General features: G+C 65.8%; 48 protein-coding genes and 1 tRNA gene (1 of these 49 only partly in view). 28 read left to right on the top strand and 21 right to left on the bottom strand.

Going from position 1 to position 57,236, the window contains the following annotated elements:
• Window positions 1–113 carry the 3' end of a sensor domain-containing diguanylate cyclase gene (locus U5A58_RS22030; RefSeq protein ID WP_321913721.1) on the top strand. It extends 904 nt beyond the left edge of the window, so the window shows 113 of its 1,017 coding nt (coding positions 905–1,017); its start codon lies off the left edge, out of view; its stop codon occupies window positions 111–113.
• Window positions 114–168: 55 nt separating this feature from the next.
• Here U5A58_RS22030 and U5A58_RS22025 read toward each other — a convergent pair whose 3' ends face one another.
• From U5A58_RS22025 to U5A58_RS22015, 3 genes are all read right to left on the bottom strand, one after another.
• Window positions 169–1,260, bottom strand: a complete 1,092-nt coding sequence (locus U5A58_RS22025) for a M14 family metallopeptidase (protein WP_321963000.1) — start codon at window positions 1,258–1,260, stop codon at window positions 169–171.
• Between the two features lie 6 nt (window positions 1,261–1,266).
• On the bottom strand, window positions 1,267–2,460 hold the full coding sequence (locus U5A58_RS22020; RefSeq protein ID WP_321962999.1) for a M20 aminoacylase family protein: 1,194 nt from the start codon (window positions 2,458–2,460) through the stop codon (window positions 1,267–1,269).
• An 82-nt stretch (window positions 2,461–2,542) separates the two neighbouring features.
• A complete protein-coding gene (locus U5A58_RS22015) occupies window positions 2,543–3,868 on the bottom strand; it encodes an MFS transporter (RefSeq protein WP_321962998.1) in 1,326 nt (441 codons plus the stop codon).
• Window positions 3,869–4,001: 133 nt separating this feature from the next.
• Between U5A58_RS22015 and U5A58_RS22010 the strand changes: the two genes are divergently transcribed.
• Window positions 4,002–4,874 carry a LysR family transcriptional regulator gene (locus tag U5A58_RS22010; RefSeq protein ID WP_321962997.1) on the top strand — a complete coding sequence of 291 codons (873 nt, stop codon included), beginning with the start codon at window positions 4,002–4,004 and terminating at the stop codon, window positions 4,872–4,874.
• Between the two features lie 67 nt (window positions 4,875–4,941).
• Here U5A58_RS22010 and U5A58_RS22005 read toward each other — a convergent pair.
• From U5A58_RS22005 to U5A58_RS21990, 4 genes are all read right to left on the bottom strand, one after another.
• Window positions 4,942–5,018: transfer RNA gene (locus tag U5A58_RS22005), tRNA-Met, on the bottom strand.
• Window positions 5,019–5,129: 111 nt separating this feature from the next.
• Window positions 5,130–6,788, bottom strand: a complete 1,659-nt coding sequence (locus tag U5A58_RS22000; protein ID WP_321913726.1) for an MFS transporter — start codon at window positions 6,786–6,788, stop codon at window positions 5,130–5,132.
• A gap of 322 nt (window positions 6,789–7,110) precedes the next feature.
• The gene (locus U5A58_RS21995) at window positions 7,111–8,757 is read right to left on the bottom strand and encodes a sensor histidine kinase (RefSeq protein ID WP_321962996.1); all 1,647 of its coding nucleotides are present in this window, start codon (window positions 8,755–8,757) and stop codon (window positions 7,111–7,113) included.
• A 12-nt stretch (window positions 8,758–8,769) separates the two neighbouring features.
• On the bottom strand, window positions 8,770–9,534 hold the full coding sequence (locus U5A58_RS21990; RefSeq protein WP_321962995.1) for a response regulator transcription factor: 765 nt from the start codon (window positions 9,532–9,534) through the stop codon (window positions 8,770–8,772).
• A gap of 236 nt (window positions 9,535–9,770) precedes the next feature.
• Here U5A58_RS21990 and recA point away from each other — a divergent pair, with 236 nt between their 5' ends.
• The 8 genes from recA (at window position 9,771) to U5A58_RS21950 (ending at window position 18,384) form a co-directional block, all read left to right on the top strand.
• Entirely contained in the window at window positions 9,771–10,847 is a 1,077-nt protein-coding gene (recA, locus tag U5A58_RS21985) for a recombinase RecA (RefSeq protein ID WP_321913729.1), read from the top strand.
• Window positions 10,848–10,999: 152 nt separating this feature from the next.
• Window positions 11,000–11,782: a recombination regulator RecX gene (gene recX, locus U5A58_RS21980; RefSeq protein ID WP_321962994.1), complete on the top strand. Its 783-nt coding sequence runs from the start codon at window positions 11,000–11,002 to the stop codon at window positions 11,780–11,782.
• A gap of 119 nt (window positions 11,783–11,901) precedes the next feature.
• Complete coding sequence (locus tag U5A58_RS21975; RefSeq protein ID WP_321962993.1) at window positions 11,902–12,597, top strand: DUF2889 domain-containing protein; 696 nt, start codon at window positions 11,902–11,904, stop codon at window positions 12,595–12,597.
• Between the two features lie 50 nt (window positions 12,598–12,647).
• Window positions 12,648–13,814: an ADP-forming succinate--CoA ligase subunit beta gene (sucC, locus tag U5A58_RS21970; protein ID WP_321913732.1), complete on the top strand. Its 1,167-nt coding sequence runs from the start codon at window positions 12,648–12,650 to the stop codon at window positions 13,812–13,814.
• A 98-nt stretch (window positions 13,815–13,912) separates the two neighbouring features.
• Window positions 13,913–14,794, top strand: a complete 882-nt coding sequence (sucD, locus tag U5A58_RS21965) for a succinate--CoA ligase subunit alpha (protein WP_069262862.1) — start codon at window positions 13,913–13,915, stop codon at window positions 14,792–14,794.
• A gap of 184 nt (window positions 14,795–14,978) precedes the next feature.
• Entirely contained in the window at window positions 14,979–15,701 is a 723-nt protein-coding gene (locus U5A58_RS21960) for a TerC family protein (protein WP_321962992.1), read from the top strand.
• Window positions 15,702–15,834: 133 nt separating this feature from the next.
• The gene (locus tag U5A58_RS21955) at window positions 15,835–16,446 is read left to right on the top strand and encodes a pilin (protein WP_321935043.1); all 612 of its coding nucleotides are present in this window, start codon (window positions 15,835–15,837) and stop codon (window positions 16,444–16,446) included.
• Between the two features lie 99 nt (window positions 16,447–16,545).
• Window positions 16,546–18,384 (top strand): PglL family O-oligosaccharyltransferase, encoded by a 1,839-nt coding sequence (locus tag U5A58_RS21950; protein WP_321962991.1) that lies wholly within the window; start codon window positions 16,546–16,548, stop codon window positions 18,382–18,384.
• 62 nt (window positions 18,385–18,446) lie between these two features.
• Here U5A58_RS21950 and U5A58_RS21945 read toward each other — a convergent pair whose 3' ends face one another.
• Together U5A58_RS21945 and moaC are read right to left on the bottom strand one after the other, a co-directional pair.
• Complete coding sequence (locus tag U5A58_RS21945) at window positions 18,447–18,797, bottom strand: nucleotide pyrophosphohydrolase (protein ID WP_158758565.1); 351 nt, start codon at window positions 18,795–18,797, stop codon at window positions 18,447–18,449.
• A 4-nt stretch (window positions 18,798–18,801) separates the two neighbouring features.
• On the bottom strand, window positions 18,802–19,281 hold the full coding sequence (gene moaC / locus U5A58_RS21940; protein ID WP_321913737.1) for a cyclic pyranopterin monophosphate synthase MoaC: 480 nt from the start codon (window positions 19,279–19,281) through the stop codon (window positions 18,802–18,804).
• 184 nt (window positions 19,282–19,465) lie between these two features.
• Between moaC and U5A58_RS21935 the strand changes: the two genes are divergently transcribed.
• On the top strand, window positions 19,466–21,277 hold the full coding sequence (locus U5A58_RS21935) for a M48 family metalloprotease (RefSeq protein ID WP_321962990.1): 1,812 nt from the start codon (window positions 19,466–19,468) through the stop codon (window positions 21,275–21,277).
• Between the two features lie 8 nt (window positions 21,278–21,285).
• On the opposite strand, the gene U5A58_RS21930 is transcribed toward U5A58_RS21935, so the two are convergent.
• The 6 genes from U5A58_RS21930 to U5A58_RS21905 form a co-directional block, all read right to left on the bottom strand.
• Window positions 21,286–21,918 (bottom strand): DUF2946 family protein, encoded by a 633-nt coding sequence (locus tag U5A58_RS21930; protein WP_321962989.1) that lies wholly within the window; start codon window positions 21,916–21,918, stop codon window positions 21,286–21,288.
• Window positions 21,911–22,981: a YheT family hydrolase gene (locus U5A58_RS21925; protein WP_321962988.1), complete on the bottom strand. Its 1,071-nt coding sequence runs from the start codon at window positions 22,979–22,981 to the stop codon at window positions 21,911–21,913. The genes U5A58_RS21930 and U5A58_RS21925 overlap by 8 nt, the downstream gene beginning before the upstream one ends.
• Window positions 22,982–23,009: 28 nt before the next feature.
• On the bottom strand, window positions 23,010–23,456 hold the full coding sequence (locus U5A58_RS21920; RefSeq protein ID WP_028205952.1) for a nuclear transport factor 2 family protein: 447 nt from the start codon (window positions 23,454–23,456) through the stop codon (window positions 23,010–23,012).
• A gap of 318 nt (window positions 23,457–23,774) precedes the next feature.
• Window positions 23,775–24,800 carry a lipopolysaccharide heptosyltransferase II gene (gene waaF / locus U5A58_RS21915; RefSeq protein WP_321913741.1) on the bottom strand — a complete coding sequence of 342 codons (1,026 nt, stop codon included), beginning with the start codon at window positions 24,798–24,800 and terminating at the stop codon, window positions 23,775–23,777.
• 335 nt (window positions 24,801–25,135) lie between these two features.
• The gene (locus U5A58_RS21910; protein ID WP_028205950.1) at window positions 25,136–25,330 is read right to left on the bottom strand and encodes a zinc-finger domain-containing protein; all 195 of its coding nucleotides are present in this window, start codon (window positions 25,328–25,330) and stop codon (window positions 25,136–25,138) included.
• 60 nt (window positions 25,331–25,390) lie between these two features.
• The gene (locus U5A58_RS21905) at window positions 25,391–26,314 is read right to left on the bottom strand and encodes a branched-chain amino acid transaminase (protein ID WP_321913742.1); all 924 of its coding nucleotides are present in this window, start codon (window positions 26,312–26,314) and stop codon (window positions 25,391–25,393) included.
• Window positions 26,315–26,809: 495 nt separating this feature from the next.
• Here U5A58_RS21905 and U5A58_RS21900 point away from each other — a divergent pair, with 495 nt between their 5' ends.
• From U5A58_RS21900 to U5A58_RS21870, 7 genes are all read left to right on the top strand, one after another.
• The gene (locus tag U5A58_RS21900; RefSeq protein WP_321962987.1) at window positions 26,810–28,009 is read left to right on the top strand and encodes a phosphoglycerate kinase; all 1,200 of its coding nucleotides are present in this window, start codon (window positions 26,810–26,812) and stop codon (window positions 28,007–28,009) included.
• Window positions 28,010–28,456: 447 nt separating this feature from the next.
• On the top strand, window positions 28,457–29,893 hold the full coding sequence (pyk, locus tag U5A58_RS21895; protein ID WP_321913744.1) for a pyruvate kinase: 1,437 nt from the start codon (window positions 28,457–28,459) through the stop codon (window positions 29,891–29,893).
• A 411-nt stretch (window positions 29,894–30,304) separates the two neighbouring features.
• On the top strand, window positions 30,305–31,369 hold the full coding sequence (fba, locus tag U5A58_RS21890) for a class II fructose-bisphosphate aldolase (protein WP_028211757.1): 1,065 nt from the start codon (window positions 30,305–30,307) through the stop codon (window positions 31,367–31,369).
• Between the two features lie 276 nt (window positions 31,370–31,645).
• The gene (locus U5A58_RS21885) at window positions 31,646–32,536 is read left to right on the top strand and encodes a phosphoribosylaminoimidazolesuccinocarboxamide synthase (protein ID WP_321962986.1); all 891 of its coding nucleotides are present in this window, start codon (window positions 31,646–31,648) and stop codon (window positions 32,534–32,536) included.
• A gap of 41 nt (window positions 32,537–32,577) precedes the next feature.
• Window positions 32,578–33,096, top strand: coding sequence for a 5-(carboxyamino)imidazole ribonucleotide mutase (gene purE / locus U5A58_RS21880; RefSeq protein WP_321913746.1), 519 nt, complete (start codon window positions 32,578–32,580; stop codon window positions 33,094–33,096).
• 55 nt (window positions 33,097–33,151) lie between these two features.
• Window positions 33,152–34,369 carry a 5-(carboxyamino)imidazole ribonucleotide synthase gene (locus U5A58_RS21875; RefSeq protein WP_321962985.1) on the top strand — a complete coding sequence of 406 codons (1,218 nt, stop codon included), beginning with the start codon at window positions 33,152–33,154 and terminating at the stop codon, window positions 34,367–34,369.
• A gap of 26 nt (window positions 34,370–34,395) precedes the next feature.
• Window positions 34,396–35,442, top strand: coding sequence for an L-threonylcarbamoyladenylate synthase (locus tag U5A58_RS21870; RefSeq protein ID WP_321962984.1), 1,047 nt, complete (start codon window positions 34,396–34,398; stop codon window positions 35,440–35,442).
• A 112-nt stretch (window positions 35,443–35,554) separates the two neighbouring features.
• On the opposite strand, the gene U5A58_RS21865 is transcribed toward U5A58_RS21870, so the two are convergent.
• The 3 genes from U5A58_RS21865 to dacB all read right to left on the bottom strand — a co-directional run bounded on the left by U5A58_RS21865 (window position 35,555) and on the right by dacB (window position 40,162).
• Entirely contained in the window at window positions 35,555–36,940 is a 1,386-nt protein-coding gene (locus U5A58_RS21865; RefSeq protein ID WP_321962983.1) for an acylhydrolase, read from the bottom strand.
• Between the two features lie 173 nt (window positions 36,941–37,113).
• Window positions 37,114–38,100 carry a sterol desaturase family protein gene (locus U5A58_RS21860; protein WP_321962982.1) on the bottom strand — a complete coding sequence of 329 codons (987 nt, stop codon included), beginning with the start codon at window positions 38,098–38,100 and terminating at the stop codon, window positions 37,114–37,116.
• 331 nt (window positions 38,101–38,431) lie between these two features.
• A complete protein-coding gene (gene dacB, locus U5A58_RS21855) occupies window positions 38,432–40,162 on the bottom strand; it encodes a D-alanyl-D-alanine carboxypeptidase/D-alanyl-D-alanine-endopeptidase (protein WP_321962981.1) in 1,731 nt (576 codons plus the stop codon).
• A gap of 420 nt (window positions 40,163–40,582) precedes the next feature.
• Between dacB and U5A58_RS21850 the strand changes: the two genes are divergently transcribed.
• From U5A58_RS21850 to U5A58_RS21825, 6 genes are all read left to right on the top strand, one after another.
• The gene (locus U5A58_RS21850) at window positions 40,583–41,245 is read left to right on the top strand and encodes a response regulator (protein ID WP_112173421.1); all 663 of its coding nucleotides are present in this window, start codon (window positions 40,583–40,585) and stop codon (window positions 41,243–41,245) included.
• A gap of 125 nt (window positions 41,246–41,370) precedes the next feature.
• A complete protein-coding gene (locus U5A58_RS21845; RefSeq protein WP_321962980.1) occupies window positions 41,371–42,672 on the top strand; it encodes an ATP-binding protein in 1,302 nt (433 codons plus the stop codon).
• Between the two features lie 135 nt (window positions 42,673–42,807).
• Entirely contained in the window at window positions 42,808–44,313 is a 1,506-nt protein-coding gene (locus tag U5A58_RS21840; RefSeq protein WP_321962979.1) for a DegQ family serine endoprotease, read from the top strand.
• A gap of 209 nt (window positions 44,314–44,522) precedes the next feature.
• Window positions 44,523–45,029 (top strand): carboxypeptidase regulatory-like domain-containing protein, encoded by a 507-nt coding sequence (locus U5A58_RS21835; RefSeq protein WP_321913754.1) that lies wholly within the window; start codon window positions 44,523–44,525, stop codon window positions 45,027–45,029.
• Between the two features lie 142 nt (window positions 45,030–45,171).
• Window positions 45,172–45,537, top strand: a complete 366-nt coding sequence (locus tag U5A58_RS21830) for a DUF427 domain-containing protein (RefSeq protein WP_321962978.1) — start codon at window positions 45,172–45,174, stop codon at window positions 45,535–45,537.
• A gap of 33 nt (window positions 45,538–45,570) precedes the next feature.
• Window positions 45,571–46,320 carry a CoxG family protein gene (locus U5A58_RS21825; RefSeq protein WP_321913756.1) on the top strand — a complete coding sequence of 250 codons (750 nt, stop codon included), beginning with the start codon at window positions 45,571–45,573 and terminating at the stop codon, window positions 46,318–46,320.
• A 58-nt stretch (window positions 46,321–46,378) separates the two neighbouring features.
• Here U5A58_RS21825 and U5A58_RS21820 read toward each other — a convergent pair whose 3' ends face one another.
• Entirely contained in the window at window positions 46,379–47,365 is a 987-nt protein-coding gene (locus tag U5A58_RS21820) for a helix-turn-helix domain-containing protein (protein ID WP_321962977.1), read from the bottom strand.
• Window positions 47,366–47,510: 145 nt separating this feature from the next.
• Between U5A58_RS21820 and U5A58_RS21815 the strand changes: the two genes are divergently transcribed.
• Window positions 47,511–48,146: a cysteine hydrolase family protein gene (locus tag U5A58_RS21815; RefSeq protein WP_415774273.1), complete on the top strand. Its 636-nt coding sequence runs from the start codon at window positions 47,511–47,513 to the stop codon at window positions 48,144–48,146.
• Between the two features lie 71 nt (window positions 48,147–48,217).
• Here U5A58_RS21815 and U5A58_RS21810 read toward each other — a convergent pair whose 3' ends face one another.
• Window positions 48,218–48,871: a TetR family transcriptional regulator gene (locus tag U5A58_RS21810; protein WP_321913759.1), complete on the bottom strand. Its 654-nt coding sequence runs from the start codon at window positions 48,869–48,871 to the stop codon at window positions 48,218–48,220.
• Between the two features lie 435 nt (window positions 48,872–49,306).
• Between U5A58_RS21810 and U5A58_RS21805 the strand changes: the two genes are divergently transcribed.
• Genes U5A58_RS21805 through U5A58_RS21795 form a run of 3 tightly spaced genes read left to right on the top strand, consistent with a single transcriptional unit; the run spans window position 49,307 to window position 55,415 of the window.
• A complete protein-coding gene (locus U5A58_RS21805) occupies window positions 49,307–50,581 on the top strand; it encodes an efflux RND transporter periplasmic adaptor subunit (protein ID WP_321913760.1) in 1,275 nt (424 codons plus the stop codon).
• 15 nt (window positions 50,582–50,596) lie between these two features.
• Window positions 50,597–53,872, top strand: a complete 3,276-nt coding sequence (locus tag U5A58_RS21800) for an efflux RND transporter permease subunit (RefSeq protein ID WP_321913761.1) — start codon at window positions 50,597–50,599, stop codon at window positions 53,870–53,872.
• Between the two features lies 1 nt (window position 53,873).
• Window positions 53,874–55,415 (top strand): efflux transporter outer membrane subunit, encoded by a 1,542-nt coding sequence (locus U5A58_RS21795; protein WP_321935055.1) that lies wholly within the window; start codon window positions 53,874–53,876, stop codon window positions 55,413–55,415.
• Window positions 55,416–55,649: 234 nt separating this feature from the next.
• On the opposite strand, the gene U5A58_RS21790 is transcribed toward U5A58_RS21795, so the two are convergent.
• Window positions 55,650–57,104 carry a nucleobase:cation symporter-2 family protein gene (locus U5A58_RS21790; RefSeq protein WP_321962975.1) on the bottom strand — a complete coding sequence of 485 codons (1,455 nt, stop codon included), beginning with the start codon at window positions 57,102–57,104 and terminating at the stop codon, window positions 55,650–55,652.
• Window positions 57,105–57,236 lie beyond the last annotated feature (132 nt).

The raw sequence follows: 57,236 nt of genomic DNA, 5'->3' as shown, positions 1-57,236 counted from the left end.
TGAGCGTAGGCGTGGCCATCCTGCCCGAAGACGGCACCGAGATGACGGCGCTGATCGAATACGCCGATCGTTCGATGTACGAAACGAAGCGCGAGCGCAAGCGCGTGCGATGAGCGCCGCAGTGGCGCTCGAAACTCGCTAAGACGATATAGCGGCCGTTAGCGGCAGTTAACGCCCGCCGACAGGCATCCGCGAAAGGCCGAGCACCCCTTGCAGGATGGCCGCGCGCGACTGGCCGAGAATCTCCCCTTGCCAGAGCGGGTCATCGAAGCAGAACGCCGCGCGGATCTGCTCGCGAATGCCTGCGGCTTCCGGCGCGTCCGGATGGCGGCGCACCCACACATCGGCGCGCAACATATGCAGCATTGGCACTAGCGGCACGGTGCCGAACTCGATCGCGATCGCCGTTGTCTGCGCGCGCGGGCAGGTCGTGCGCAGCGTGTCGAGAATCGGGCCTCCCACGTTCGACGCGATCGTCGAGCCGTCGAGCGGGCTTGCCACGTCGGCGCCCCACCAGGCACGCGCACGCGCCAGCTCCGCCGCATCGATGCGGCCCACGCAGATCTTCTCGCCATGTCCGGCCGGACCAAGGCCGGTATGAAAGTCGATCCAGCCGATCTGCTCGCACGCGTTCGCGTGTTGCGCGAGCAGCGTCTGCAGCAGGCGGGTGCTCCATACGTGCCGCTCGCCGCCGTAGAAAAGGCCGTCGGCATGATGATACTGGCCGGTTGTCAGCGCGCGTTGATAGGCCGGTTCGCCGTGGCTCGCAATGTAGCTCGCGATTGCCTCGGCGTTGCTGTCCGAAGGCGGCCATTGCGCAGGCACCAGCAGCGTGTGCAGCGCCTCATAGTCCTCGTTGTACGGCACCGGACGCGTGAAATCGATGCTGTTGCGATTGAGGTCGACGTTGTCCTCGTTCGTGCGCGAGAGCCACGAGAAGCCGTACGGGTTGATCGCATGCACGACGAGCACCGCCACGCCGAGCGCGGTGATGCGCGCCTGCAGCGCGGCGTCGCCGAGCAACGCCGTTTGCGCCGCGCTCCCGCAAAACCCTTCGACGCCATGCGTGCCGGACGTCAGCACGAGCAGGCGTTTCGCGTTCGCGGGGCCGAGCCGGACGACGTCGGTTGCGAGCGCCTCGCCTTCGCGTCCCTCCATTTCAGGGATGACGTGGCTCGCGAGCGCCAGGCCGCGTGAGGCGGCGGCGCCCATGAACCGGGCGCGCGCCTCGCTGTAGGTGGTAGAGAACAGGGAAGGCATGAGCGCTTATTTCGTGAGGAAGGCCTCGACGAGGCGCACCCAGTACGTCGATCCCAGCGTAAGCACGTTGTCGTTGAAATCGTAGCTCGTATTGTGCAGCATGCACGGGCCGAGGCCGTGGCCATGCGCGCGATGATCGCCGTCGGTGCCGTTGCCGATATAGGCGTAGCAGCCGGGGCGCTCGAGCAGGAAGAACGAAAAGTCCTCTGCGCCCATGGTCGGGTCGATATTGCGCACCACATGGTTCGCCCCGACGACTTCCTTCATGACGTCGAGCGCGAAGTGCGTCTCGGCCTCGGTGTTGACCGTCGGCGGATAGTTGCGGTGGAACGAAAACTCCACCGTGCAACCGTAAGCGGCCGCCGTCGCCTCCGAGAACTCGCGCATGCGCTTCTCGATCAGATCGAGCACCTCGAGCGAGAACGTGCGCACCGTGCCGGCCAGCGTCGCCGTGTCGGGAATCACGTTGACGGCCTCGCCGGCCTGCATCTGCGTGATCGAGAGCACGGCGGCGTCGATCGGGCGCTTGTTGCGCGTCATGATGCTTTGCAGGCCCGTGCCGATCTGCATGGCGGTCAGTACAGGGTCGATGCCGTCTTGCGGAATGGCGGCGTGCGCGCCCGTTCCCTTCACGACGATGCGGAACTCGTTGCTCGACGCCTGGGTCGCACCCACGCGCGCGCCGAAGCTGCCCGCGGCGAGGCCCGGCCAGTTGTGCAGGGCGAACACCGCATCGACGGGAAACTTCTCGAAGAGGCCGTCTTCGAGCATGGCTTTCGCGCCGCCGCCGCCTTCCTCGGCGGGCTGGAAAATGAACACCACCGTGCCGTCGAAATTGCGATGCTGCGACAGATGCTGCGCCGCGCCGAGCAACATCGCGGTGTGGCCGTCGTGGCCGCACGCGTGCATCTTGCCCGCATGCTTCGATGCGTGCGCGAACGTGTTGAGCTCCTGGATCGGCAGCGCGTCCATGTCGGCGCGCAGGCCAATGGTTTTCGTGCCGGTGCCGTTGCGCAGCACGCCGACGACGCCGGTTTTGCCAAGACCGCGCGTGACCTCGATGCCCCACGATTCGAGCCGTTCGGCGACGAGCGCGGACGTGCGATCTTCTTCGTAGCGCAATTCGGGGTGGGCGTGGATGTCGCGGCGAATGGCTTGCAGTTCGGCTTCGGCTGCGGCGATTTCGGCGATGATGGTCATGAGACTCCCTTCGTTTCGGTGATGATGCGCGGCAGCCGTACGCGGGACGGCTGCGCGATGGATGGTGAATGCGTCGCGTCGCCTATAGCAAAGGCTGGCGCGAGCGGTCTTTCAGCAAGAGCAGGGTGATGAGGCCAACGGCTGCGCCGAAGAGGCCGTAGTAGACGACGGAGAGCTTGTCGCCGGTCCAGCCGATCAGCAGCGTGGCGATCGCGCCGGCGAAACCGCCGAAGATCATCACCGCAAAGTTGTAGCCAATGGCGAGCGACGTGGCGCGCACGCGCGCCGGAAACAGTTCGCAGACGAAGGCGCAGTACGCGCCCTGAAAGAGGCCGAGCGAGAGCATCAGGCAGCACTGCACGAAGATCAGCACAGGCAGCGTGGGCACGGCGCTCACGAGCCGGAAGAGGGGATACGCGACGATCAGGCTGATCACCGCCGAGGCCACCATCGGCTTTTTGCGGCCTACGGCGTCCGAGATGCGGCCCGAAGCGAGCGTGCCGACGATATACGCAACTGCGGCGCACAGCGAAGCGATCACCGAGCTTTGGAACGACACGCCGAGTGAGCGCGTGGCATAGCTCGGCATGTAGTAGTAGAAGAGGTACGTGCCGATCGTGCCGTATATCGTCAGGCCGAAGCCCGCGAGCACCTGACGCCAGTGCGAAACCAGCGATTCGAGAAAAGGCGAGCGTTTCGGGTGCGTCGCGTGGCGCGCGTCGCTGAACACCGGCGACTCGTCGAGGCGCGAGCGCACGTACAGCCCTACGGGCACGATGAGGAGGCCAATCGCGAACGGGATGCGCCAGCCAAACGCGCTGATCTGCTCGGTCGTGAGCGTCTGCGTGATGGCGACGCTCACCGCCGCGCCAAGCAGCATGGCGCAGGCCTGCGCGATCATCTGGAAGCTGCCGTACACGCCACGGCGTTCCACAGGCGCGTGCTCGACCAGAAACGCCGTCGCGCTGCCCACTTCGCCGCCCGCCGAGAAGCCTTGCAGAAAGCGCCCGACGAGCATGAGGATCGGCGCAGCGAGCCCGATCTGCGCGTAGGTGGGCGCGAGCGTGATGACCGCCACGCCGAGCGCCATCACGAAGATCGTGATGAGCAGGGCGGCCTTGCGGCCGTGCCGGTCCGCATAGTTGCCGAGCACGATGCCGCCGAGCGGGCGCGTGAGGAAGCCGACGCCGAACGTGGTCCACGTTGCGAGCAGCGCGGCCGTGGGATTCTCACTCGGGAAGAACTGCTTCGCGATGACCGCGGCGAAGAAGGTGAACACAGTGAAGTCGAACCACTCGAGCGCATTGCCGATGGTTGCGACCGCAATCACACGCAGGTCGATACGGCGCGCCGCGCTTTGGGTGTGTGCCGGCGTGGCTGCACCGGCCGTTTCAATTGAGAACCCCATCCGGACGTCTCCTCCAGTTGTTGGTCTGACTGCTTTCGCGTGGAATCATTCTGGTTGCGCAGACAATCAAAAAAAAGTGATATTTTCTGAAATTAGACTTCAGAAATTTTGATGAATTGGGGGACATGAACCTGTGAGTACGTTGCGAATGCTGCGCACGTTCGACGCCATCGCCCGATACGGCTCGTTTGCGCTCGCCGCCGAGCATCTGTCGCTGACCCAGTCGGCGATCAGCATGCAGATGCGCTCGCTCGAGGAAACCTTCGGCCAGCAGCTGTTCGACCGGGCAGGGCGCACGGTCGTGCTCAACGCCATGGGCAAGGCGCTTCTGCCGCATGCCCAGGCGATGCTCGCGCAGTACGAGGCGATGCGCATGCTGGCGGCGGGAGTCGAAGCGCAGACGGGGCCGGTCACGATCGGCGCGGTGGAGTCGGCCGTGAGTGCGCTCGCTCAGGCCGTGGCGAAGCTCAAGACCGCGCGGCCGAGCCTGGAGATCCGCATCGTGACGGCGCGGTCGATCGAACTCGCCGCGCAACTCGATGCGGGCGAGATCGATTGCGCCGTGCTCGTCGATACGCCCGGGCGGCGCTCGGCGCGTGTGCGCTGGACGCCGCTGTACACCGAGCCTGTTGTCGCGCTGGTGCCTGCGAGCCTGAAATCGGGTTCGGTAGCGCAACTGCTGAGCAACGAACGGTTCCTGCGCTTCGACAGCACGCAGCGAACGGGCATTCTGATCGACCGCGCGTTGCGCCGGCGGCGCTACAAGGTCAACGTGTTTCTCGAACTCAGTTCACTGGAAGGCGTAGCGGCGCTGGTGAGGCAGGGTGTGGGCGTGACCGTCGTGCCGCTCTTGCGCAACGCCAACTGGGCGCACGATGAGGCCCTGCGCGTGCTGTCCTTGCCGGGCGAGACGGAATTTCGCAGCGTGGGGATGCTCGAGCGCGCGGAGCACGAGAAGAAGCACATCACGGCGTTGATCGCGCAACAACTCGTGGCGGCGGTTTGATGGGGGGATTGGGCGGAGAAAAGAAAAAAGCCGCTGTCCTTGTGGGACAGCGGCTTTCTTTTGCAACTGGTGGCGAATCAGGGATTCGAACCCCGGACCTGCGGATTATGATTCCGTCGCTCTAACCGGCTGAGCTAATTCGCCGAAGAAGAGAATTATCGCGACTCGGCCCGAAGCTGTCAACCCCCTTCGTCATCTTTTTTGCAGAGAAGGCAGTCGCCGGGCGAAGAGCCCCGCCCGGCGGCGTTCACAGCCTCAATCCTGCGCGTAGATATCCGAGTCCTTGGTTTCCTTCACGAACAGCATGCCGATCACGAAGGTGCCCAGCGCGATGATGATCGGATACCAGAGGCCCGAGTAGATATCGCCTCGCGCCGCCACGATCGCGAAGGCCGTCGCCGGCAGGAAGCCGCCGAACCAGCCATTGCCGATGTGATAGGGCAGCGACATCGAGGTGTAGCGGATGCGTGTCGGGAACATCTCCACCAGCATCGCCGCGATCGGCCCGTACACCATGGTCACGAAGATCACGAGGATCGTCAGCATCACCACGGTCATCGGCCAGTTGAGCTGCGCCGGGTCGGCCTTGAGCGGATAGCCCGCCGCTTTCAGCGTGGCCGCGAGCGTTTTCTCGAACAGCGCACCGGCTTCCTTGGCGCCCGGCGCCCGGCCGTCAAACGTGTCGATGGTCGTGTCGCCCACCTTGATCTGCGCGAGCGTGCCAGCCGGAGCGGCCACGTTCTCGTAGTTCAGGCCAGCCTTCGAGAGCGCGCTCTTGGCGATGTCGCACGAGCTCGTGAACTTCGAGGTGCCAACCGGGTTGAACTGGAACGAGCATTCGGCCGGATTCGCGATCACGACGATCGGCGCGCGCTGCGTGGCGGCTTCGAGCGCCGGGTTCGCGTAGTGCGTGATCGCCTTGAAGATCGGGAAGTAGGTGAGCGCCGCGATCAGGCAGCCAGCCATGATGATGGGCTTGCGGCCGATCTTGTCCGAAAGCGCGCCGAAGAACAGGAAGCACGGCGTGCCGATCAGCAGCGCCAGCGCGATCAGGATGTTGGCGCTGGCGCCGTCCACCTTCAGCGTTTGCGTGAGGAAGAAGAGCGCGTAGAACTGGCCCGTGTACCAGACCACGGCCTGGCCAGCCGTGAGGCCGAAGAGGGCGAGCAGCACGACCTTGAGGTTCTTCCACTGGCCGAACGCTTCCTTGATCGGCGCCTTCGAGACCTTGCCTTCCGCCTTGATGCGCTTGAACGCCGGCGATTCGTCGAGTTGCAGACGGATCCACACCGAAACGGCGAGCAGCAGGATCGAGGCGACGAACGGAATGCGCCAGGCCCATGCGGCGAACTGCTCTTCGCCGACGAACGTGCGCACGCCGAGGATCACGAGCAGCGAGAGGAAGAGGCCAAGCGTGGCGGTCGTCTGGATCCACGCGGTGTAGAAACCGCGACGTCCGGGCGGCGAATGTTCAGCGACATACGTCGCGGCGCCGCCGTACTCGCCGCCGAGCGCGAGACCCTGCAGCAGACGCATGGCGATGAAGATCACCGGCGACGCAATGCCGATTGCGGCGTAGCCGGGCAGGAAACCGACCACGAAGGTCGAGAGACCCATGATGACGATCGTGACGAGGAACGTGTGCTTGCGGCCCACGAGGTCGCCGAGGCGCCCGAACACGATCGCGCCGAACGGGCGCACGGCAAAGCCGGCTGCGAAGCCGAGCAGTGTGAAGATGAAGCCGGCCGTGGGATTGACGCCGGAAAAGAAGCTCTTGCTGATGAAGGCCGCGAGCGAGCCGGCCAGGTAGAAGTCGTACCACTCGAACACGGTGCCGAGCGACGACGCGAAGATCACGCGTTTTTCGTCGCGGGTCATCGGCGCGTGCGAGACTTGTCCGCCAACGGTTGCCATAGATGTCTCCAGTATTGATATGCGTGTGGTCCGTCGGGCAGGCGACGCTTAAGACCCGCGGTCCTGCGGAGCATTATTGGAATGGAAACTTACGGGCTTCTGACGCGCGTGTGGGTTTCTGAGGGAAGTGTCGGAGTGGGGTCTAATCAGTTATGTTCGGCAAACCATTCACTAAGTTCGTGCATTGATGGTCGAATATCTTTTAACGCGCGAAATTGAGTTTGCGTATTGCGTATCGGATAAGGGTAAGTCCCATCCCGCTTTTCTGACGTGATCCGTCAGTTTTCGGGTGGTTTTGCCGCTTAAGCGTCGGCGATGCCGCTCAAGCTTGCGCGCGCTGCCGCAGCCGCAGCGTCACTCGCACGAGCGTCCCGGCGAGTCGCGGCGTGTCTTGATAGACGTGATCGTCGATAGCGAGCGTGCCGCCGTGCATCGTGGCGATCTCGCGCACGATCGCGAGCCCGAGTCCGCTGCCTTCGCCGTCGCGCCCGAGAATGCGGTAGAAGCGCTCGAACACGCGCTCGCGCTCGGCGGCAGGAATGCCCATACCCGTGTCTTCCACTTCGAGATGGACCACGCCCGCCGCGGGTTCCGGCCGCACGCGCACGGTGATACGCCCGCCCGCAGGCGTATAGCGGATCGCGTTGTCGATGAGGTTCGAGAGCATCTCGCGCAGCATCACCGGGTTGCCGTCCACTTCGACGCGCGCCGCCGAACTGTCCTCGTCCTGCTCGCTCCCATACGCCGTTTCGGGGCCTTCGTAGCCGAGGTCCATCTGTTTGGCGAGCGCCGGCTGCACCCAGTCGCGCACGGCGTGGCGCGCCACGTCCGCCACGTCGACAGGCGTGAAGATCTGCCCGGACATGCGGTTTTCCGCGCGCGCGAGCGCGAGCAGCTGCGTGACGAGCCGCGCGGCGTGCTCGGAGCTTGTCGCGATCTGCTCGAGCGAGCGGTGCACTTCGGCAGGCGCGTCCTGGCGCAGCGCGAGTTCGGCCTGGGTGCGCAGGCCCGCGAGCGGCGTCTTCATCTGATGGGCGGCGTCGGCGATAAAGCGCTTTTGCAGCTCCATGTTCTGTTCGAGCCGCGTGAGCAGGTCGTTGAACGAGGTGACGAGCGGCTCGATTTCAGGCGGCGCGCGGCGCGCTTCGAGCGGCGAAAGATCGTCGGGGCGGCGCATGCGGATGTTCGACTGCAGCGCGTGCAACGGCGCGAGGCCGCGCGAGAGACCGAACCACACGAGCAGGATCGCGAGCGGCAGGATCACGAACTGCGGCAGGATCACGCCTTTGATGATGTCGTTGGCCAGTTGGCGGCGCTTGTCGAGCGTTTCCGCGACCTGCACGAGCACCGGTTGACCTGGCCGGTCGCCGGCGCTCAGGTGCGTCGGCTCCACCGTCGTATAGGCGACGCGGATATCGATGCCACGCAGCGTGTCGTCGCGGAACTCGACGAGGCCGGGCGGCGGGCGGTCGTCGTCGTGCGGCAGCGGCATGTCGCGATCGCCGCCAATCAGCTCGCCGCGGCTGCCGAGCACCTGGTAGAACACGCTGTCTACGTTGTCGGCGCGCAGGAAGTCGCGCGTGGAGGCGGGCAGTGTGAGTTCGGCCACGCCGTTGACGGGCTGGATCTGGCGCGCGAGCACATAGGCGTCGGTTTCGAGCGCGCGGTCGAAGGGGCCGTTGGCGATCGACTTCGCCACGAGATACGTGACCGCGATGCTCATCGGCCAGAGCAGCAGCAAGGGCGCGAGCATCCAGTCGAGAATCTCGCCGAAAAGCGACCGCGGGCGTGCCTCGGCGGCGGCTTCGGCTTCGTCGGGCGGGGCGAACGGGTTGGCGTAGCGGGCGTCGCGCGCGTCGTCGTCGAGGGCGTCGGCCGTGAATGCGGACGCGCCCGACGTGTTTTCGCCGGCTGTGCTCGCGGCGCCCTTGGGCGGCACGGCGCGCGCGATGGGAGGACGCCCGGCCATCTTCGACTCCGCCTATTTGAAATAGTGGCTGGCGGGCATCGCCGGCGTGGCGTCGGGTGCGCCGGTCTCGGCGCGGGCGCCTGGCTGGCTGGCGCCGGCGTGCGTTTCCTTCGCCTCCTTTTCGAGGCAGTAGCCCAGTCCGCGCACCGTCACGATGCGCACGCCGCCGGTTTCCAGCTTCTTGCGCAGCCGGTGCACATAGACCTCGATGGCGTTGTTGCTGACTTCCTCGCCCCATTCGCACAGGTGATCGACGAGTTGCTCCTTCGACACGAGCCGCCCGAGCCGCTGCAGCAGCACTTCGAGCACGCCCAGTTCGCGTGCCGAAAGATCGAGCACCTGGTCGTTGATGCGCGCGATGCGCCCCACCTGGTCGTACGAGAGCGCGCCATGCCGCACCACGGTCGGGCCGCCGCCCGCGCCGCGGCGCGTGAGTGCACGCACGCGCGCTTCGAGTTCGTTGAGCGCGAAGGGCTTGGCCATGTAGTCGTCGGCGCCGAGGTCGAGGCCTTTCACGCGCTCGTCCACGCTGTCGGCGGCGGTGAGGATCAGCACGGGCAGGTTGGAATTGCGCGCGCGCAAACGGCGCAGCACTTCGAGGCCCGGCATTTTCGGCAGGCCCAGATCGAGGATCAAGAGGTCGAACGACTGCATCGACAAGGCAGTATCGGCATCCACGCCGCTACGCACGTGATCAACGGCATAGCCCGATTGGCGGAGTGATCTCACGAGCCCGTCCGCGAGTATGCTGTCGTCTTCGGCAATGAGGATTCGCATGTTGCGCCAACGTCGCCTTCGAGGCCCTTTGACCTCGTAGCACCGGCGCCGCGCCGCGTCTTTGAAGGCGCGGCCAGGCGACGCGCGGCGGTCTCCCGAAATTCGCGGTTCTGGATCGCCAGAAAGGCTTGCCAAAACCACTGTTTTTTTATACAGTGTCTGCGTTCGTGTGCATTAGCCCGAATGAGGCGTGCGCATGGTCACGAGACGCCGTTCATCATAGCAAAGGACGATTCATGGAAGATAGCAAGAAAGGCTCGGCTGGGCTGACTGCTGAAAAGAGCAAGGCGCTGGCCGCCGCGCTCGCGCAGATCGAAAAGCAGTTCGGCAAGGGGTCGATCATGCGACTCGGCGACGGCGAAGCGGTCGAGGACATCCAGGTAGTCTCCACCGGTTCGCTCGGCCTCGACATCGCGCTTGGCGTGGGCGGTTTGCCGCGCGGCCGCGTGGTCGAGATCTACGGTCCGGAATCGTCGGGCAAGACCACGCTCACGCTGCAGGTGATCGCCGAAATGCAGAAGCTCGGCGGCACGGCGGCGTTCATCGACGCGGAACACGCGCTCGACGTGCAATACGCCGCCAAGCTCGGCGTGAACGTGCCTGAGCTGCTCATCTCGCAGCCGGACACGGGCGAGCAGGCGCTCGAAATCACCGACGCGCTGGTGCGCTCGGGCTCGATCGACATGATCGTGATCGACTCGGTCGCGGCGCTCGTGCCGAAGGCCGAAATCGAAGGTGAAATGGGCGACTCGCTGCCGGGTCTGCAGGCGCGTCTGATGTCGCAGGCGCTGCGCAAGCTCACCGGCACGATCAAGAAGACGAACTGCATGGTGATCTTCATTAACCAGATCCGCATGAAGATCGGCGTGATGTTCGGCAACCCGGAAACCACCACGGGCGGCAACGCACTCAAGTTCTACTCGTCGGTGCGTCTGGACATTCGCCGCATTGGCTCGATCAAGAAGAACGACGAAGTCATCGGCAGCGAAACGCGCGTGAAGGTTGTGAAGAACAAGGTCTCGCCGCCGTTCCGCGAAGCCGTGTTCGACATTCTGTACGGCGAAGGCATTTCGCGTCAGGGCGAAATCGTCGACCTCGGCGTGCAGGCCAAGATCGTCGACAAGGCGGGTGCGTGGTACAGCTATAACGGCGAGCGCATTGGCCAGGGCAAGGACAACGCACGCGAATTCCTGCGCGAGAACTCGGACATCGCTCGTGAGATCGAAAACCGCATCCGCGAATCGCTGGGCGTGAGCACGATGCCGGCCGGCGTCGACAATTCCGGCGAAGTCGAAGTCGCTGACGAAGAGTAAATTCTTCAGGCTCTCGTAGATAAGGCAAGCTGATGCGCAAGGGCGGGTCACCTACGTCCTCGCCGTCCGGCGATCAGGCTAACTCGCGTGCGGGTTCGCCTGCTGACCGGGGCGCCGAGCGGCGCCCCGCCGTGAAGCCTGCCGACGCACGCATGAGCCGTTCAAGCCGCGACGCCCAGGCGGGCGATCGCGGCTTTGCGCATTCTGACGCGGCATATTCCGCGCCCGCCGATCTCAGCGACGATGGCGGTGCGGTCTTCGAAGTGCCGTTCGAGGCTTTCTTCGGCGGGACCAATGAATCGGCGGAAAGCGCGTCATCAGAGCCGCCGCCGTTCGAAACATCATTCAAGCGCTCGCGCCGTGGGCCTGGCGAAACCGCCCGCGAACCCAGCGCACCGCAAGCCGATCAATACGAGCGCAGCTCGGCCACCCGTGCCGCACGCGCGAGCGAGCGCGAAAAGGCATCCACGGCAAAGCAGCGGCCCGAGCGCTCCCTCAAGGGCCGCGCGCTCGGCTATCTTTCGCGCCGCGAATACAGCCGCGCCGAGCTTTCGCGCAAGCTCGTGCCGTACACCGAAGACGCCGACGCACTCGAAGCGCTGCTCGATTCGCTCGAGCGCGAAGGCTGGCTCTCCGACGCGCGCTTTGCCGAAAGCGTCGTGCACCGGCGCGCGGCGCGCGTGGGGGCAGGGCGTATCGTGAGCGAACTCAAGCGCCACGCCGTGGGCGATGCGCTCATCGAAGAAGTCAGCACGCAACTGCGCGAGACCGAGCTCGCGCGCGCCCGCACGGTCTGGCAGAAGAAGTACGGCCAGTTGCCCGAAACACCCGCCGAACGCGCGCGCCAGGCGCGCTTTCTCGCGGCGCGGGGCTTCTCGATGTCGATCATCGGCAAGATCCTCAAGGGAATCGAGGAAGACTGGTCCGACAATTGAGCCGGCCGTCTCGAAAAATCCGTACAGACATGTCCACGCCAGGCCTGTGTGTTCGCGGCTGTCTCAAATACCCGGTATGTTAAAATCGCGAGGTTTTCCAATCCGGTCTTACCTTTAGCATGCCGCTTTCTCCGCCCGTGCCCCGCCAGTTGCGCCACCAGCGCGCCATTCGGGCGGTTGCCTATGAGCGCGAAGACGGCCTGTGGGACATCGACGCGTGCCTGACCGACCACAAGCCACGCGACGTGCCGCTCGCCGCCGGTGTCCGGCCCAATGGTCTGCCGATCCATGAACTCTGGCTGCGCATTACGATCGATCGCAAGCTCAACGTCGTCGACGCAGAAGCGTCGTCCGACTGGGTGCCTTACGACGGTCAGTGCCAGAACGCTCATCCCGCCTATCGGGCCCTTATCGGGCTCAATCTCCTCCAGAACTTCCGCCGCGAAGCGGGCCGGCTCCTCGCCGGCACGGTTGGCTGCACGCACCTCACAGAAATGTTGGGCGTATTGCCGACCGCAGCGATCCAGGCGTTCGTTGGAGAAGTGTGGGACACATCGAATGGCTCGCCGGGTGAAGCGCCCGGACCGGAACAGGGCAAGACCGCCGGAGGCATTGAGGCCGACGGTGAAAAGCCGCCCTTCCAGCTTGGCCGCTGCCATGCGCTGCGGTTCGACGGGGAGGCGGTGAAGCAGTTTTATCCGCGCTGGTATGGCCATGTGCCGCGTTCAATAGAGCGCGGCGCTGAAACCCCCAGCGTGCGCGACAGCCGGAGCCCGGGCCAAGAGGGCAGGGCCGACGCCGTCTCGCATGAATAACAACAGCGGAATCGAAGTTCACTCCAACTCTCAGACTGAAGGAATCACGCATGAAGATTCACGAGTACCAGGGTAAGGAAATCCTGCGGAAATTCGGAGTCGCCGTCCCGCGCGGCATCCCGGTGTTTTCGGTGGATGACGCGGTCAAGGCCGCTGAAGAGCTGGGCGGTCCGGTTTGGGTCGTCAAGGCACAGATCCACGCAGGTGGCCGCGGCAAGGGCGGCGGCGTGAAGGTTGCGAAGTCGCTGGAACAGGTCCGCGAATACGCGAACCAGATCCTCGGCATGCAGCTCGTTACGCACCAGACCGGTCCGGAAGGCCAGAAGGTCAAGCGTCTGCTGATCGAAGAAGGCGCTGACATCAAGCAAGAACTGTATGTCAGCCTCGTCGTCGATCGCGTGTCGCAGAAGATCGTCCTGATGGGTTCGAGCGAAGGCGGCATGGACATCGAAGAAGTCGCCGAAAAGCACCCGGAGCTGATCCACAAGGTCATCGTCGAGCCGTCGACGGGTCTGCTGGACGCCCAGGCTGACGACCTCGCCGCGAAGATCGGCGTGCCGGCTGCTTCGATTCCGCAAGCGCGTGAAGTCCTGAAGGGCCTGTACAAGGCATTCTGGGAAACCGACGCGTCGCTGGCCGAAATCAACCCGCTGAACGTCTCGAGCAACGGCACCGTGACCGCACTCGACGCGAAGTTCAACTTCGACTCGAACGCGCTGGCACGTCACCCGGAAATCGTCGCGTACCGCGATCTGGACGAAGAAGATCCGGCTGAAATCGAAGCGTCGAAGTTCGACCTCGCGTACATCTCGCTCGACGGCAACATCGGCTGTCTCGTGAACGGCGCGGGCCTCGCAATGGCCACGATGGACACCATCAAGCTGTTCGGCGGCGAGCCGGCGAACTTCCTGGACGTGGGCGGTGGCGCCACGACCGAGAAGGTCACCGAAGCGTTCAAGCTCATGCTCAAGAACCCGGACCTGAAGGCGATCCTCGTGAACATCTTCGGCGGCATCATGCGCTGCGACGTGATCGCAGAAGGCGTGATCGCGGGTTCGAAGGCCGTGAACCTGAATGTGCCGCTCGTCGTGCGCATGAAGGGCACGAACGAGGACCTCGGCAAGAAGATGCTGGCCGATTCGGGCCTGCCGATCATCTCGGCAGACAGCATGGAAGAGGCTGCGCAGAAGGTTGTCGCAGCTGCCGAAGGCAAGTAATTTTCACCGGACACGAATGGCGTGATGCTGGCGCGAACACCGCAACGCAAGAAGCGGTCTGGCGCGACGCATAACGCCAAACGAACAGAGGTCAATACATGTCGATTCTGATCAACAAAGACACCAAGGTCATCACGCAGGGCATCACCGGCAAGACCGGTCAGTTCCACACCCGCGCTTGCCGTGAGTACGCGAACGGCCGCGAAGCGTTCGTCGCTGGCGTGAACCCGAAGAAGGCCGGCGAAGATTTCGAAGGCATTCCTATCTACGCGAACGTGCGTGAAGCGAAGGATGCTACCGGCGCGACCGTTTCGGTCATTTATGTGCCGCCGGCAGGCGCTGCCGCTGCGATCTGGGAAGCCGTCGAGGCCGACCTCGATCTCGCGATCTGTATCACGGAAGGCATTCCCGTCCGCGACATGATCGAAGTGAAGGACCGTATGCGCCGCGAAGGCCGCAAGACGCTGCTCCTCGGCCCGAACTGCCCCGGCACGATCACGCCGGACGAGCTGAAGATCGGCATCATGCCGGGTCACATCCACCGCAAGGGCCGCATCGGCGTCGTGTCGCGTTCGGGCACGCTGACGTATGAAGCGGTTGCCCAGCTGACCGCGATCGGCCTCGGCCAGTCATCGGCAGTCGGTATCGGCGGCGACCCGATCAACGGTCTGAAGCACATCGACGTCATGAAGATGTTCAACGACGATCCGGATACGGACGCCGTGATCATGATCGGCGAAATCGGCGGTCCGGACGAAGCCAATGCCGCCGAGTGGATCAAGGACAACATGAAGAAGCCGGTGGTTGGCTTCATCGCGGGCGTCACGGCGCCTCCGGGCAAGCGCATGGGCCACGCCGGCGCGCTGATCTCGGGCGGTGCGGACACGGCCGACGCGAAGCTGGAAATCATGGACGCGTGCGGCATCAAGGTCACGCGCAATCCGTCGGAAATGGGTCGTCTGCTGAAGGCGATGCTGTAAATTCGAAATACACTGGCGCTTGTGCATCATGCATGCGCGGGCGGCCAGCGTTTTTTGATATGCTTGCGGAATCCTTTCACGAGGTTTCCGAACAAAGAGCGAGGGAGCCAGTCATGGCCCCCTCGCTTTTTTATTTGGCTCGACATCTGAGCCCATCCTGAATTCCGGCTGAGTCTTCGTTTCCATGCTCGAGTTTTTCGCGACGCTCCACTGGGGCGCGGTCATCCAGATCATCGTCATCGACATCCTGCTCGGTGGTGACAACGCCGTGGTGATCGCGCTCGCCTGCCGCGACCTGCCTGCGCAGCAGCGCATGCGCGGCATTCTGTGGGGCACCGCCGGCGCGATCGCGCTGCGCGTGGTGCTGATCGCCTTCGCCGTGGTGCTGCTCAACGTGCCGTTCCTCAAGTTCACGGGCGGCCTGCTGCTGCTGTGGATTGGTGTGCGGCTGCTCGCGCCCAGTCATCTCGAACACGCCAACGTGAAGCCCGCTGACAAGCTGGTGGGCGCGATCAAGACGATCATCGTCGCCGACGCGGTGATGAGCCTCGACAACGTGGTCGCGATTGCGGGCGCAGCCGAATCCGCCGATCCGCAACACCGCATTGCGCTCGTGATCTTCGGGCTGATGGTGAGCATTCCGCTCATCGTGTGGGGCAGCCAGCTTGTGCTCAAGCTGCTCGACCGCTACCCGGTGATTATTACGCTCGGCGCGGCGCTGCTCGGCTGGATCGCGGGCGGGCTCATCATCAACGATCCCGCCGGCGACCGCTGGCCGCTACTCGATACGCCCGTGGCCGAGTACGGCATGTGCGTGGCCGGGGCGGTGTTCGTCGTTGCGCTCGGCTCGTGGCTCAGGCGCCGCAATGCGCGGCGCGGCGCGGCGCAAGGGCCGCAATCCCACTGAGCACCAAGCGCGCACGGCTGTGCCATTGCGCCTAGGCCATCTGGCCGACTGATGCGCAAACCGGGCCGCCGATACGATCAAGACGCCTGTTCACGACTGTGAGCAGGCGTTTCTTGTTTCAGGAGCCCTGACGATGACCGTATCTGCATTTCCCTTGAGCCCGCCGCCGGGCAACCACTGCGCGTGTTTCGCCCGACTCTCGCGCCTCGCAAGCCTTGCCTCCCGTTGGACCGCACGCGGCTTCACGCTGATCGAACTGATGATCGTGCTCGCGATCGTCGGCGTGATCGCCGCCTACGCCATCCCCGCCTACCAGGACTACCTCGCCCGCAGCCGCGTGGGCGAGGGCCTCTCGCTCGCGGCTTCCGCGCGCCTTGCCGTGGCGGAGAACGCCGCGAGCGGCAACGCTTTCGGCGCGGGCTACACGGTGCCGCCCGCCACGCGCAACGTCGAGTCGCTGCATATCGACGATACGACCGGTCAGATCACGGTCGCCTTCACCTCGCGCGTGGCGCCCGAGGGCAGCAATACGATCGTGCTCGTGCCTTCGGTGCCCGACAACGCCGATGCGCCCACCGCGCGCGTCGCGCTCGCGCAGGGCAGCGTGCAGGGCGGCACGCTCACGTGGGAGTGCTTCGCAGCGGGCAAGACGGCTTCCTCGCTCGGCGCGCCCGGCGCGGGCCCGTCGCCGGCGGACGCCGCAACGCTGGCGGGCAATCTTGCACCGCCGGAGTGCCGCGCGTAGGGGTTGCGCGTGGGTGCGGGTGCGGTCGAACCGGCTGCACCCGCACAGCGGGGGAAAAGTTTTGTATAGTGCCCGGTTGCTGAACGGCCCCGCCCAACCATGCCTTCCAATTTTGCGCGTTACCTTACGTTCGTCTTGCTGGCCCTCGCGTTGACGCTGCCCTATGCGGTCGTCAACCACACCTATCCGATTCCCACGTTCTATGCGGAATTCGTTGCACTGACACTTTATGTGCTGATGGGTGCTGCCACGTTGTTGCTCGTTCGCCCGGCGCGCTCGGGCGAGGGCTTCGCGTCGCCCACGGTCGCGCTCGTGCCGCTTTTATTCGGCCTGCTGCTGGTCGTGCAGACGTTCGCGTTGCCGCTCGCCGAGCCCTCGATGAACTGGCTCGGCGCGGGCTACCTGCTCGCCGCCGTGCTGGCGACGCACGCGGGCTACACCATCACGCGCGCGCGCCTCATGCAGTCGGCGCTCGTGTGGGGGGCGTTCGCGCTCCAGATCGGCGGCCTTTTCGCCGTATTCACCCAGGTGATCCAGCTCTTTCACCTGGAAACGAAGGTCACGCCGCTCGTGGTTGCGTACAACATAACGGTGGATCGCCGGCCGTTCGGCAACATGGCACAGGCCAATCACCTGGCCACGTATATCGCCTTTGCGATGGCGGGTGCGATGTACCTCGCGCTCACGCGGCGTCTGAATGTCCTGCTCTGGGGCTTGCTGACCGCGATCTATTCCGGTGGCCTCGCGCTCACGGTGTCGCGCGGGCCGTGGCTGCAGATGGGCGTGATTTTCGTCGCGGGCCTGTGGATCGCGTTCACGGGCTGCCGTACCGAAGCAGGCGAGGGGCGCGGCTTCGGTACGCAAGGCCAGGCGCCGGCGGGCTCGGGCCGCAAGGCCGGTGGCGTGCGCGCCTGGATCATTCCGGTCGTGCTCGTGCTGATCTTTTTCGGCATGAATGCGTTCGTGCGCTGGGCCAACGTCCACTACGGCCTGGACCTTGCACAGTCGGCCGCCGAGCGCATGAAGGACGCGAGCCAGATCGCGCCGCGCCTCGCGCTGTGGCGATACGGCTGGACGATGTTCAAGTCGCACCCGGTGCTGGGCGTCGGCTGGGGCGATTTTCCGATGCATCAGTTCGAGCTGGTCCGCTCGCTTGGCGGCGTCGAGATCGCCAACAACGCGCACGATATTTTCCTCGACCTGCTCGCGAAGACCGGCATCGTCGGCCTTGCCATCGTCGTGATCGGGCTCGTCGCGTGGTTCGTGCGTGGGCTGCGCGCGCCGCACACCGCCGAGCGCGTATTCGGCTTCATGCTGATCGGCGTGCTCGTTATGCATGCGCTCGTCGAGTATCCGCAGCAGTACATGTTCTTCCTGCTGCCGGCGATGTTCGTTTTCGGCCTGTTGGAGACCAAGCCGCTGCGTATTCTGCCGTCGCGCGTCTCGCTCGGCGTGTATGCGGTGATCGTGTTCGGCGGCGTCGCGGCGCTGTACCCGGTGCTGCGCGACTACAACCGCGCCGAGGTGCTCTATTACGGGCAGCATCCGGCACGCGACTACGGCGACGACCCTTCGCGCCTGTTCGGCGCCTGGGGCGACTACGGCATGGCGACGCTGTTGCCGATGAATGCCGCGAGCCTTTCGAGCAAGCTTTACGCGCACCAGCGCGCCATCGCGCTGCTGCCCGGAGAAACGGTGCTGCGCCGCTACGCCGTTTTGCAGGCGCTGGATGGCGATACGGCGGGCGCATTCGATACGGTGGAGCGCCTGCGCATTTTCGCGATGGAACTCCACGACTGGCCGACCCAGCTCGCTTCGGTCTATGGCCTGCTCGACGAGCAGCCCACGCTTGCGGACTTCAAGGCGCAACTCGTGAAGAAATATGGGACGCCAGCGAAGTCGGTTGAAGAAGACGACGAGGACGATTCGGACGACTAAGCCTCAAAGCGCGCGCATGAAGCGGCGGCTTGCCGCCGCGTTCTGCGCCGCGCCTTTGGCAATCAAAGCTCGGAGTATTTCGCGGCGCTGCCTTTCGCCTTCTCCACGGGGTAGCGCTGCGCGTTCAACTTGAGCTTTTCGGCTGCCGCATCGACCAGATCGATCCCCGCGGTATGCGCGACCAGCAGAAGGTAGATGAACACATCCGCGCATTCGTGCTTGAGGTGTGTGAGTTGCGCGGGATCGGCGAGCAGGGCGTCGATCTGCGCGTCGGTCTTCCACTGCACCGTCTCTAGCAGCTCGCCCGCCTCGATGCTCGTGGAGACGATCAGGTTGCGCAACGTGTGAAACTGTTGCCAATCGCGCTCGTCGCGGAACGCCAGAACCTGCGCGCGCAGTTCGTCGAGAGTCATGGTCTCAGCGCTCCGCCACCCAGTCCCCCGACTTCCCGCCGTGCTTCTCCAGCACGCGCACGTCGGTGATCGTCATGCCGCGGTCCACCGCCTTGCACATGTCGTAGACGGTCAGCAGGCCGACCTGCACGGCAGTCAGCGCTTCCATCTCCACGCCCGTGCGGCCGAGCGTTTCCACCTGCGCCGTGCAGTGGACGCCGGGCAGCGCTTCGTCGAGCACGAAGTCCACCTTCACGCGCGTGATCGCGAGCGGGTGGCACAGCGGAATCAGATCCGAGGTGCGCTTTGCCCCCTGGATCGCGGCGATGCGCGCAACGCCAATCACGTCGCCTTTTTTCGCGTGGCCGTCGCGGATCAGCGCGAAGGTTGCCGGCAACATGCGGATCGTGCCGCTCGCGAGCGCAATGCGCTTCGTCTCTGCCTTGCCGCCAACGTCGACCATGTGGGCGTCGCCGGCTGCGTCAAAATGCGTGAGTTCAGGCATGGTGGGTTCTTCCTTGAGGGGTACCTATCTTAACAGTGCGGTAAGCAGCGCTTTCTGCGCGTCTTACCTGGTCGCAAGGGTTGTAAGCAGGGCTACAATTGGCCGGTTAGCACACGCGAGCGCAGGCGGTCCGCACCGGGCGCGCCGCCGTGCCGGTGTTCCGCCTTCCCCGATCCTGTCATCAATGCGTCTGAAACGGCTGCTTGCTGCATGGTTGTGCGCGTCGCTCGCGGCTTCCCCGCAAGCGTACGCGCAGGCGTCGAATGCCGCCGTGCTCAATCTCGGCGCGGCTTCGCCAGCAGCCACGAAGCCTGCCGCGAAGCCCGCACCGGCCTCCTCCGGCCCCGCGCCGAATGCGCCCAGTGCGGCGCCCGCACTCGTCAGCGGCCCATTCGACGACACGGCAGACGCCGTCATTCCCGCCTCGATCGCGCAAGGCGTGTTCGGCACCTATGGCGGGGCGCAGAGCCGCTTGGCGGCACCGGGCCAATCCGCCGCATCGTCCGCGAGCGGCAACGCCAGCGTGCGCGCTCCCGCCTGGGTGCCGCAACTGCCCGACCTCGGCGACGGCTCGGGTGGCGCGCTCACGCCGCAGGCCGAGCGCCGCATCGGCGAGCGCGTCATGCGTGAGATTCGCCGCGACCCCGACTACATCGGCGACTGGCTCGTGCGCGACTACCTCAATTCGGTTGCCGCGCGCCTCGAGGCGGCCGCGAGCGCGCAGTTCATCGGCGGTTACCGGCCCGACTTCGATCTGTTCGCGATCCGCGACGGCCAGATCAATGCGTTCTCGCTGCCGGGCGGCTTCATCGGCGTGAACTCGGGGCTCATCGTCGTGACGCAAACCGAATCCGAGCTGGCTTCGGTGCTCGGTCACGAGATGGGTCACGTCTTGCAGCGGCACATCGCACGCATGCTTTCGCAGAGCGAGCGCTCCGGGCTCGCGGCGCTGGCGGGCGTGCTGTTCGGCATTCTCGCCGGCGTGCTCGCGCATAGCGGCGACCTGGGCGCCGGGATCGCGCTTGGCAGCCAGGCCTATGCCGTGGACAGCCAGTTGCGTTTCTCGCGCGCCGCGGAGCACGAGGCCGACCGCGTGGGCTTCCAGCTGCTCACGGGCGCGGGCTACGACCCGTGGGGCATGGTGGCGTTTTTCGAGCGGCTCGAACGCGATTCGATGGAAGACACCGGCGTGCCGGCCTACGCGCGCACGCACCCGCTCACTGGCGAGCGCATCGCCGACATGCAGGACCGCGCGCGCCGCGCCGCCTACCGGCAGCCGCGCCAGGCACCCGAGTACGGTTTCGTGCGCGCGCGTGTGCGCGTGCTGCAGGACCGTACGCGCAACGAGTACATCGACGAGGTTTCGCGTCTGCGCTCGGAAATCGAGGACCGCACGGCGCTCAACGTCGCTGCGAACTGGTACGGCATTGCCTACGCGCAAATGCTGCTCGAGCGCTACGACGACGCCACGGCGTCGCTCGCGAAATCGCGGGCGGCGTTCGCGCAGTTCGAGGCTGCGGACGGCAGTAAAACACGCAACTCGCCGAGTCTCGACGTGCTCGCCGTCGATATCGCGCGCCGCTCGGGCCACGCCGACGACGCCGTGCGGCTAGGCGAGGCCGCGCACAAGGCGTGGCCGGACTCCCACGCGGCCAGCGACGCACTGCTGCAGGCGCAAATCGCGGCGCGCCGCTTCAAGGAGGCGCAGACGCTCGCGCGCAGCCAGACCGAGGCCGAACCGCAGCAAGACGCATGGTGGCTTTATCTGGCGCAAGCGAGCGCAGGACTCGGCGACGCGCTCACGCAGCATCGGGCGATGGCGGAGAAGCTCGCACTAGACGGCGCCTGGCCCTCAGCCATCCGTCAGCTCAAGGAGGCGCGCGACATGAAATCGGTCGGCTACTACGATCTGTCGACCATCGAAGCGCGCCTGCACGACTTCGAGGCGCGCTACAAGCAGGAGCGCCAGGACGAGAAGGATGAGGGCCGCGGCTGAGCCGGCGCTCAGTCTTTGGATGCAGGCCGCGTGCCGCTGTGCTCCGCGGCCTGCGCTTCGCGCTCCGCGCGTGCCGGGCTCGTTACGAAGGCAAAGCGCGCGCTCACGTCGGCACGCCTGATCGCCTGCAGCGGCAGCGCGGCGCCGGCGCGCCAGTGGAAGGTGCCGCTGTGGGCGTCGTCCGCGAGCGTGGCGTGGTCGGTGAAGAGGTCGAGGTCGTGATCGTGCAGCAGCGCCGCGCGCGGCGGCGTGCTCGCATCGGCAAAGATCACGCTGCCCGCTTCGTCTAGGTAGGCGGCCACGGGCTCGAACGCTTGACCGCCCTGATCCGTGAGCGTCAGCGCGCCGGCACTGCCGTCGTGACCCGCGGCAAGGCGCACGATCCACGGCGTGTATTCGAGTTCGACATACACGCGCTGCGGCCCGTTCTGGAAGTACCACTGGCCCTGTTCATCGCGCTCGTAGTTACGGTTGATGAACCCGAGCAGCGCTTCGTGGCGGATCGCCGTGCCGGGGGCATGCTGCGCCTGGGCGGCCTCGTCGCGCATGCGCCAGTTGCCGCGTGCGTCGAGCAGCAGCCAGCCCGTGCAATGCGGGACGTTGGGCCAGCGCGCGAGCGCCTGTTTGACGATGTCATCCATGAGAAACGAAAGGCGAGAGATAAGAGAACACGCGCTGCGCGAGCCAGTCGCTGCGGCCCGGGAACGGTCCCGTCATGAAGCCGACGTGGCCGCCGTGCGCGGGCTGATCGAGCTCGACGGCGGCGCTCACCTCGTGGCGCGCGGGCAGCACCCGGCCCGGCAGGAAGGGATCGTTGCGCGCGTTCAGCACGAGCGTGGGGACGACGATCTCGCCGAGCCTCGGGCGGATCGTTGCCTGGGTGTAGTAGTCGTGGGTATCGCGAAAACCGTGCAGCGGCGCGGTCACGACATTGTCGAATTCGTACATCGTGCGGCTCGCGAGCACGGCTTGTGCATCGAAGAGGCCGGGGTACTGTTCGAGTTTCTGGAGCGCCTTGACTTTCAGCGTCTTCAGGAAGCTGCGCGTGTAGATCATGCCGAAGCCCTGCGTCAGCATCTCGCTGCCCGCGTGCACGTCGAGCGGCGTGGAGATCGCGGCGGCGGCCGAGACGATCGCGGCGTCCTGGCGGCGCTGCGCGAGCCAGTGCAGCAGCACGTTGCCGCCGAGCGACACGCCCGCGACGACGAGCGGCCCGGCGTGGCGGGCGGCGAAGCGGCGCAGGACCCAGTCGACTTCGGCGGAATCGGCGAGATGGTAGAAGCGCGGCAGCAGGTTCAACGGGCCGCTGCAACTGCGAAAGTGGGGGATCGCCGCGTGCCAGCCGCGCGCGTGCGCCGCCGCGGCGAGCGCGCGCGCATAGTGCGAGCTCGAGCCGCCTTCGAGGCCGTGGAACAACACGAATAGCGGCGCATTGTGTGAATCCGCGCCCGTGCTCCTGCCGTCCAGCCAGTCCACTTCGATGAAGTCGCCGTCGGGCGTGTCCCATCGCTCGCGCCGGTAGGCGGGCGCGGGCAGGCGCGAGAAGAGCGCCGGCACGATGGTCTGGATGTGCGCACCGGGCAGCCAGAACGGCGCGCGGTAGTCGGTATCGTCGCTGGCGCCGAGCAGGGCAGCCTGGGCCTCGAGCGCGGCGGCGACGCGGGCCGCCTTGCTGGGCTTGCTGGTGTCGTCGGTCGTACTCATGACTGCCCCCTGCTTTGCGCCTTTTATTTCAGTGCAGCGCGCCCTGGCCGTGGCGCAATTTGGCCGAGAACTGGGTGGCTGCGTCGTCGGGCATGCGGCTCGCATGAATGTGTGCGATACGCCACTCGCCGCGCTCGTGAACCATCACATAGGTCGTGAAGACCATGGTGGGAATCGCGCTGGGGTCGACCGGACGATGCGCTTCCACAATCGCGTAGACCACGGTGCCGAGGCTGTCGTACACGCGGATGTCGAGCGGCTCGATCGACACCGGCGCCGCTTCGAGCTGCGCGGCGAGACCCGCGCGGATGCTCGACAGGCCGTGCAGATGCGCGCCTTCCGCGGTGATGCAGCTCACGAATTCTTCATCGATCCACAGACCCATCAAGCTGTCGATGTTGACTTCCGCGACGGCCTGGTAGTACGCGTTGAGGGTGTCCGCGGCGGCTTCGAAGATGTGGGCAAAACGTGGCATGGCTCGTTGGTCTTGTGCGCCCGGTGTTGCACTTGGCGTGTACCTGGCGCGGGTTGGCGGATGAACGGTTGCGTCGCTTCGCGTCTGTCGCTGCGTTGCGCGCGTGTTGCCGCGAGCATGCCGCTTTCGCGAGACAGGTCTGTGACGTGCTCCGATGCGGCGCTTCGGTCTCTCCCGCGCCTCGATGCCTCTATTGGGCGCGCGCAACGCGCGTGGCGTCCGTTGCGTGGCGCACATCCATTTGCGTGCGCGTCGTTTTCAGCGTGGCGGGCGGCACACACAGCCGCCCAGCGCTGGCTGGCGATGTCTCCGGCTGGCCTAGCGCTGCCCGAGCAGCATGCCGCGCAGGTCGCCGAAAACTTGCTCCGGGCTCAGTTCGCGCAGGCAGTTCAGATGCCCGAGCGGACACTCTCGCGCAAAGCAGGGACTGCATTCGAGATGAAGCCATTGTACCTTTGCAAGCTCGGACAAGGGCGGGGTGTGGCGCGGATCCGTCGACCCGTACAGCGCTACGAGCGGGCGGCGCAGCGCGGCGGCCACGTGCATCAGGCCCGAATCGTTGGTCACCACGGCGTTCGCGCGCGAGATCAGCGCGCACGCTTCGCCGAGCGCGGTCTGTCCGCACAGGTTGCGCACGTTCGGCGCGCGATCGGCAATGGCCTGGGCGAGCGGGGCGTCCTTCGGCGAGCCGAGCGCGATGATCTGCGTGTACGGGAACGACTGGCCCACCATCTTCGCGAGCGCCGCGAAATGCTCCGGCGGCCAGCGTTTGGCGGGGCCGTATTCGGCGCCGGGGCAGAACACGAGCAGCGGCACGCGCGTATCGAGATTGAAGCGCGCCGACACGCGCGACGCCTCGTTCGGGTCCGACTCGAGGCGCGGCATCGGCAGGTCGTCGGGCACGGTCGCGCCGGGCGCGTAGGCGAGCGCGGCATAGTGCCTGACCATGGGCGGGCGCTCGTCCTTCGGCGGGTTCGCATGGCGCACGTTCAAGAGGCCGTAGCGATTCTCGCCCGTATAGCCAATGCGCAGCCCGATATTGGCGAGCCACGGAATCAGCGCGGACTTGAGCGAATTGGGCAGCACGTACGCGGCGTCATAGCGCTCGGCGCGCAAATCGCCGGCCAGTTGCCAGCGGCGCAGCAGTTGCAGCTTGCCGTGGCCGAGGTCGGTGGCGTAGACGTCGCGGATCTCGGGCATGCGCTCGAGCACGGGCGCAACCCAGGTTGGCGCGAGCGCATCGATCTGAATGCGCGGGTGCAGTTTCACGAGCCGCGAAAAAAGCGGCTGCGCCATCAGTGCGTCACCGATCCAGTTCGGTGCGATTACCAGCGCGCGGCGCATCGGGAGTCAGGGTCCGGAGAGGGTAAAGGTTGCACGCAGCTTGCCCGTTTTGGGAAATCGGGGCGAGCGCGTGAAACACGGTTAATTCAACGAAGCGGTTAGCGTGACGTCCCGCCGGCATGCCGGCGGGCGTTAGCGCAAGGTGCAGCCTGGTGCTTCGTGGCGATGTGCGTAAAGCCCGCGGCGCGCCGCCGTTTTCATGGCGGCGCGCGACGGGCAGTGAAGCACGGGGAATGCCGCACGAGTGGTGTGTCCTCACCCGGCGGCCATGCCCGCACGAACGAAACTGGCGCGAGCTCGGCTTCGCGCCATTCCGGCGCGAGGCTCGCGACGCGTCAGTGGCCGTGAACGACCTCGCCCGCGCGCAGCTTGTAACGCGTGCTGCAGTACGGGCATTTCGCTTCGCCGTGCGTCACGTCGAGGAACACGCGCGGGTGGTTGCTCCAGCGCGGCATCGACGGGTTCGGACAGTAAGCGGGCAGATCCTTGGCCGAAAGTTCGACCAGCGGCATTTCCTTGATTTCGCTCATGAGGACAATTCTCTGTGTAGCTGTGGGGGCCAGGCGTTGGCTCGCCCGGACCTTTATTTCTTAGACCTTCGCGAGCCAGTGGGCGTACTTCTCGTTCTTGCCCGACACGACGTCGAAGAAGCCCGATTGCAGCTTCTCCGTGACCGGGCCGCGCGAGCCGCTGCCGATGGTGCGGTTGTCGAGTTCGCGGATCGGCGTGACTTCGGCGGCGGTGCCGGTGAAGAACGCTTCGTCGCAGGTGTAGACCTCGTCGCGCGTGATGCGCTTTTCGATCACCTGAATGCCCATGTCGCGCGCGAGCGTGATGACCGTGTCGCGCGTGATGCCGTCGAGGCACGACGAGAGGTCCGGCGTGTACAGCTTGCCGTTGTTGACGAGGAAGAAGTTTTCGCCGGAGCCTTCCGACACATAGCCGTCCACGTCGAGCAGCAGCGCTTCGTCGTAGCCGTCGGCGGTGGCTTCCTGGTTGGCGAGGATCGAGTTCACGTACCAGCCCGAAGCCTTGGCGCGCACCATCGACACGTTCACGTGATGGCGCGTGAACGACGAGGTCTTCACGCGGATGCCCTTGGCGAGGCCGTCTTCGCCGAGATACGCGCCCCACGGCCACGCGGCGATCGCCACGTGAATGGTGTTGCCCTTGGCCGAAACGCCGAGCTTTTCCGAGCCGACCCAGATGATCGGGCGGATGTAGCACGACTCGAGCTTGTTCGCGCGCACGACTTCGAGCTGTGCGTCGGCGAGCGTCTTCGCGTCGAACGGCACGTCCATCTGGAAGATCTTGGCCGAGTTGAGCAGACGCTTGGTGTGCTCGGCGAGGCGGAAGATGGCGGTGCTGCCGCCGGCGGTCTTGTAGGCGCGTACGCCTTCGAAAACACCCATGCCGTAGTGCAGCGTGTGGGTCAGCACGTGAATGTTGGCGTCGCGCCAATCAATCAGCTTGCCGTCCATCCAGATCTTGCCGTCGCGGTCGGCCATTGACATACGATTCTCCAGACAAGTGCAGTAAATATCGGGCTGATACAGCGTGCTTCGCCGCGCGCCGCGTGGCTGCGGTTGGCAAAGACGAATATTTTAGCGTCATTTGATGCCTGCCAGCGCGCTCGCGGGCGTACGGGGCGGGGTTTTCAAGCGATTTTAGGGTCGCTTCGCGGTGCTTTTGGCTAATTTTTTTCGGCCTGCGTGCATGCTGCGTCGCAGCAAATCCCGCGAAAGCCCGCCTGGCGAGCAGCGTCTGCCCAAATACGGGAGATTCGCCTGGACACGTCTCAGATCGTCCTGGCTATCAGCTAAAATACCGATCTCGCAATTCGATGCCGGCTCGTGCCAGCGACGAGCAGCGACCCGGCGCAGCGACCCGAGACAGCGTTCAAACCGGATCCCGCGCCGTGCCGTTGAGCACGTCTTGCCGCGCCAGAAGCAGGCCCGCGGCGCCGCATCGCCTTGCCACCGCCTTCCCACCATCAAGATGACATGCCCATGAACAAGGTTCTGCGTCTTTCCGATCTGATCTCCGAAGGCAAATTGAAGGGCAAGCGCGTATTCATCCGCGCCGACCTGAACGTGCCGCAGGACGACAACGGCAACATCACCGAAGACACTCGCGTGCGCGCCTCCGTGCCGGCCATCAAGGCCGCACTCGACGCCGGCGCGGCCGTCATGGTCACCTCGCACCTGGGCCGCCCGACCGAAGGCGAGTTCAAGCCCGAAGACTCCCTCGCACCGGTCGCGAAGCGCCTCGCAGAACTGCTTGGCCGCGACGTGCCGCTGGTTGCGAACTGGGTGGAAAACGGCGTGAACGTCGAGCCGGGCAACGTGGTTCTGCTCGAAAACTGCCGCGTCAACAAGGGCGAGAAGAAGAACTCGGACGAGCTTTCGCAAAAGATGGCGAAGCTCTGCGATATCTACGTGAATGACGCGTTCGGCACCGCCCACCGCGCCGAAGCCACGACCTACGGCATCGCGAAGTACGCGAGCGTTGCTTGCGCGGGCCCGCTGCTCGCCGCGGAGCTCGACGCCCTCGGCAAGGCGCTTGGCGCGCCCAAGCGCCCGCTCGTCGCGATCGTGGCGGGCTCCAAGGTCTCGACCAAGCTCACCATTCTCAAGTCGCTGGCCGAGAAGGTCGACCAGCTGATCGTGGGCGGCGGCATCGCCAACACGTTCATGCTGGCGGCGGGCCTGAAGATCGGCAAGTCGCTCGCCGAAGTGGATCTCGTCGACGACGCGAAGGCCATCATCGAAGCGGCGCGTGCGCGCGGCGCCTCGGTGCCGATCCCGACCGACGTCGTGACCGCCAAGGAATTCTCGCCGACGGCCAAGGCCGAGACGAAGGACGTGGCTGACGTGGCCGACGACGACATGATCCTCGACATCGGCCCGGTCACCGCCAACGCGCTCGCCGCGCAGCTCGCGCAGGCCGGCACGATCGTGTGGAACGGCCCGGTCGGCGTGTTCGAGTTCGACCAGTTCGGCAACGGCACGAAGACGCTCGCGGACGCCATCGCCAACTCGGGTGCGTTCTCGATCGCAGGCGGTGGCGACACGCTCGCGGCCATCGCGAAGTACAACATTGCCGACAAGGTCAGCTATATCTCCACCGGCGGCGGCGCCTTCCTCGAGTTCCTCGAAGGCAAGAAGCTCCCGGCGGTCGAAGTGCTCGAAACGCGGGCGGCTGGTTAAGTGGCGCCGCGAGTCCCGGCGAAGTCGGCAAAAGCCGCCGCCATGAGCAAACTTCCTCGTGCAGGCGCACAGAAGTCGCGCAGCGCAGCCGGGGCCGCAGCAAAACAAACGGGGCGCGCAGCGCCCCATGCAGAGACAGAGACGGCGCGGGCGCACGCGTCGCCCGCCGCCGCTGCCGCTGCTGAAACGGATCTTGCGGCGACGCAGTCGACTGCTGAATCGACAGCCGCACAGATTCCGACCGGGCGCACAGCCACGCCCGAACCGAATACGACTACGCATGTAGCAAGCGCCGCAGGGGCTCGTGTGAGCCCCGCAGCGCCCTCCAAGAAAGCGACGCCGGGCTCACCCGGTGCGCGTTCCGGCGCGTCCGCACCCGCGGCGCAACCGGCCAGCACTTCTCGCAGCAACGGTTTTCCCAGCGATCCTATCCAGACGAGGAGACTCATGCATCGCGCCACCAAGATTGTCGCCACCATCGGTCCGGCTTCCAGCACGCCGGACATCCTGCTGAAAATGATCCGCGCGGGACTGGACGTGGTGCGCCTCAACTTCTCGCACGGCACCGCCGACGACCATCGTCAGCGTGCTGAAATGGTGCGGGACTGCGCCCGCCAGGCTGGCCGCGAAGTTGCGATCATGGCGGACCTGCAAGGCCCGAAGATTCGCGTCGGCAAATTCGAGAACGGCAAGACGACGCTCGAGCCGGGCCAGCCGTTCATCCTCGACGCCGAATGCGAACTCGGCAACGACGAGCGCGTCGGTCTCGACTACAAGGACCTGCCGCGCGACCTGAAGCCGGGCGACATCCTGCTGCTCAATGACGGCCTGATCGTGCTCGACGTTGCGCGCGTGATCGGCAGCGAGATCCACACCATCGTGCGTGTGGGCGGCGACCTGTCGAACAACAAGGGCATCAACCGCCAGGGCGGCGGCCTCACGGCGCCCGCGCTCACCGCGAAGGACATGGAAGACATCCGCACGGCCATGTCGCTCGGCGCGGACTTCGTCGCCGTGTCGTTCCCGAAGAACGCCACCGACATGGAAATGGCGCGCCAGCTCGCGAACATCGCGGGCGCGCCGTACGGCATCAAGCCGAAGATGATCGCGAAGATCGAGCGCGCCGAAGCCATTCCGGCGCTGCAGGAAATTCTCGATTCGTCGGACGGCATCATGGTCGCTCGTGGCGACCTGGCCGTGGAAGTGGGCAATGCCGCGGTGCCGGCGCTGCAAAAGCGCATGATCCGCATGGCGCGCGACTCGAACAAGCTCGTCATCACGGCCACGCAGATGATGGAGTCGATGATCCACGCGCCGGTGCCCACGCGCGCCGAAGTCTCGGACGTCGCCAACGCCGTGCTCGACGGCACGGACGCGGTGATGCTCTCGGCCGAATCGGCGGCGGGCAAGTACCCGGTGCAGACCATCGAAGCGATGGCCGCGATCTGTCTGGAAGCCGAAAAGTCGGAGCAGTCGGAGCTCGACAAGGACTTCCTCGACCGCACCTTCACGCGTATCGACCAGTCGATCGCGATGGGCGCGCTGTTCACGGCCTACCACCTGGGCGCGAAGGCGATCGTCGCGCTCACGGAATCGGGGTCGACCGCGCTGTGGATGTCGCGTCACTGGACCCATGTGCCGATCTTCGCGCTCACGCCGCGTGCAGGCAGCGAGCGCGCCATGTCGCTCTACCGCAATGTCACGCCGCTGCATCTGGATACCAGCAGCGACCGCGACACCGCGCTCCAGCAAGCCATCGAAGTGGTGGTGAGCAAGGGCTACGCAGCGCGCGGCGATATGGTCGTGCTGACGGTGGGCGAGCCGATGGGGCAGCCGGGCGGCACGAATACGCTCAAGATCGTGCGCGTGGGAGATGTGCTGTAACTGCGGTGCTCTAACTGCGGGACAGTGATCTCGCGGCGATTTTTTTCGCTTTATTTTCGAGACTCCTGAAAATAAATCCCACTGGCGCAGACTGGTATCACATTGGTATCAGATCGGCGCTAGATCGGTGCCATTTAGACGTCTTTTCCCCGCAATTGCAGCCCGTACGCCGTAGAAGCGGCGCGCGGGCTGTCAACTCTTTTTGCACCTTCTCGCGGTTTTGACGCTCCGATACGCCATTTTCATGCCAGTTACGTGCCTGGCGCCGGGAACGCACCCGCTTCGCGATAAAATCACCCCATCGAGCCCGCGGCAGGTCACGCGGGCGGCGGCTGCCAGGCCGCCCTCGACCGGCTGCGCAAGACAGCCGGCGGCAGAAGAGATTCGTTTCAAATCAAAGGAGTAGCAACAATGCCTCTCGTATCAATGCGTCAACTGCTCGACCACGCGGCTGAACACGGTTATGGCCTGCCGGCGTTCAACGTGAATAACCTGGAACAGGTCCAGGCGATCATGGAAGCGGCGAACCAGGTGGGCTCGCCGGTGATCATGCAGGCATCGGCCGGCGCGCGTAAGTACGCGGGTGAGCCCTTCCTGCGCCACCTGATCGAAGCCGCAGTCGAGTCGTATCCGCATATTCCGGTCGTGATGCACCAGGACCACGGCCAGTCGCCGGCGGTTTGCATGGCCGCGATCCGCAGCGGTTTCACGAGCGTGATGATGGACGGCTCGCTCGAAGCCGACGGCAAGACGGTCGCATCGTACGAGTACAACGTCGATGTCTCGCGCAAGGTCGTGGAAATGGCGCACTCGATCGGCGTGACGGTCGAAGCGGAACTGGGCGTGCTCGGTTCGCTGGAAACGATGAAGGGCGACAAGGAAGACGGTCACGGCGCGGAAGGCACCATGACGCGCGAGCAGCTCCTGACCGATCCGGAGCAGGCTGCAGACTTCGTGAAGCTGACCCAGTGCGATGCACTGGCCATCGCGATCGGCACCTCGCACGGCGCGTACAAGTTCTCCAAGAAGCCCACGGGCGACATTCTGTCGATCCAGCGCATCAAGGAAATCCACGCGCGCATTCCGAACACGCACCTCGTGATGCACGGTTCGTCGTCGGTGCCGCAGGAACTGCTGGCCGAGATCCGCGAATTCGGCGGCGACATGAAGGAAACGTACGGTGTGCCGGTGGAAGAGATCCAGGAAGGCATCCGTCACGGCGTGCGCAAGATCAACATCGACACCGACCTGCGTCTGGCGATCACGGGCGCGATCCGTCGCTATATGTATCAAAACCCGTCGAAGTTCGACCCGCGCGACTACCTGAAGCCGGCTCGCGAAGCCGCGAAGAAGGTGTGCGTGGACCGCTTCCTCGCGTTCGGCTGCGAAGGCCAGGCTGGCAAGATCAAGCCGGTCTCGCTCGACAAGATCGCCGAAAAGTACAAGTCGGGCGAACTCGCGCAGATCGTTCGCTAAGCGAGCTTCTGTGACAGGCGCACCGGCCGGGTCCGGCGGGGCGCCTGGGCGGCCCCGCCTGGGCGGCCCCGCCTAGGTGGCCCCGCCTGAAGTTGTACAAAACATCGCCGTTTCCGCCTGTTTTGGGGGAACGGCGATGGGCTTTTCCGGGAAATTTGCCGGTTTTTGGTTTACCCTCGCAATACCTTCGGTTTTACGCTGTCCTGGCGCGGTTGCAACCGCGATTCCGGACCGAACCCGCCTCCGTTTCGATTGTCCTTTTAGCGAATCACGACGATGTCTACCCTTTACGAATCCACGCTCCGCTCGCTGCCGCTTCTCGGCCGCGGCAAGGTCCGCGACAACTATGCCGTGGGCAACGACAAGCTGCTGATCGTCACCACCGACCGTCTGTCGGCGTTCGACGTCATCATGGGCGAGCCGATTCCGCGCAAGGGCGAGGTGCTCAACCAGATGGCCGACTTCTGGTTCGAGAAGCTCAAGCACGTCGTGCCGAACCACCTCACGGGCGTCGCGCCTGAAACCGTCGTGGCCGCCGACGAAGTCGAGCAGGTCAAGGGCCGCGCCGTCGTGGTGAAGCGCCTCGAGCCGATCCTCGTCGAAGCCGTGGTGCGCGGTTATCTGGCCGGCAGCGGCTGGAAGGACTATCAGGCAACGGGCGCCGTGTGCGGCGTGGAACTGCCGCCGGGCCTGCAGAACGCGCAGAAGCTGCCCGAGCCGATCTTCACGCCGGCGGCGAAGGCCGAAATGGGCCACCACGACGAGAACATCACGTACGAGGAAATGGAGCGCCGCATCGGCACCGAGCTGTCGCGCACCATCAAGGAAATTTCGATCAAGCTGTACAAGGAAGCCGCCGACTACGCGGCCACGCGCGGCATCATCATCGCCGACACGAAGTTCGAATTCGGTCTGGACAACCACGGCCAGCTTTACCTGATGGACGAGGCGCTCACTGCCGACTCGTCGCGTTTCTGGCCGGCCGACCAATACCAGGTGGGCTCGAACCCGCCGTCGTTCGACAAGCAGTTCGTGCGCGACTGGCTCGAAACCCAGGACTGGAAGAAGGAGCCGCCGGCACCGAAGCTGCCCGACGAAGTGATTGAAAAAACGTCGGCGAAGTATCAGGAGGCGCTCGAGCGTCTCACGGGTCAAAAGCTCGCCTAAGCGAGTGCGCGAAAAGTAAATAGAGGGAAGAAGGAAGCACAATGAGCGAAGTTCAGACGGCTCACCAGCACGCGGCGCCGCTCGTCGGCGTGTTGATGGGCTCCAGCTCCGACTGGGACACGATGAAGCACGCGGTCGCGATCCTGCAGGAGTTCGGCGTCGCGTACGAGGCCAAGGTGGTCTCGGCGCACCGCATGCCCGACGAGATGTTCGAGTACGCGGAAAAAGCGCGCGAGCGCGGCCTGCGCGCGATCATCGCGGGCGCTGGCGGCGCGGCGCATCTGCCGGGCATGCTGGCGGCCAAGACCACGGTGCCCGTGCTCGGCGTGCCGGCGGTCAGCAAGTACCTGAAGGGCGTGGATTCGCTCCATTCGATCGTGCAGATGCCCAAGGGCGTGCCGGTTGCGACCTTCGCCATCGGCGAGGCGGGCGCGGCCAATGCGGCGCTCTTTGCCGTCTCGATCCTGAGCGTCACGAACGCCGAATATGCGAACAAGCTCGCGGCGTTCCGCGTGCGCCAGAACGAAGCGGCGCACGCCATGGTGCTGCCCCCGCTTTGATCGTTCCGCTTTGATCGCCCCACGCGCCGCGGCCACCCCGCGGCCGACCACGAAGATGACTCCTGACAACTCTCCGGTTTCACCGATCCTGCCCGGCGCCTGGCTGGGCATGGTGGGTGGCGGCCAGCTCGGCCGCATGTTCTGCTTTGCCGCGCAGGCGATGGGCTACCGCGTCGCCGTGCTCGATCCCGACGCGACGAGCCCCGCGGGCACCGTGGCCGACCGCCATATCTGCGCCGCCTACGACGACGAAGCCGCGCTCACCGAACTCGCGCGCCTGTGCGCGGCCGTCTCGACCGAGTTCGAGAACGTGCCCGCGGCGAGCCTCGATGCGCTCGCGAAGTCGACCTTCGTGAGCCCGGCCGGGCGCTGCGTTGCCGTGGCGCAGGACCGCATCGCCGAGAAACGCTTTATCGCGGCGGCCGGCGTGCCGGTCGCGCCGCACGTGGTAATCGAGTCGTCGCAGGCGCTTGCCGGCATCGACGACAAGGCGCTCGCCGCCGTGCTGCCGGGCATTCTCAAGACCGCGCGCATGGGCTACGACGGCAAAGGCCAGATTCGCGTGGGCAACGCCGAGGAGGTGCGCGAGGCGCATGCGTCGCTCGGCGGCGTGCCGTGCGTGCTGGAAAAGCGCCTGCCGCTGAAGTTCGAGGTGAGCGCGCTGATCGCACGCGGCACGAACGGCGCGGCCGTGGTGTATCCGCTCGCGCAGAACACGCACCGCAACGGCGTGCTGTCGCACACCATCGTGCCGGCACCGGACGCGAGCCCCGCGCTCGTGCAGCAGGCCCAGCAGGCCGCGATCCAGATCGCGGCGAAGCTAGGCTATGTCGGTGTACTGTGCGTGGAGTTCTTCATCCTCGAAGACGGCTCGCTCGTCGCCAACGAAATGGCGCCGCGCCCGCACAACTCCGGCCACTACACGACCGATGCATGCGCCACGAGCCAGTTCGAGCAGCAGGTGCGCGCCATGACGGCCATGCCGCTCGGCGACACGCGCCAGCACTCGCCGGCCGTGATGCTCAACATTCTCGGCGACGTGTGGTTCCCCTGCGCCGTGGGCGAGGCGAAGCCGCAGAAGGGCGCCGCGCCGGTCACGCCGCCGTGGGACCAGGTGGCCGCGATGCCGGCCGCGCGCCTGCATCTGTACGGCAAGGAAGAAGCGCGCGCGGGCCGCAAGATGGGCCACGTGAACTTCACCGCGCCGACGCTCGACGAAGCGCGTGCGGCCGCACGCGACTGCGCGCGCCTGCTGCACATCGCCACGAGCTGAGGTTGGGCTCGAAGTTGAGAAATGCCATGTCTGACCAGCAGAAAGGGCCGCACGAAGGCACGCCGAATTTGACCGACGCCGATATCGAAGCGGCCGCCGCGCTGCTCGACGCGGGCGAACTGGTCGCGTTCCCGACGGAGACTGTCTACGGCCTGGGCGGCGACGCTTCGAACCCTGAAGCCGTTGCGCGTATCTACGCAGCCAAGGGCCGGCCGGCGAACCACCCGGTTATCGTGCATCTGCCGCCCGGCGGCGATCCGACGTACTGGGCGGCGCAGTGGCCCGAGGCGGCGCAAAAACTCGTCGATGCCTTCTGGCCCGGCCCGCTTACGCTCATCGTCAAACGCCACGAACGCATTCCCGACGCCGTGAGCGGCGGCCAGGACTCGGTGGGGCTGCGCTGCCCGTCGCATCCGGTTGCGCAGCAGCTGCTGGCGGCGTTTTCTGCGCGCCGCGGGGGGCATGGCGGCGTGGCGGCGCCTTCGGCGAACCGCTTCGGCCACGTGAGTCCGACCACCGCGCAGCACGTGCGCGACGAATTTGGCGCGGCCGTGCATGTGCTCGATGGCGGCGCATGCGACGTGGGGATCGAATCGACGATTCTCGATCTCTCGCGCGGCTTTCCCGCGTTGCTGCGGCCCGGCCACGTGACGCCGCACGATATCGCCCGTGTGCTGGGCGAGGCGCCACGCTTGCCCGACGGTTCGGACGCCACGGCGCCGCGCGCCTCGGGCACGCTCAAGGCGCATTACGCGCCGCGCACGCCGCTCGCGCTGCTGCCTTTCGAGGCGCTGGAGCCGTTGCTCGCAGCCGCGCGCGATGCCGGCGAATCGGTGGCGCTGGTGGCGCGCGCTTCGCGCGCGGGTGCATGGGCGCAAGCGCCAGGCGTGCACTTCGTCGCCGCGCCGGAAGAGCCGCAGGAATATGCGCGTGAGCTGTACGGCTTGCTGCGCGCGCTCGATCGGGCGAATGTCTCGCGCATTCTCATCGAGAAGCTGCCCGAGACGATCGAATGGATCGCGGTCAATGACCGGTTGGGGCGGGCAGCGGCGGCGTTCGAGGCGCAGCAGTAGGGCTCAGCACGTTTGCCCGCGTTCAATGAGAAACACCCCACGAACCTGACGGTCCGTGGGGTGTTTTTTCTTGCACCGGAAGATCCGGTGCGCGAGGCTCAAACGAGGTTGATCACGGCGCCTTGCCGATGCCTGCAGCAGCCAGCTGCGTTTCGGCGAACGTCGCGAATTGCTGGTGCAGTGCCGTGGTCGGGTGCACGAGATCCGCGAACATGTAGGTCGTAGGCGCGTTGGCCGTCGTCAGCGTTTGCGGCGAGCAGAACAGCGAGCTGCCGAAGCTCTGACCGTATGCCTGCGCGTAGGCGTTGATGGTGGCTTGCGGCGTCGTGGCCGGGTTCAGCCCGAGCGTTGCCTGCGGGTTGGCGAGCGCATAGTTGGTCGCGCTGGTCGCCATGGCCGTAAGGTTGCAGGCCGTGTCCGTATTCGTCACGGTGAAGCCGAGGCTTGCTGCGTTCTGGACCGACTGGTCGAGCCAAGAGAACGTATCGACCAGCACGACCTTCTTCGCTTGCACGTCGGCCGCGGTCGCTGTGATCAGAGTCAGGTTGTACATCGCCGAAATGAGCGAGAGCGCCTGGTCAGCCGAGCTCGCGGAGCCGGGCGTTGCACCGATGGCCGCGTCGGCCTTCAGCGCGGCAGGCGTCTTGCCGATGTCAGGCACCGTGGCGACAGCGATCTTCGGATTGCCGGGAACGATTTCCGAATGGACGATCGCGCCCAAAGTGGCCGCTGCTGTCAGGACCGGGGTGATCGACGTAAAGGCGGCCTGATTGCCCTGCACGAGCCCAAGCGCGACGTACGCGGGTACGAGCGCCGTAGCCTGCGCCTGTGTGAAGCCTTTGCCCATCAGGGCCGTGACAGCGGCAGTGCCTTGCGTGGCGACCGCGGTCGTGAAATTGTTCGCGGCGAGTGCGGCGCCGAACAGGGCCAGGTTCGTCTGGCCGCCGCCAGTCGGCACGTCCAGCAGGTTCAGGATTTCATTCGCGCCGCCTTCCACGAGCACGAGTTGACCCGCGTTGAAGCTGCCGTGCTGCGCCAGATACTGCTGAACTTGCCAATCGACGGGTTGCTCGCTCGCAGCGGCGATCACCGCGCTGGTATTCGCCACGCCGCCACCCGTCACCAGCGCGCCGCCTTGCGCGTAGTCGAGCCCGCCCGTTGCCGTGAGCGGCAGACCGAAGCCGCCTTCGAAGGCCGGCGAAAGCGTGTTGCCGAAGTACTCGGAGACATGCTGCGCCCAGACTTCGCCCGGGTTGGTCGTGAAGCGGCCGCCGCCGAAGCCCGGCAGAATCTGCTCCGAATACGTGCCCGCGTCGGTCAAGCTCGTGCCGAACGCCACCACCTGCAAGTTGACGCCCGACGGCGGCGGCGTGCTTGCATTGTTGTTGCCCCCTCCGCTGCTGCCACCGCAGGCGGCGAGCAGCGCAAAGGCGGCGCTCGCAACAGCGATCTGGGTGGCGCGCAACAGCGTACGGTGTCTCGGTCCTTGATGCTTCATATTCACTTCATCTCCTCTGTGTGTGGCCTTTGATGCCATGCCTGCCTACTCATGCAACGGGGGCTCGCGGCGCGTGCACCCGTTGTCGATGTTGTTTTCGTTAGTCGGCCTTGCATGCACCCCCTGCATGCTGCTTCCAGGTGAGGGCCAAGGCCGACAGACTACGCAATCTCTCAGCCACTGCGCGACCCGAACTCACCCTCGGTGTTGTTTTCCGGCACGCCGCGCGGTGTTCCCGCCGTCGCCAAAGTTGCCGATATGACGGTTGCAAGACGCAGCGCGTCGTGGCGCTCGCACCAATCCGGCGGCGCGAACAGGGCGGCTGCGCGCGCACGCCAGTCGGGCATGCGCGCGAAGTCCCGCGCCATCGCGAGCCATTCGTGAAACGTCGCCTTGAGCGGATTGCATGACGCGAGCGGCTTGACGATGCCGTAGTCGGGCGCGTCGTGGGCGTCTTCCTCGACGTAGCTGCCGAACATGCGGTCCCAGATCGCGAGCACGCCGGCGTAATTGCGATCGATGTACCGCGCGTTGCGCGCGTGGTGAACGCGATGCATTGACGGCGTGTTGAACACGTATTCGAGCCAGCCGAGCTTGCCTGGCTGACCTATCGCTTGCGTGTGCACGAAGAACTGGAACGCGAGATTGACGAGCACGATCGCGACGATCTGCTCCGGTGTGAAGCCGAGCATGGCGAGCGGAATCCAGAACACCCACATGCCCGCAACGGGATACATGAGGCTCTGGCGAAACGCCGTCGACAGGTTCAGGCGTTCCGACGAATGGTGGACGACGTGCGCGGCCCAGAGCCAGCGCACGCGATGGCTCGCGCGGTGAAAGACGTAGTAGAGCAGGTCCTGCGCGACAAAGAGCGCGAACCATGCGACGAGGCCGGGCTGCCACGAAACGAGCCGGAAGTGCCGGTAGACATAGGCATAGACGGGGACCGCAACAAGCCACGCCAGTTTGTCGGCGCCCTGGTGCATGAGCGCGAGCGCGGCGTTGCACAGCGTATCGGGCCACGCGTAGCGGGCGCTGTCGGGGGTGTCGTTCGATGCAGCACGGGGCCGCGTGCGGGAGAGGTACCACGCTTCCCAGCCGATGCAGGCGAGAAACACGGGAGCGAGGGCGAGCAGCAGCCATTGCGCGTCGAACTGCACGAACGTCGTCCTCCTTGTCCCGTGGGCGGCGCTGGCGGGCAGCGCGGCGGTTGTAGTCTCGTGTCTTTTCGGCAGCGTTGATGCGCGTTCTTGTGCGCGCGCGGCTCGATTGCCGTACGCGTTTGACAGATTTTTGTGACGCGCCTTCGGCCTTTGCCCGTCAGGGTACACGCCTCGCGCCCAGGACGGGCGGCGCTTTGCTAGAGGAAAACTTCGAGCCCGGCGCAGGGCGTCGGGCTCGGACAAGGTACGCGGGGACAGGTCCGCGGCGTGCGCTCAGCGTGCACTCAGTGGCCACGCCCCGCGCAAATTGCGTGCGCTGAGCGCCGCATCAATGCGCGCCGCGCCGACCGGCCGGAGCCTTGTGCGACGCTTTCGCGACCTTCGACGCCTTCGCCGCGCGCTTGGGATGCGGCTCGACGTACACCGGCTTCTCTTCGGGCATGCCCTTGTAGACCCACTCGAGCAGCGCATCGTGCGCGGCGCGTGCGGCCTCGGCGCGCGGATCGTTGATGAGGCTCACCACGATCCAGCTCTCGCCGTTTTCGGCCGCCACGTAACCGGCAATCGCGCGTACGTCGCGCAGGGTGCCCGTCTTGATGTGCGCGTTGCCTTCCACGCCCGCGTTGGTGAGGCGGTTGCGCATCGTGCCGTCCACGCCGACGATCGGCAGCGAGTCGATGAACACCTGCGCGACCGGGCTCGCGTTCGCGTTCTGCAGCAGATTCGCGAGCGAGAGCGCGCTGATGTGCTCTTCGCGCGAGAGGCCGCAGCCATTGTCGAGCACGAGTTCGGGCATGTTCAGGCCGCTGCGCCGCAAGAACGCGTTGACGGCCGTGGCAGCCTTGGCCGTGGTTGAAGGCGGTTTGGCAGCAACCGCGCCGAGTGTGAGGAACAGATTGCGCGCCATCACGTTGTTGCTGAACTTGTTGATGTCGTGCACGACGTCCGCGAGCGGCGGGCTCTGGTGCACGGCGAGCAGACGCGCGCGTGGCGGCACGACGCCTTCGCGCACCGTGCCAGCGGGCGTGGCGAACAGGCTGCCGCCCGCTTGCTGCCCGATTTGCTGCCCGGTTTGTTGCGCGGATTGTTGCGCGGTTTGTTGCCAGAGCGCGAGGAACCCGTCCGCGAAGAACGTGCTGTGGTCCACGGGCGCGGCCATGTTGAGCGTGCGCTCGCCGCAGCGCATGGCGTAGCTGCCCGCGAAGCTCGCGGTGACGACACCATTGCCGCCGGGCGAAACCTGCGGGCTCGGCAGCATGCCGCCGCATGCGCCGGCGCGCCCGCGAATCTGGTTGTCGATCTGCCACTGCGCAACGGGCGGCACCACGTCGATCGATACGCCCTCGCGCGAGGGCGAGAACGTGAACGAGACCGCCTTGAATGCGTACATCAGCGGATCGGGGCCGACGTTGTAGGGCGCGCTATCGTCGCCGTCGAACGAGGGCAGGTCGCGCGTGGACGGATCGAATTCGCTCTTGTCGAGCACGAGCGCGCCGTCGATGCGCGCGACACCCGCCGCGCGAATCTTCTGCACGAGGTCGATCAGCTCTTCGGGCACGAGCTTCGGGTCTCCGGTGCCCTTGATATAGAGATTGCCGTGCAGCGTGCCGCTCGCATCGATTTCGCCGTCGGTGTAGGCGCTCGTTTTCCAGCGATAGTCGGGACCGAGCATCGCGAGGCCGCTCCACGTCGTGACGAGCTTCATCGTCGAGGCGGGCATCATGGGCTGGCCGGCGTTCACGGCGACGCTGGGCTGGCGGTCGCCAACCTTTTCGATCACCACGCTCACCGACGAGAGCGGCACGTGCGCGCGTTCGAGGCCCGCCATCACGGTGGGCGGCAGCACGGTGGTCACGTTGACCGTGGGCACGCGCGCGCCTTCGGGCTGCGCGTACGCGGCGGGCGCGGCGGCGAAGCTCGCGGCGAGCGTGGCGCAGGCCAATGCGAGGGCGAGCGGTTTAGGCTGGCGCGGTGTGGCGGCGGCGAAATGCGTGCGGTCTGTGCGCGAGGCAGGCAGTCTGAACAACGAGCGTAGGCGGGACAGCGAAGCGGGCAGCATGAAAAGCGTTCGGGCGAGTGCGGGGGCAGTGCATGGGCCGGGCGTGGCGCACGGAAAGCGGGGACTCGCCGGTGCTGCGCGCGGGCGCGAAAATTAGGGCAGCGTGTGATTCGTGGTGCATGCGCGATGCGCTAGCGTGAGCGTTGCACGAAGCCGGCTCGCGCGCATCGCGGCCGAATCACGAGTGAAGCGCCGCAAAAGCGCACATTGTAAAGACCTCGCGCCGCGTGCGCGCATTGCAGGCGAGAAAACGTCGCACATTGCGTGGCGTGGTTCAAACACCGCCCGCGACGCGCGCCAATGCATCGCGACCGGCTACGCGCCGCAGCGGCGCCGCGCCCCTGTTCAGGCGCTAGAATGCACGCATCTGTCATCCATTCACGCTGCGCGACGCGCCGTCGCCGCGCGGCCAACACTACAATGCGCATACTGCTAGTCGAAGATGACCGCATGATCGCCGAAGGCGTGCGTAAGGCGCTGCGCGGCGAAGGCTTTGCGGTCGACTGGGTCGAGGACGGCGACGCCGCCCTCTCGGCCGCGAGCGCGGATTCCTACGATCTCATGCTGCTCGATCTCGGATTGCCCCGCCGTGACGGCCTCGACGTGCTGCGCACACTGCGCGCGCGCGGCGCGGCGCTGCCCGTGCTGATCCTCACCGCGCGCGACGCCGTGGCCGACCGCGTGAAGGGTCTCGACGCGGGCGCGGACGACTACCTCATCAAGCCGTTCGATCTCGACGAACTGGGCGCGCGCATGCGCGCGCTGATCCGCCGCCAGTCGGGCCGCAGCGACTCGACCATCCGCCACGGCTCGATCACGCTCGATCCGGCCTCGCACCAGGTCACGCAGGACGGCTCGCCCGTTGCGCTCTCGGCGCGCGAATTCGCGCTGCTCGAAGCACTGCTCGCGCGTCCGGGCGCGGTGCTCTCGAAAACCCAGCTCGAAGAGAAGATGTACGGCTGGGGCGAGGAGATCGGCAGCAATACCGTCGAGGTTTATATCCACGCGCTGCGCAAGAAGCTCGGGGCCGATCTGATCCGCAACGTGCGCGGCCTCGGCTACATGATCGCCAAGGACGCATGACGCGTGCAGCCTTGCATGGGACCGGAGTCAGTGCTTTGCATGGGGCCGGAGTCGATGCTGAAGCACCCACTCCGGCCGACAGCTAAAGCGCTAACTCCGGATCGACAGGGAGACCCACTTAGCCGATGAGTTCCATCCGACGACAACTGCTGTTCTGGCTGCTCGCGATCGTGGTCGCGGGCGTGGGGCTCGCGGGCTGGCTGATCTATCGCCAGGCGCTCGCCGAGGCCAACGAGCTGTTCGACTACCAGCTGCAGGAAATCGCCGAGGCGCTGCCCTCCGAGCCATTCAACGAGATCCTCAGTTCGCGCGATACCGGCGACGAAGGCATCGTGCTGCAGATCTGGAATCGCAATGGCGTGCTCATGTACTACTCGCATCCGCGCGCGCCGCTCGCGCCGCGCGCGGAACTCGGCTTTTCGACGGAGCGCACCGATCGTGGCGACTGGCGCGTGTACGGCGCCATCGTCGGCGACAATGTCGTGCAGCTCGCGCAGCCCGTTTCCGTGCGCAACCGGCTCGCCGCGAACGTCGCCTTGCGCACGCTCTGGCCGCTCATCGTGGTGCTGCCGTTTCTCGGCGCCGCCGTCTGGATCGTGGTGGGGCGCGGGCTCAGGCCGCTCTCGCGCGTTGCGCTCGCGCTCGACACGCGCCACCCCGAAGCGCTCGACCCGTTGCCCGAAGAGCGTCTGCCGCGCGAAGTCACGCCGCTCGTGCATGCGTTGAACGCGCTGCTCGAGCGCCTCGCGCAAGCCATCGACACGCAAAAGGCCTTCGTTGCCGATGCCGCGCACGAATTGCGCACGCCGCTCGCGGCCGTGCAGATCCAGGCGCAACTCGTTGCGCGCGCAAAGGACGATGAAACGCGGCGCGAAGCGCTCTCCGACCTGCAAGCGGGTGTGACGCGCGCCACGCGTCTTGCCGAGCAACTGCTCGCGCTTGCGCGTTCCGAACCCGACGGTCATGCGCGTGCACGGAGCGTCGACCTGCATGCACTGCTCGATGATTGCGTGCTCAACTATGCGCCGCTTGCGCAGCAGCGTGGCGTCGATCTCGGCATCGAGGAAAGTGTGGCAGCGAGCGTGCATGGCGACGCCGATGCACTGCGCGTGATGCTCAACAACCTGCTCGACAACGCCACCAAATACACGCCTGCTGGCGGCCGCGTGGACGTGAGCCTCGCCATCGTGGACGGTCATGCGCGCGTGCGCATCGCGGACAGCGGACCGGGCATCCCCGAGGACGAACGCGCGCGCGTGTTCGATCGCTTTTATCGCGTGGGCGCGGGCGTGAACCGCGCGCGCACCGATATCGCCGGCACGGGCCTCGGGCTCGCTATCGTGCGGCGCATCGCGGATCAGCACGACGCGACCATCACGCTCGGCGATTCGCCCGCTGGCGGCCTGCTCGTGGACGTGCGGTTCTGAGCTTTCGTTAGCCGCAAATGCCCGCCACGCGGGCGTTTGCGCGATTATTGCGATTTCTGCGTACTTAAGACTCCTTTAAGAGACACGGCTTACTCTTCGTACGTCGTGATGAGTACCCCGCGCAAGGAGTCCGCAATGAATACAAAAGTTCTTTCCCGCAGTGCCGTGGCAGCCGCCGTGGTCGTCGCGTTGTCGGCGGGCTACGTAGCAGGGCACCGTGATCTGCCTGCCCCGCAGGTGATTTCGCAGGCGCAGGCCGCGGCGATGATGCCCGCCGAAGCGGCCGCCAAGACCGGCGTTCCCGACTTCTCGGGTCTCGTGGAAACCTACGGGCCCGCAGTGGTCAACATCAGCGCGAAGCACGTCGTGAAGCAAACGGCGCTGCGCGGTGGCGGCAGCGGCCCGCAGCAACTGCCGATCGATCCGAGCGATCCGTTCTACCAGTTCTTCAAGCACTTCTATGGCGGTGCGCCTGGCATGGGCGGCGGCGACAACGGCCCGCAGGCGGACCAGCCGAGCGCGAGCCTCGGCTCGGGCTTCATCGTCAGCGCCGACGGCTACATCCTCACGAACGCGCACGTCGTGGACGGCGCCAACGTCGTGACCGTGAAGCTCACCGACAAGCGCGAATACAAGGCGAAGGTCGTGGGCGCGGACAAGCAGTCGGACGTCGCCGTGCTCAAGATCGACGCCAAGGATCTGCCGACCGTGAAGATCGGCGACCCGCGCCAGAGCAAGGTTGGCCAGTGGGTGGTGGCGATCGGCTCGCCGTATGGCTTCGACAACACCGTGACCTCGGGCATCATCAGCGCGAAGTCGCGCTCGCTGCCTGACGAGAACTACACGCCGTTCATCCAGACGGATGTCCCGGTCAACCCCGGCAATTCGGGTGGCCCGCTGTTTAATCTGCAGGGCGAAGTAATCGGCATCAACTCGATGATCTACTCGCAGACGGGCGGCTTCCAGGGCCTTTCGTTCGCAATCCCGATCAACGAGGCGATCAAGGTCAAGGACGAACTCGTCAAGACCGGCCACGTGAGCCGTGGGCGTCTCGGTGTAGCGGTGCAGTCGATGAACCAGACGCTTGCCAACTCGTTCGGCATGGACAAGCCGCGCGGCGCGCTGGTCAGTTCGGTCGACGCGAGCGGTCCGGCTGCGAAGGCAGGCCTGAAGCCCGGCGACGTGATCCTGTCCGTGAACGGCCAGTCGGTGGACGATTCGTCGGATCTGCCGGCGCTCATCGCGGGCATGAAGCCGGGCACGAAGGCCGATGTGCAGGTGTGGCGCGACAAGAGCACGAAGGACCTCACGGCGACCATCGGCGCGCTCGGCGACGCGAAGGTCGCGTCGAACGACGCACCGCAAGCGCAGATGCAGGGACGCCTCGGAGTCGCGGTGCGCCCGCTCACGCCGGAAGAGAAGAGCAACGGCTCGCTCGATCACGGCCTGCTCGTCGAGCAGTCGGGCGGCGCCGCCGAAAACGCGGGCGTGCAGCCCGGCGACGTGATTCTCGCCGTGAATGGCCGCCCGGTGACGAGCGCCGATCAACTCAAGCAAATGGTTTCGAAAGCTGGCAACAGCATTGCGCTCCTGATCCAGCGAGACGACGCACAGATTTTCGTGCCCGTCGATCTCGGCTGATCCCTGCTGCCGCGAATCCGGCTCCGTGCGCCGGATTCGCGGCGAGAGCAGGTTTCATGACGTTGTTCCCGCGCTGCCGCCGTTGGCCTTTGGCCACGGCGGCAGCGGCGTTTTTGGGCGCCCGGAAAATGCCTGTGCCCGCCGCCGGGTATGCATCGGGCATGCGCCTTGCGCAAGCGTTACATCGGACAACCTGAAAGGAGCGATCGATGAAGCGTTTCCACAACTCGCGCCCCGTCCATGCCACCGCTTACGCGACGATCCTCGCGGCCACCCTGGCGTTTGGCTACGCGGGCGGCGCGGCGGCCCAGCAAGCCGAGGCGTCGGGCACGGTCGGCGGCACGACCACCGACAACACGAGCGCCGGCAACACCAACGGCGGCGGCATGCCGCAAGTCCAGCAGCAGGGCGACGTATCGTACGTCTCCGGCGGCGTGGGTCTCGACGAATCGAAGGCGCTGCTTGGCGCCGAGCGCCAATGGCCGCTTGCGTTGCGCTTCACCCAGCGCAGCGGCGAGTATGTCGCGGACGTGCGCGTGCAGATCACCGACTCGCATGGCGCGAGCGTGCTCGATACGACTTCCCGCGGGCCTTATATGCTCGTCAGGGTGCGTCCGGGGCGCTACAGCGTGCATGTGAGCCATGCGGGCGTCGACAAGACGAGCGCCGTGACGGTGGGCTCGAACGGCAGCGCGAGGGCGGCTTTCATCTGGTAAGCCGGGCAGGGTACAGGCGCGCGTTGGGGCGCTGCCGCACGCGCGCCGCACATAAGATTCACGCAGCCTCACCGAGTTTGGCCGATAATGAAGCCGAGGCGGGGCGCCACGCAGGCGCCGCCTACCAACAGGGGAGCCGAACATGGCGGTCGAACCGGATGCGGCCCATCGCATCGACCTCGTCGCGAACCGTCACCGCGTGCGCGTGATTCATGGCGGCATCACCATTGCCGACACACTGCACGCCATCACCCTTTGCGAAACCGGCTACCCCGACGTCTACTACTTTCCGCGCGCCGATGTGAACATGGCGCGACTCGAACGCTCCGGACACAGCTCGCATTGCCCGTTCAAGGGCGAGGCGACGTATTTCCATTTGCGTACCGAAGACGGGCGCGTCGAAGAGGCGGCCTGGAGCTACGAAGCGCCGCTGGACGACGCGCGCGGCATCAAGGGTTATCTGGCGTTTTACGCGACTCGCGTGGACCGGATCGACCAGACCTCTTGACCTGGCCCGGTAGCTTGCAAAGGGGGAGCCGCCATGGAACTGAAAGATGCGCTGAGAATTCCGCTCGAGCCCGACGCCGTCTGGGCGGCGTTGCAGGACGTGGCGCTCGTGCGCGCGAGCATGGAGCATTGCGAGTCCTTCCGGCGGCTCGGCCCCGGCGAATACGCGATCACGCTCACGGTGCCGCTCGGGCCGCTGCGCGCACGTTACGAAGTGCGTGCTCACATTGCCAATGACACGGCGCAAGTGCCGCTCACGCCGCGGCGCGTGCTGAGTTTTCGGGCCCGCGCGGACGGCATCGGCTCGCTGCGCGGACAGATCGACGTCGCGTTGCGCCCGGAAGAGCGCGCCACGGCGAAGGAGCCGGGTACGGGCAAGGACGTGAGCACACGGATCGACTATTCGGTGTGGGCCACGCTCACGGGGCCGCTTTCCGAGCTACCGCCGCGGCAGATCGAAAACGCCCTGCACGAACTCGCCGACGACTTCTTCACGGAGTTCTGCGCCGTGGTCGCGGCCAAGCACGGCCGGGCGCCCAACCGCGTGGCGGGCGAGCAGCCGCGCCGGCAACACGTGTTCCTGCGGCCGATCAACCTCGCGGGGCTCGCGAGGCGCGCGCATATCCTGCCTCAGCACCATGCGGGCGGGACGCTCTCGGGGCGTGCGGCAAGCACGCTGCATCATGAGCCGCCGCCGCATGCCATGCCCTACTGGGCGTGGGCAGCGATGATCTTTTTCGTCGCGTTGCTGCTTTATGCGGCGCGCTGGTTTACCGCGACCTGAATCTGGCGGCGGGCGGCGCGCCCGAGTTGCACTCCCATCGCGCCGCCCCTCGAATCGCTCAATCCCCCCGAAACTCCCGCCGCCACGCCGACGGCGAAATCCTGAACGCCTCCACGAAATGCTGACGCAGCGATGCGGCCGAGCCGAAGCCCGCGCGCTGGGCGATCGCGTCGATCGGATGATCGGTGCTTTCGAGCAATTGCTGCGCGCGTGAGAGGCGCTCGCCGAGCAGCCAGGCGCTCACTGTGGATCCCGTCGTCAAACGGAACTGGCGCGTGAACGTGCGCCGGCTCATTAGCGCACGCTGCGCGAGCGAGTCGAGTGTGTGGGGCGCGTCGAGGTGGGCGCGAATCCAGTCGAGCAGGCCCGGCAGACGGTCGCCGCGCCCGGCCGCCGCGAGTGGCTGCTGCACGTACTGCGCCTGGTTGCCCTGGCGATGCGGCGGCACGACGAGCCGGCGGGCCACATAGTTCGCGGCGTTCGAGCCGCACAGGCGCCGCATGAGATGCAGGCAGCAGTCGAGTCCCGCCGCCGTGCCCGCCGAGGTGAGCAGGTCGCCGTCGTCGATATAAAGCACGCCGGGATCGAAGCGCACGGCCGGAAAGCGTTGCGCGAAATCGTCGGCGGCGGCCCAGTGTGTGGTGCCTGGCCGGTCGTCCAGCAGGCCCGCATGCGCGAGCACATAAGCGCCGAGGCAAAGTCCGACGAGGATCGCGCCGCTCGCGTGCGCTTCGCGCAGCGCCTCGCAAAGCGCGGCGCTCGGCGCTTCGTGGGTGTCGCGCCAGCTCGGCACGACGATCACGTCCGCGCCGCGCAGCCCCTCGAGCCCCTGCGGCGCGCCGATCGTGAAGCCCGCCGTGGTCGTGAGCGTGCCGGGCTCCGCCGCGCAAACGGCAAGTTCGAACGGCGGCACGCCGCCTTCGCTGCGGTCCTCGCCGAACACGACGCAAGGCACGGAAAGATGAAACGGGCTGATGCGGTCGAAGGCGATCACGGCGACGCGCAGCGGGGCGGGCGAAGGAGTCTGACGAGCAGCAGTGGCCATGGCGAGCCCCGAAGATGAATGGCCCGATTCTAGCGAAAGTTGTCATTCGGGCCACTGTCGCGTGAGCGGGCTCAGCGCCACAATCGCGCCATCGACTTTGCGTCTTCGGACCGGTCGGTTTCTTTTAACCCCAGGAGGCATGGCCATGTCCGCGAATCCGCGCCGGGCGCTCGTCGTCATCGACGTGCAGAACGAATATGTCAGCGGCGATCTGCCGATCGAATTTCCCCCCGTCGAAACGTCGCTCGCCAATATCGGCCGCGCGATGGACGCCGCGCGCGCGGCAGGCGTGCCCATCGTGGTGGTGCAGAATCTCGCTCCGGCGGACTCGCCGCTCTTCGCGCGCGGCAGCGTGGGCGCCGAGCTGCATCCGGTCGTGGCTTCGCGCGAGCGCGATCACCACGTCGAAAAATCGCTGCCGAGCGCCTTCGCAGGCACCGATCTGAAAGCGTGGCTCGCTGAACGTGGCATCGACACGCTCACGGTGGCCGGCTACATGACGCACAACTGCGACGCCTCGACGGTGTTCGAGGCGACCCACGCGGGTCTCGCCGTGGAATTTCTCGCCGATGCGACGGGTTCGGTGCCGTATGCGAACGAGGCGGGAACGGTTAGCGCCGAGGACATTCACCGCGTGTTCAGCGTGGTGATGCACACGCGCTTCGCGGCGGTCGTGACCACGGATGCCTGGCTTGCCGCCGTCAAGGCAGGCGTGCCGCTCGCGCGCGACAACATCTACGCATCGAATCAGCGGGCCCGCGCGAATCGCGTGCCGGCCTGAGTGAGCAAGAAAAAGGCGGCCTCGTCAGCGGGCCGCCTTGATCGATCCGGGCGCTGTGCGCGTAGGAGGATTCAGGTGTTCGATTCGCTCGCGCCCGTGCGCAGCGACTGGCTGTAGCGCAGCGCGTCGAGCATCGCGTCGACGTGCAGTTCGGCGTTGCTCGCCACGTCGAACACGTCGGGCAGGATCGCCATGTCGCGCAGCGCGCCGCCAATGAACGAATGGAGCACGCGCGAGGCGCGCTTGGGGTCGAGGTCGGCGGGCAACTGGCCCTTCGATATTGCATTGCGCAGCCCTTGCTCAATGCTCGCGAGACCCTCGCGCATGTCGGTCTGATGGCGCGCCATCACCGGCCCCATCTCCTCGACGAACTCGCACTTCAGGAACAGGATCTCGAACACGCGGCGGCGGCGCACGTCGGTTGCCGTGTTGCGCAGACACAAAATGCAAAGATCGCGCATGCGCCCGAGCGGGTCGGGCTCGCCGGGGTCCGTCGACGCCACCTTCAGTTCGTCGAGCGGCAGGACCACGCGGTCGAACATGGCCGTGAACAGGTCGCCCTTGTTCTCGAAATGCCAGTAGATCGCGCCGCGCGTCACGCCCGCGGTCTGGGCGATGTCGGCGAGCGATGTGCGCGACACGCCCTTCTCGTAAAAGACGTGTTCGGCGGCGTCGAGGATCCGGTTGCGCGTCTCCAGCGCTTCCTCTTTCGTTCGGCGGACCATGTTTTGAAGTCAGTGTGTTGCTGAGGGTTACGGGTGAACAAATGTATTTGGGGTGCGAACCGTAATGTATTGATTTGTAATATGGATCTGATGCGCGGATCGCACCTGCAGCGCCGTCCAACGGTTATGTAACGTCCTTTTACATTCATTCGCGAATGTATCTATAATAGCACCCCACCACCTGGGTGCCTCAAGTGGTGATGTCCGGTTAATATCCGTCACTGGCCAAGTGGTCGTAGAAACCCCAATGCGCGACGCCCCGTGGGTGGCGCGCAGCAGTATCGCCCGGACGGATGTGCAGACCGGAACGCGCCTTTCTAAAAGAAGTACCGGGTTTATCCGTCAGGTATTTGCCAGATGCTGGCGTGCGTGGTCGTCCTCCTCGTTGCAGGACGCCGCACGCTTTTATTGTCAGTTATAGACAGAGGTCGCTCCATGCGCGTCGAACGGGTTCCATTCCGCCTAATCAGTGTCGCGACGGCTGCCATCGTGCTCGCAGCCTGCGGGCAAAAGCAGTCGGCGCCGCCGCCGCAAACCCCCGAAGTGGGTGTCATTACCGTCCAGCCGACCGCCGTGCCGGTCGTCTCCGAGCTTCCCGGCCGCACCAGTGCCTTCCTCGTCGCGCAGGTGCGCGCACGGGTCGACGGCATCGTCCTGCGCCGCGAGTTCACTGAAGGCGCGATCGTGAAGGCCGGTCAGCGGCTCTACAAGATCGACCCCGCGCCTTATATCGCTGCGCTGAACACCGCCAAGGCCACGCTCGCGAAGGCCCAGGCCAACCTCGTCACGCAGAACGCGCTGGTTGCGCGCTACAAGGTGCTGGTGCAGGCCAACGCCGTGAGCAAGCAGGACTACGACAACGCCGTTTCCGCGCAGGGCCAGGCGGCAGCGGACGTCGCCTCCGGCAAGGCTGCCGTCGATACGGCGCAGATCAACCTGGGCTATACCGACGTCGTTTCGCCGGTCACGGGCCAGGTCGGCATCTCGCAGGTCACGCCGGGCGCCTACGTGCAGGCGAGCGCCGCGACGCTCATGTCGACGGTTCAGCAACTCGACCCGATGTACGTCGACGTCACGCAATCGAGTCTCGACGGTCTGAAGCTGCGCCGCGCGATTCAGGAAGGGCGCCTCGCGACCAATGGCCCGAACGCCGCGAAGGTGTCGCTCGTGCTCGAAGACGGCCGCGTGTACGCACAGAAGGGCAAGCTCCAGTTCAGCGACGTCACGGTTGACCAGACCACCGGCTCGGTGACGGTTCGCGCGCTGTTCCCGAACGCCGACCGCGTGCTGCTGCCGGGCATGTTCGTGCGCGCGCGCATCGAAGAAGGCATCAACAACAATGCGTTCCTCGTGCCGCAGGTTGGCGTGCAGCACGACCAGAAGGGCCAGGCGTCGGTGCTCGTCGTCGACCAGGACAACAAGGTCGTGCCGCATCCGATCGTCACGTCGGGCGCGCAGGGCCAGGACTGGGTCGTGGAGAGCGGCCTGCAGGCCGGTGACCGCGTGATCGTGCAAGGCACCGACAAGGTCAAGCCGGGTGCGCAGGTCAAGCCGGTCGCGGCGCAACTGCCGCCGCCGCCGCCGCCGGGCGCGCCTTCGGCCGACATGGCGACTGCCTCGGGCAATGCGAACGCTGCCAGCGCCGCGTCCGGGCCCGCAGCGGGTGCAAGCGGTGCCTCGGCTGCGCCTGCCGCCTCCGCAGCGCAATAACCGGGAGCCTGCTTCATGGCAAAGTTCTTTATTGATCGCCCAATCTTTGCATGGGTGATCGCCATCATCCTGATGCTGGCGGGCGTGGCCTCGGTGTTCACGCTGCCGGTCGCGCAGTATCCGACCATCGCGCCGCCTTCCATCCAGATCAGTGCGAACTATCCGGGTGCGTCGGCCAAGACGGTGGAAAACACGGTCACGCAGGTCATCGAGCAGCAGATGAGCGGTCTCGACCACCTGCTGTACATCTCGTCGACTTCCGATGACTCGGGCACGGCCACCATCACGCTGACCTTCGCCGCGGGCACCAATCCGGACATCGCGCAGGTGCAGGTGCAGAACAAGCTGCAGCTCGCCACGCCGATTCTGCCGCAGGTGGTGCAGCAGCTCGGTATCAGCGTGACGAAGTCGAGCAGCAGCTTCCTGCTCGTGCTCGCGTTCGTGTCCGAAGACGGCAGCATGACCAAGTACGACCTCGCGAACTACGTGGCGTCGAACGTGAAGGACCCGATCAGCCGTATCGACGGCGTGGGTACGGTCACGCTGTTCGGCTCGCAGTACGCAATGCGCGTGTGGCTCGATCCACATAAGCTCACGAACTTCCAGCTCACGCCAAGCGACGTCACAGCCGCGATTACGGCGCAGAACGTGCAGATCGCGGGCGGTCAGCTGGGCGGCACGCCGGCGGTGGCGGGGCAGTCGTTCCAGGCGACCATCACCGAATCGACGCTGCTGCAAACGCCTGAGCAGTTCGGCAACATCCTGCTGAAGGTGAATCAGGACGGTTCGCAGGTGCGTCTGAAGGACGTGGCGCGTATTGGTCTCGGCGGCGAAAACTACAACTTCGACACGAAGTACAACGGTTCGCCGACGGCCGGTCTGGGTATTCAGCTCGCGACGGGCGCCAACGCGCTGCAGACCGCGAAGCTCGTGCGCCAGAAGATCGACGACCTCTCGAAGTACTTCCCGCACGGTCTCGTCGTGAAGTACCCGTACGACACGACGCCGTTCGTGCGCCTGTCGATCGAGGAAGTGATCAAGACGCTGCTGGAAGGCATCGTGCTGGTGTTCCTCGTGATGTACCTGTTCCTGCAGAACCTGCGCGCGACGCTCATTCCGACGATCGCGGTGCCGGTGGTGCTGCTGGGTACGTTCGCGATCATGGCGGCGGTGGGCTTCTCCATCAACACGCTGTCGATGTTCGGTCTCGTGCTCGCCATCGGCCTGCTGGTGGACGACGCGATCGTGGTCGTGGAGAACGTCGAGCGGGTGATGGTGGAAGAGGGCCTGGGTCCAAAGGAGGCCACCCGCAAGGCCATGGGCCAGATCACCGGCGCACTGGTGGGCGTGGCGCTCGTGCTCTCCGCGGTGTTCGTGCCGGTGGCGTTCTCGGGCGGCTCGGTCGGCGCCATCTACCGGCAGTTCTCGCTCACGATCGTGGCGGCCATGGTGCTGTCCGTGCTCGTCGCGCTGATTCTGACGCCGGCGCTGTGCGCGACCATCCTCAAGCCGATCCCGAAGGGTCATCACGAAGAGAAGAAGGGCTTCTTCGGCTGGTTCAACCGCACGTTCGAGACGAGCCGCGACAAATATCACTCGGGCGTTCACCACGTGATCAAGCGCTCGGGCCGCTGGCTCATCATCTATCTCGCGGTGATCGTCGCGGTTGGCATGCTGTTCGTGCGCCTGCCGAAGTCGTTCCTGCCCGATGAAGACCAGGGCACGATGTTCGTGATCGTGCAGACGCCGGTGGGCTCGACCCAGGAAACGACGGCGCGCACGCTCGCCAACATCCAGAACTGGCTGCTCAAGGACGAAGGCAGCATCGTCGAGTCGGTGTTCACGGTGAACGGCTTCAGCTTCGCGGGCCGTGGCCAGAACTCGGGTCTCGTGTTCGTGCGCTTGAAGGACTACAAGCAGCGTCAGCACGCGGACCAGAAGGTCCAGGCGCTGGTGCGGCGCATGTTCATGCACTACGCGGGCTACAAGGACGCGACGGTGTTCCCGGTGAATCCGCCTTCGATTCCTGAACTCGGCACCGCGTCGGGCTTCGACTTCGAACTGCAGGATCGCGCGGGTCTCGGTCACGAGAAGCTGATGGAAGCGCGCAACATGCTGCTCGGCATGGCGGCGAAGGATCCGACGCTCGCACTCGTGCGCCCGAACGGCCTGAACGACACGCCGCAGTTCACGATCGACATCGACCGTGAAAAGGCCGAGGCGCTCGGTGTGACGGCGGCTGCAGTCGACCAGACCTTCTCGATCGCGTGGGCGTCGTCCTACGTGAACAACTTCCTCGATACGGACGGCCGTATCAAGAAGGTGTACGTGATGGCCGATGCGCCGTTCCGCATGACGCCGGAAGACTTGAACAACTGGTACGTGCGCAACAGTGCGGGGGGCATGGCGCCGCTGGGCTCGGTCGCGAGCGGCCGCTGGACCTTCGGTTCGCCGAAGCTCGAGCGCTACAACGGTATCTCGGCTGTGGAAATCCAGGGTCAGGCGGGGCAGGGCAAGTCGACCGGCCAGGCCATGACGGCCATGGAGCAGATCGCGGCGAAGCTGCCCGCGGGTATCGGCTACGAATGGACGGGCCTGTCGTATCAGGAACGCCAGTCGGGTTCGCAGGCGCCGATTCTGTACGGCATCTCGATCCTCGTGGTGTTCCTGTGTCTCGCGGCGCTGTATGAAAGCTGGTCGATTCCGTTCGCGGTCATCATGGTGGTGCCGCTCGGCGTGCTCGGCGCGCTGCTGGCGGTGACCTTGCGCGGCCTCGAGAACGACGTGTTCTTCCAGGTGGGTCTGTTGACCACCGTGGGTCTTTCGGCGAAGAACGCGATTCTGATCGTGGAGTTCGCGCGAGACCTGCAGGCCGAAGGGAAGATGGGACCGGTCGAGGCAGCGCTCGAAGCTTCGCGACTGCGTCTGCGGCCGATTCTGATGACGTCGTTGGCGTTCATTCTCGGCGTGCTGCCGCTCGCGATCAGTAACGGCGCGGGTTCGGCTTCGCAGCACGCGATCGGCACGGGCGTGATCGGCGGCATGCTCACGGCCACGTTCCTCGCGATCTTCATGATCCCGATGTTCTTCGTCGTGATTCGCGCGAAGTTCGCGGGCGAGAAGGAAGACGCGGACGTCGCGCTCCAGCACTACGAAGAGCACCACGCGCACGACCATGACAACGACAACGGCGGCAACGCCGGCGGTCAGGGCGGCACGGGTGGCAGCGCAGGTGGCGCAGGTGGCACTGGCGGCAGCAACGGCGACGGCCCGGGCAAGGAAGGACATTGAGATGCATAAACTATCCGTAATTGCAGCGGGCGCCGCAGCGTTGGCCGCTGCGCTCCTGGCAGGTTGCACGATGGAGCCGCACTACAACCGGCCCGAAGCACCGGTGTCGCAAAGCTTCCCGCAGGGCGGCGTCTACGCGACGCAGCCGGTCGCCGCGGGCGCGAACGGTCAGGCTGCCCCGAGCGCGAAGGGCGCTGCGGCAACCGACATCGGCTGGCGCGAGTTCTTCGTCGATCCGCGACTGCAGCAACTCGTCGCGATCGCGCTGAAGAACAACCGCGACCTGCGCGTCTCGGTGCTCAACGTCGAGGCGTCGCGCGCGCAGTATCAGATCGCGCGCGCCGAACTGTTCCCCGCGATCAACGGTACTGCGACGGACACGCGCACGCGTGTGCCGCGCGATCTGCAGACCACGGCGAACAACCCGTACAGCGTCTACAACGTGGGTGTGCAGGCGTCGTGGGAAATCGACTTCTGGGGGCGCATCCGCAGCCTGAAGGACCAGGCGTTGGCGCAGTACCTCTCGACGGCGTATGCGCGCAAGGCAGCCGAGATCACGCTGGTTTCGGAAGTCGCGGACCAGTACCTGACCATGCTCTCCGACGACGACCTGCTGAAGGTCACGCAGGAAACGCTCAAGACGGCGCAGGACTCGTACAACATCGCGAAGGCGCAGTTCGATACGGGCACGGGCACCGAGCTGGATTTGCGTCAGGCGCAAACGGTGGTCGAGAACGCGCAGGCCAACATGCAGGCGCAACTGCGGGCTCGTGCCCAGGCCGAGAACGCGCTCGTGCTGCTGATTGGCGAGCCGCTGCCGGCGGATCTGCCGCAAGGCCTGCCGCTCGACGGCCAGGCCCTGCTCAACGACATTCCGGCAGGACTGCCGTCGGACCTGCTCACGCGGCGTCCGGACATCATGCAGGCCGAGGAAACGCTGCTCGCGGCAAACGCCAACATTGGCGCGGCGCGTGCGGCGTTCTTCCCGAAGATCTCGCTCACGGCGGCATTCGGCACCGAAAGCCTGTCGCTCGGCGGGCTCTTCAAGGCGGGCACGGCGGCGTGGAGTTTCGTGCCGCAGGTCACGCTGCCGATCTTCGAAGGCGGCTCGAACATCGCGAACCTGCAACTCGCGAATGTTGAGAAGCGCATTGAGATCGCCAGCTACGAGAAGTCGATCCAGTCGGCGTTCCGCGAAGTGGCCGACGGTCTGGCTGCGCGCGGCACGTACGACGAGCAGATCGCGGCGCTCGAGCGCAGCACCTTCGCGAACCAGCGCTCGCTCGATCTTTCGGAACTGCGCTACAGGAACGGCGTGGACAGCTATCTGCCGGTGCTCGCCGCGCAAACTAGCCTCTACACCGCGCAGCAGTCGCTCGTCACGGCGCGCCTCGCGCGGCTGACCAACCTCGTCGATCTGTATCGCGCGTTGGGTGGCGGCTGGATCGAGCACGCGGGCGAGACGCCGCGCGAGCCCGATGCGCCGGTCGACTACGGTGCGGCCAGCGCGCCGGTGGCGGCTTCGGCGGCGACGGCGGGGTAAGCGGCGTTACCGCTTACGCAGCAGGAAGCAAGAACGCCACGGGAGACCGTGGCGTTTTTTTTGTGCGCGATTTTCTGTGCGCGTTAGAAAGGCAAAAGCGGCAAAAAAAAGGCGCCATGGTTGCCCATGGCGCCGAACCAGCAAAAGACCCCTCCCGCACGTGTGTCTAGGTGAACACCTGCGAGCGGGGTACCTCTCGCGTCAACTCAATACGTTCAATTCGATTCGATCAGCTCAATGCGCGGCCGAGCGCGGCATTTCGTGGCCCGCATCCGGAGCTTGTTCGGCGTCGGGATGGCGTTCGAGATCGTGGCCGGCGCGGCGGATGGCGCGCTCGGCGGCCTTCTCGCTCTTTGCGCCGTTGAAGATCAGGTTCAGCACGACCGCCGAAACCGAGGCGAGCAGGATGCCGCTATGGAGCAGCGGCGAAAACGCGGGCGGCAGCTTGGAGAAAAAGTGCGGCGACACCACCGGCACGAGACCGAAGCCCACGCTCACGGCGACGATGAAGAGGTTGTGCTGGTTCTTCACGAAGTCCACCCGCGAGAGCACCTTGATGCCGTTCGCCGCCACCATGCCGAACATCACGATGCCCGCGCCGCCCAGCACGAAGGCGGGCACCGAGGCGACCATCTGCGCCATCTTCGGAAAGAGGCCGAGCAGCACGAGAATCACGCCGCCCATCGCGCACACATAGCGGCTCTTCACGCCCGTCACGCCGATGAGGCCGACGTTTTGCGAGAACGACGTATGCGGGAACGAGTTGAAAATGCCGCCGATCATCGTGCCGAGGCCGTCCACGCGCAGACCGCGCACGAGCGTGGCCTGATCGACGGGGCGCTCGACCATGTCGCCCACGGCGAGGAACATGCCCGTCGATTCGATGAAGGTCACGAACATCACGATCACCATCGTTGCGATCGGCAGGATGTGGAACTTCGGCATGCCGAAGTGGAACGGCATGACGATGCCGACCCACGGCGCGCTAGCCATGCCTTCGAGATTCACGCGGCCAAGCGCAAGCGCGATGGCAAAGCCCGCGACAATGCCGAGCAGCACCGAGATATTGGCGATGAAGCCGCGCCCGAACTTGTTGATGAGCAGGATCAGCATCAGCACGAGCAGCGACAGTCCGAGGTAGATCGGGTTGCCGTAGTCGGGATTGCCCACGCCGCCGGCGGCCCAGTTGATGCCCACTTCCATGAGCGAGAGGCCGATCACCGCGATCACGGTGCCCACCACCACTGGCGGGAAGAAGCGCAACAGCTTGCCGATCATCGGCGCGATCACGATGCCGATCGCACCCGCCGCGATGGTCGAGCCGAAGATGTCGAGCAGACCGAGCGACGGATTGGTGCCGATGGCGATCATCGGGCCGACCGAGGCGAACGTGCAGCCCATGATCACGGGCAGGCGAATGCCGAAGATCCACAGGCCGAGCGTCTGGATCAGCGTGGCGATGCCGCAGGCGAACAGGTCGGCGCTGATGAGGAAGGCGACCTGGTCCTTCGGCAGCCCGATCGCGCCGCCGACGATGAGCGGCACGGCGACCGCGCCTGCGTACATCACGAGCACGTGCTGGATGCCGAGTGTCAGCAACTGGCTGAACGGCAGGCGCTCGTCGCAGGGGTGCACCTGCTTCTGGCCAGATCGCTTGGCGGCCTGGTCCTCAATGCCCTTGGCTTGCATGTCGTCTGTCTCCGTCTCTTCGTTTAGGGATATGGCCTCCAAGGTATGCGGTAAGAAAATATGCAACAAGACCGCTGGGGACTATTCCGTGCTTTCCGGGGACGATATGCACCCGTCGAGCTGAACAGGCGA

It is taken from the genome of Paraburkholderia sp. J7 (assembly GCF_905220155.1).
Lineage (GTDB): Bacteria > Pseudomonadota > Gammaproteobacteria > Burkholderiales > Burkholderiaceae > Paraburkholderia.
This window is presented reverse-complemented; position numbering and strand designations above follow the sequence as displayed.

Coding starts and splice junctions, on each gene's coding strand:
- U5A58_RS22025 (WP_321963000.1), bottom strand. CDS start 1,260: ATGCCTTCCCTGTTCTCTACCACCTACAGCGAGGCGCGCGCCCGGTTC.
- U5A58_RS22020 (WP_321962999.1), bottom strand. CDS start 2,460: ATGACCATCATCGCCGAAATCGCCGCAGCCGAAGCCGAACTGCAAGCC.
- U5A58_RS22015 (WP_321962998.1), bottom strand. CDS start 3,868: ATGGGGTTCTCAATTGAAACGGCCGGTGCAGCCACGCCGGCACACACC.
- U5A58_RS22000 (WP_321913726.1), bottom strand. CDS start 6,788: ATGGCAACCGTTGGCGGACAAGTCTCGCACGCGCCGATGACCCGCGAC.
- U5A58_RS21995 (WP_321962996.1), bottom strand. CDS start 8,757: ATGGCCGGGCGTCCTCCCATCGCGCGCGCCGTGCCGCCCAAGGGCGCC.
- U5A58_RS21990 (WP_321962995.1), bottom strand. CDS start 9,534: ATGCGAATCCTCATTGCCGAAGACGACAGCATACTCGCGGACGGGCTC.
- recA (WP_321913729.1), top strand. CDS start 9,771: ATGGAAGATAGCAAGAAAGGCTCGGCTGGGCTGACTGCTGAAAAGAGC.
- recX (WP_321962994.1), top strand. CDS start 11,000: ATGAGCCGTTCAAGCCGCGACGCCCAGGCGGGCGATCGCGGCTTTGCG.
- U5A58_RS21975 (WP_321962993.1), top strand. CDS start 11,902: ATGCCGCTTTCTCCGCCCGTGCCCCGCCAGTTGCGCCACCAGCGCGCC.
- sucC (WP_321913732.1), top strand. CDS start 12,648: ATGAAGATTCACGAGTACCAGGGTAAGGAAATCCTGCGGAAATTCGGA.
- sucD (WP_069262862.1), top strand. CDS start 13,913: ATGTCGATTCTGATCAACAAAGACACCAAGGTCATCACGCAGGGCATC.
- U5A58_RS21960 (WP_321962992.1), top strand. CDS start 14,979: ATGCTCGAGTTTTTCGCGACGCTCCACTGGGGCGCGGTCATCCAGATC.
- U5A58_RS21955 (WP_321935043.1), top strand. CDS start 15,835: ATGACCGTATCTGCATTTCCCTTGAGCCCGCCGCCGGGCAACCACTGC.
- U5A58_RS21950 (WP_321962991.1), top strand. CDS start 16,546: ATGCCTTCCAATTTTGCGCGTTACCTTACGTTCGTCTTGCTGGCCCTC.
- U5A58_RS21945 (WP_158758565.1), bottom strand. CDS start 18,797: ATGACTCTCGACGAACTGCGCGCGCAGGTTCTGGCGTTCCGCGACGAG.
- moaC (WP_321913737.1), bottom strand. CDS start 19,281: ATGCCTGAACTCACGCATTTTGACGCAGCCGGCGACGCCCACATGGTC.
- U5A58_RS21935 (WP_321962990.1), top strand. CDS start 19,466: ATGCGTCTGAAACGGCTGCTTGCTGCATGGTTGTGCGCGTCGCTCGCG.
- U5A58_RS21930 (WP_321962989.1), bottom strand. CDS start 21,918: ATGGATGACATCGTCAAACAGGCGCTCGCGCGCTGGCCCAACGTCCCG.
- U5A58_RS21925 (WP_321962988.1), bottom strand. CDS start 22,981: ATGAGTACGACCGACGACACCAGCAAGCCCAGCAAGGCGGCCCGCGTC.
- U5A58_RS21920 (WP_028205952.1), bottom strand. CDS start 23,456: ATGCCACGTTTTGCCCACATCTTCGAAGCCGCCGCGGACACCCTCAAC.
- waaF (WP_321913741.1), bottom strand. CDS start 24,800: ATGCGCCGCGCGCTGGTAATCGCACCGAACTGGATCGGTGACGCACTG.
- U5A58_RS21910 (WP_028205950.1), bottom strand. CDS start 25,330: ATGAGCGAAATCAAGGAAATGCCGCTGGTCGAACTTTCGGCCAAGGAT.
- U5A58_RS21905 (WP_321913742.1), bottom strand. CDS start 26,314: ATGTCAATGGCCGACCGCGACGGCAAGATCTGGATGGACGGCAAGCTG.
- U5A58_RS21900 (WP_321962987.1), top strand. CDS start 26,810: ATGAACAAGGTTCTGCGTCTTTCCGATCTGATCTCCGAAGGCAAATTG.
- pyk (WP_321913744.1), top strand. CDS start 28,457: ATGCATCGCGCCACCAAGATTGTCGCCACCATCGGTCCGGCTTCCAGC.
- fba (WP_028211757.1), top strand. CDS start 30,305: ATGCCTCTCGTATCAATGCGTCAACTGCTCGACCACGCGGCTGAACAC.
- U5A58_RS21885 (WP_321962986.1), top strand. CDS start 31,646: ATGTCTACCCTTTACGAATCCACGCTCCGCTCGCTGCCGCTTCTCGGC.
- purE (WP_321913746.1), top strand. CDS start 32,578: ATGAGCGAAGTTCAGACGGCTCACCAGCACGCGGCGCCGCTCGTCGGC.
- U5A58_RS21875 (WP_321962985.1), top strand. CDS start 33,152: ATGACTCCTGACAACTCTCCGGTTTCACCGATCCTGCCCGGCGCCTGG.
- U5A58_RS21870 (WP_321962984.1), top strand. CDS start 34,396: ATGTCTGACCAGCAGAAAGGGCCGCACGAAGGCACGCCGAATTTGACC.
- U5A58_RS21865 (WP_321962983.1), bottom strand. CDS start 36,940: ATGAAGCATCAAGGACCGAGACACCGTACGCTGTTGCGCGCCACCCAG.
- dacB (WP_321962981.1), bottom strand. CDS start 40,162: ATGCTGCCCGCTTCGCTGTCCCGCCTACGCTCGTTGTTCAGACTGCCT.
- U5A58_RS21850 (WP_112173421.1), top strand. CDS start 40,583: ATGCGCATACTGCTAGTCGAAGATGACCGCATGATCGCCGAAGGCGTG.
- U5A58_RS21845 (WP_321962980.1), top strand. CDS start 41,371: ATGAGTTCCATCCGACGACAACTGCTGTTCTGGCTGCTCGCGATCGTG.
- U5A58_RS21840 (WP_321962979.1), top strand. CDS start 42,808: ATGAATACAAAAGTTCTTTCCCGCAGTGCCGTGGCAGCCGCCGTGGTC.
- U5A58_RS21835 (WP_321913754.1), top strand. CDS start 44,523: ATGAAGCGTTTCCACAACTCGCGCCCCGTCCATGCCACCGCTTACGCG.
- U5A58_RS21830 (WP_321962978.1), top strand. CDS start 45,172: ATGGCGGTCGAACCGGATGCGGCCCATCGCATCGACCTCGTCGCGAAC.
- U5A58_RS21825 (WP_321913756.1), top strand. CDS start 45,571: ATGGAACTGAAAGATGCGCTGAGAATTCCGCTCGAGCCCGACGCCGTC.
- U5A58_RS21820 (WP_321962977.1), bottom strand. CDS start 47,365: ATGGCCACTGCTGCTCGTCAGACTCCTTCGCCCGCCCCGCTGCGCGTC.
- U5A58_RS21815 (WP_415774273.1), top strand. CDS start 47,511: ATGTCCGCGAATCCGCGCCGGGCGCTCGTCGTCATCGACGTGCAGAAC.
- U5A58_RS21810 (WP_321913759.1), bottom strand. CDS start 48,871: ATGGTCCGCCGAACGAAAGAGGAAGCGCTGGAGACGCGCAACCGGATC.
- U5A58_RS21805 (WP_321913760.1), top strand. CDS start 49,307: ATGCGCGTCGAACGGGTTCCATTCCGCCTAATCAGTGTCGCGACGGCT.
- U5A58_RS21800 (WP_321913761.1), top strand. CDS start 50,597: ATGGCAAAGTTCTTTATTGATCGCCCAATCTTTGCATGGGTGATCGCC.
- U5A58_RS21795 (WP_321935055.1), top strand. CDS start 53,874: ATGCATAAACTATCCGTAATTGCAGCGGGCGCCGCAGCGTTGGCCGCT.
- U5A58_RS21790 (WP_321962975.1), bottom strand. CDS start 57,104: ATGCAAGCCAAGGGCATTGAGGACCAGGCCGCCAAGCGATCTGGCCAG.